Source organism: Paenibacillus sp. J5 (assembly GCF_054955055.1).
Genome location: NZ_JBUEDD010000016.1, coordinates 1 through 57,671 on the forward strand (window position 1 = coordinate 1; position 57,671 = coordinate 57,671).

Annotated in this window: 39 protein-coding genes, 1 tRNA gene and 1 pseudogene (1 of these 41 running past the window's edge); 8 read left to right on the forward strand and 33 right to left on the reverse strand. The window is 55.3% G+C overall.

Annotation, left to right across the window (positions count from 1 at the left end; all coding sequences use genetic code 11):
- The 11 genes from ACY1JZ_RS23670 to ACY1JZ_RS23720 form a co-directional block, all read right to left on the reverse strand.
- On the reverse strand, window positions 1-2,540 hold a 2,540-nt coding region (locus ACY1JZ_RS23670; RefSeq protein WP_462631200.1), incomplete at its 3' end, for an RHS repeat domain-containing protein.
- Window positions 2,541-2,845: 305 nt separating this feature from the next.
- On the reverse strand, window positions 2,846-6,055 hold the full coding sequence (locus tag ACY1JZ_RS23675) for an RCC1 domain-containing protein (RefSeq protein WP_462631202.1): 3,210 nt from the start codon (window positions 6,053-6,055) through the stop codon (window positions 2,846-2,848).
- Between the two features lie 419 nt (window positions 6,056-6,474).
- Window positions 6,475-9,198 (reverse strand): right-handed parallel beta-helix repeat-containing protein, encoded by a 2,724-nt coding sequence (locus ACY1JZ_RS23680; RefSeq protein WP_462631203.1) that lies wholly within the window; start codon window positions 9,196-9,198, stop codon window positions 6,475-6,477.
- 113 nt (window positions 9,199-9,311) lie between these two features.
- Window positions 9,312-10,367 (reverse strand): peptidylprolyl isomerase, encoded by a 1,056-nt coding sequence (locus tag ACY1JZ_RS23685; protein WP_462631205.1) that lies wholly within the window; start codon window positions 10,365-10,367, stop codon window positions 9,312-9,314.
- A 38-nt stretch (window positions 10,368-10,405) separates the two neighbouring features.
- Window positions 10,406-12,745: an alpha/beta hydrolase gene (locus ACY1JZ_RS23690; RefSeq protein ID WP_462631207.1), complete on the reverse strand. Its 2,340-nt coding sequence runs from the start codon at window positions 12,743-12,745 to the stop codon at window positions 10,406-10,408.
- Window positions 12,742-14,955 (reverse strand): GH92 family glycosyl hydrolase, encoded by a 2,214-nt coding sequence (locus tag ACY1JZ_RS23695; RefSeq protein WP_462631209.1) that lies wholly within the window; start codon window positions 14,953-14,955, stop codon window positions 12,742-12,744. The genes ACY1JZ_RS23690 and ACY1JZ_RS23695 overlap by 4 nt, the downstream gene beginning before the upstream one ends.
- Window positions 14,952-17,150, reverse strand: coding sequence for a beta-galactosidase (locus ACY1JZ_RS23700; RefSeq protein WP_462631210.1), 2,199 nt, complete (start codon window positions 17,148-17,150; stop codon window positions 14,952-14,954). The genes ACY1JZ_RS23695 and ACY1JZ_RS23700 overlap by 4 nt, the downstream gene beginning before the upstream one ends.
- 265 nt (window positions 17,151-17,415) lie before the next feature.
- Window positions 17,416-18,867, reverse strand: a complete 1,452-nt coding sequence (locus ACY1JZ_RS23705) for an ABC transporter substrate-binding protein (protein WP_462631211.1) — start codon at window positions 18,865-18,867, stop codon at window positions 17,416-17,418.
- Window positions 18,868-19,008: 141 nt separating this feature from the next.
- Window positions 19,009-19,893 (reverse strand): carbohydrate ABC transporter permease, encoded by an 885-nt coding sequence (locus ACY1JZ_RS23710; protein WP_270170210.1) that lies wholly within the window; start codon window positions 19,891-19,893, stop codon window positions 19,009-19,011.
- An 18-nt stretch (window positions 19,894-19,911) separates the two neighbouring features.
- The gene (locus ACY1JZ_RS23715; protein WP_270170209.1) at window positions 19,912-20,838 is read right to left on the reverse strand and encodes a carbohydrate ABC transporter permease; all 927 of its coding nucleotides are present in this window, start codon (window positions 20,836-20,838) and stop codon (window positions 19,912-19,914) included.
- A 5-nt stretch (window positions 20,839-20,843) separates the two neighbouring features.
- The gene (locus ACY1JZ_RS23720) at window positions 20,844-23,495 is read right to left on the reverse strand and encodes a glycoside hydrolase family 2 protein (RefSeq protein WP_462631212.1); all 2,652 of its coding nucleotides are present in this window, start codon (window positions 23,493-23,495) and stop codon (window positions 20,844-20,846) included.
- Window positions 23,496-23,766: 271 nt separating this feature from the next.
- Here ACY1JZ_RS23720 and ACY1JZ_RS23725 point away from each other — a divergent pair, with 271 nt between their 5' ends.
- Window positions 23,767-25,011 carry a response regulator gene (locus tag ACY1JZ_RS23725; protein WP_462631213.1) on the forward strand — a complete coding sequence of 415 codons (1,245 nt, stop codon included), beginning with the start codon at window positions 23,767-23,769 and terminating at the stop codon, window positions 25,009-25,011.
- The gene (locus tag ACY1JZ_RS23730; protein ID WP_462631214.1) at window positions 24,992-26,767 is read left to right on the forward strand and encodes a cache domain-containing sensor histidine kinase; all 1,776 of its coding nucleotides are present in this window, start codon (window positions 24,992-24,994) and stop codon (window positions 26,765-26,767) included. The genes ACY1JZ_RS23725 and ACY1JZ_RS23730 overlap by 20 nt, the downstream gene beginning before the upstream one ends.
- On the opposite strand, the gene ACY1JZ_RS23735 is transcribed toward ACY1JZ_RS23730, so the two are convergent.
- Both ACY1JZ_RS23735 and ACY1JZ_RS23740 read right to left on the reverse strand, forming a co-directional pair.
- Complete coding sequence (locus tag ACY1JZ_RS23735) at window positions 26,755-27,735, reverse strand: cache domain-containing protein (RefSeq protein ID WP_462631215.1); 981 nt, start codon at window positions 27,733-27,735, stop codon at window positions 26,755-26,757. The genes ACY1JZ_RS23730 and ACY1JZ_RS23735 overlap by 13 nt on opposite strands.
- Window positions 27,736-28,091: 356 nt before the next feature.
- A tRNA-Cys gene (locus ACY1JZ_RS23740) sits at window positions 28,092-28,162 on the reverse strand.
- Window positions 28,163-28,433: 271 nt separating this feature from the next.
- On the opposite strand from ACY1JZ_RS23740, the gene ACY1JZ_RS23745 reads away from it, so the two are divergent.
- Window positions 28,434-29,327: a LysR family transcriptional regulator gene (locus ACY1JZ_RS23745; protein WP_462631217.1), complete on the forward strand. Its 894-nt coding sequence runs from the start codon at window positions 28,434-28,436 to the stop codon at window positions 29,325-29,327.
- Between the two features lie 10 nt (window positions 29,328-29,337).
- Here the strand turns inward: ACY1JZ_RS23745 and ACY1JZ_RS23750 are convergent, their stop codons facing one another.
- The 7 genes from ACY1JZ_RS23750 to ACY1JZ_RS23780 all read right to left on the reverse strand — a co-directional run bounded on the left by ACY1JZ_RS23750 (window position 29,338) and on the right by ACY1JZ_RS23780 (window position 36,406).
- A complete protein-coding gene (locus ACY1JZ_RS23750) occupies window positions 29,338-30,567 on the reverse strand; it encodes a cysteine desulfurase (RefSeq protein ID WP_462631219.1) in 1,230 nt (409 codons plus the stop codon).
- A gap of 6 nt (window positions 30,568-30,573) precedes the next feature.
- Entirely contained in the window at window positions 30,574-31,887 is a 1,314-nt protein-coding gene (hemL, locus tag ACY1JZ_RS23755) for a glutamate-1-semialdehyde 2,1-aminomutase (RefSeq protein ID WP_462631221.1), read from the reverse strand.
- Window positions 31,888-31,947: 60 nt separating this feature from the next.
- On the reverse strand, window positions 31,948-32,184 hold the full coding sequence (locus ACY1JZ_RS23760; RefSeq protein ID WP_270170196.1) for a thioredoxin family protein: 237 nt from the start codon (window positions 32,182-32,184) through the stop codon (window positions 31,948-31,950).
- Window positions 32,185-32,301: 117 nt separating this feature from the next.
- Window positions 32,302-33,384 (reverse strand): 3-phosphoserine/phosphohydroxythreonine transaminase, encoded by a 1,083-nt coding sequence (serC, locus tag ACY1JZ_RS23765; RefSeq protein ID WP_462631222.1) that lies wholly within the window; start codon window positions 33,382-33,384, stop codon window positions 32,302-32,304.
- Window positions 33,385-33,391: 7 nt separating this feature from the next.
- Complete coding sequence (gene glyA / locus ACY1JZ_RS23770) at window positions 33,392-34,639, reverse strand: serine hydroxymethyltransferase (protein ID WP_462631224.1); 1,248 nt, start codon at window positions 34,637-34,639, stop codon at window positions 33,392-33,394.
- Window positions 34,640-34,708: 69 nt separating this feature from the next.
- On the reverse strand, window positions 34,709-35,593 hold the full coding sequence (gene pdxS, locus ACY1JZ_RS23775; RefSeq protein ID WP_462631292.1) for a pyridoxal 5'-phosphate synthase lyase subunit PdxS: 885 nt from the start codon (window positions 35,591-35,593) through the stop codon (window positions 34,709-34,711).
- Window positions 35,594-35,662: 69 nt separating this feature from the next.
- Entirely contained in the window at window positions 35,663-36,406 is a 744-nt protein-coding gene (locus ACY1JZ_RS23780) for a YggS family pyridoxal phosphate-dependent enzyme (RefSeq protein WP_462631225.1), read from the reverse strand.
- Between the two features lie 335 nt (window positions 36,407-36,741).
- Between ACY1JZ_RS23780 and ACY1JZ_RS23785 the strand changes: the two genes are divergently transcribed.
- Window positions 36,742-37,254, forward strand: a complete 513-nt coding sequence (locus ACY1JZ_RS23785; RefSeq protein ID WP_270170188.1) for a GrpB family protein — start codon at window positions 36,742-36,744, stop codon at window positions 37,252-37,254.
- 20 nt (window positions 37,255-37,274) lie between these two features.
- Window positions 37,275-37,598: a hypothetical protein gene (locus tag ACY1JZ_RS23790; protein ID WP_270170186.1), complete on the forward strand. Its 324-nt coding sequence runs from the start codon at window positions 37,275-37,277 to the stop codon at window positions 37,596-37,598.
- Window positions 37,599-37,646: 48 nt separating this feature from the next.
- On the opposite strand, the pseudogene ACY1JZ_RS23795 reads toward ACY1JZ_RS23790, so the two are convergent.
- Together ACY1JZ_RS23795 and ACY1JZ_RS23800 are read right to left on the reverse strand one after the other, a co-directional pair.
- A pseudogene (locus tag ACY1JZ_RS23795) lies at window positions 37,647-37,751 on the reverse strand (IS1595 family transposase); the annotation flags it as partial.
- Window positions 37,752-37,848: 97 nt separating this feature from the next.
- Window positions 37,849-38,988 carry an AI-2E family transporter gene (locus tag ACY1JZ_RS23800; protein WP_462631226.1) on the reverse strand — a complete coding sequence of 380 codons (1,140 nt, stop codon included), beginning with the start codon at window positions 38,986-38,988 and terminating at the stop codon, window positions 37,849-37,851.
- Window positions 38,989-39,261: 273 nt separating this feature from the next.
- On the opposite strand from ACY1JZ_RS23800, the gene ACY1JZ_RS23805 reads away from it, so the two are divergent.
- Complete coding sequence (locus ACY1JZ_RS23805; protein WP_462631227.1) at window positions 39,262-40,647, forward strand: RsmF rRNA methyltransferase first C-terminal domain-containing protein; 1,386 nt, start codon at window positions 39,262-39,264, stop codon at window positions 40,645-40,647.
- Window positions 40,648-40,804: 157 nt separating this feature from the next.
- Window positions 40,805-40,897: a YjcZ family sporulation protein gene (locus ACY1JZ_RS23810; protein ID WP_270170180.1), complete on the forward strand. Its 93-nt coding sequence runs from the start codon at window positions 40,805-40,807 to the stop codon at window positions 40,895-40,897.
- 82 nt (window positions 40,898-40,979) lie between these two features.
- Here the strand turns inward: ACY1JZ_RS23810 and ACY1JZ_RS23815 are convergent, their stop codons facing one another.
- The 5 genes from ACY1JZ_RS23815 to ACY1JZ_RS23835 form a co-directional block, all read right to left on the reverse strand.
- Window positions 40,980-41,771 (reverse strand): Cof-type HAD-IIB family hydrolase, encoded by a 792-nt coding sequence (locus ACY1JZ_RS23815; RefSeq protein WP_462631228.1) that lies wholly within the window; start codon window positions 41,769-41,771, stop codon window positions 40,980-40,982.
- Window positions 41,761-42,582, reverse strand: coding sequence for a pseudouridine synthase (locus tag ACY1JZ_RS23820; RefSeq protein ID WP_462631293.1), 822 nt, complete (start codon window positions 42,580-42,582; stop codon window positions 41,761-41,763). Before ACY1JZ_RS23820 ends, ACY1JZ_RS23815 begins: the two co-directional genes overlap by 11 nt.
- A 19-nt stretch (window positions 42,583-42,601) precedes the next feature.
- A complete protein-coding gene (locus tag ACY1JZ_RS23825; protein ID WP_462631229.1) occupies window positions 42,602-44,302 on the reverse strand; it encodes an RsmB/NOP family class I SAM-dependent RNA methyltransferase in 1,701 nt (566 codons plus the stop codon).
- Window positions 44,303-44,502: 200 nt separating this feature from the next.
- Complete coding sequence (gene yjbM / locus ACY1JZ_RS23830; RefSeq protein WP_270170172.1) at window positions 44,503-45,306, reverse strand: GTP diphosphokinase; 804 nt, start codon at window positions 45,304-45,306, stop codon at window positions 44,503-44,505.
- A 22-nt stretch (window positions 45,307-45,328) separates the two neighbouring features.
- The gene (locus ACY1JZ_RS23835) at window positions 45,329-46,426 is read right to left on the reverse strand and encodes a quinone-dependent dihydroorotate dehydrogenase (RefSeq protein ID WP_462631294.1); all 1,098 of its coding nucleotides are present in this window, start codon (window positions 46,424-46,426) and stop codon (window positions 45,329-45,331) included.
- Window positions 46,427-46,616: 190 nt separating this feature from the next.
- Here ACY1JZ_RS23835 and ACY1JZ_RS23840 point away from each other — a divergent pair, with 190 nt between their 5' ends.
- Window positions 46,617-46,754 (forward strand): hypothetical protein, encoded by a 138-nt coding sequence (locus ACY1JZ_RS23840; protein ID WP_270170170.1) that lies wholly within the window; start codon window positions 46,617-46,619, stop codon window positions 46,752-46,754.
- A gap of 174 nt (window positions 46,755-46,928) precedes the next feature.
- Here the strand turns inward: ACY1JZ_RS23840 and ACY1JZ_RS23845 are convergent, their stop codons facing one another.
- From ACY1JZ_RS23845 to ACY1JZ_RS23870, 6 genes are all read right to left on the reverse strand, one after another.
- Entirely contained in the window at window positions 46,929-48,533 is a 1,605-nt protein-coding gene (locus ACY1JZ_RS23845; RefSeq protein ID WP_462631231.1) for an NHL domain-containing protein, read from the reverse strand.
- 49 nt (window positions 48,534-48,582) lie between these two features.
- Entirely contained in the window at window positions 48,583-50,442 is a 1,860-nt protein-coding gene (locus ACY1JZ_RS23850) for a FecR domain-containing protein (RefSeq protein WP_270170167.1), read from the reverse strand.
- A gap of 38 nt (window positions 50,443-50,480) precedes the next feature.
- The gene (locus ACY1JZ_RS23855; RefSeq protein ID WP_270170165.1) at window positions 50,481-52,331 is read right to left on the reverse strand and encodes a CHASE2 domain-containing protein; all 1,851 of its coding nucleotides are present in this window, start codon (window positions 52,329-52,331) and stop codon (window positions 50,481-50,483) included.
- A 390-nt stretch (window positions 52,332-52,721) separates the two neighbouring features.
- Window positions 52,722-52,958 (reverse strand): ferredoxin, encoded by a 237-nt coding sequence (locus tag ACY1JZ_RS23860; RefSeq protein ID WP_270170163.1) that lies wholly within the window; start codon window positions 52,956-52,958, stop codon window positions 52,722-52,724.
- 42 nt (window positions 52,959-53,000) lie between these two features.
- Window positions 53,001-54,296, reverse strand: coding sequence for a DNA polymerase IV (locus tag ACY1JZ_RS23865; RefSeq protein WP_462631232.1), 1,296 nt, complete (start codon window positions 54,294-54,296; stop codon window positions 53,001-53,003).
- Between the two features lie 152 nt (window positions 54,297-54,448).
- Window positions 54,449-57,671, reverse strand: the 3' portion of a protein-coding gene (locus ACY1JZ_RS23870) for an S-layer homology domain-containing protein (RefSeq protein WP_462631234.1). Its footprint extends 1,325 nt past the window's final position; 3,223 of the gene's 4,548 nt are visible here — the last part of the coding sequence; its start codon lies off the right edge, out of view; it ends in the stop codon at window positions 54,449-54,451.

A 57,671-nucleotide genomic window follows, 5' to 3' on the forward strand; every position in this document is an offset into this window, starting at 1 on the left:
TCCTTCATGATCGCTTGATTCAATACATCATTAAAAGTAACCCCAGAGGATGAGTTATCCGGATGTATAACCGAGACAAGTCTGTTTAATTTGTCATACTGCAGTTTAGTCTGGTACCCTTTCCCATCCGTATACGACATGACCAATCCAGTGGATTTATCATAAGTGAAGGTATTGACTGTCTGCTGAGTTTGACCATTCACTTTCGAGGTTTGAATCGTCTGTTTTGTCGGAAACGCATAGTTATACGCGGCACCAAATTCCGTAATATAGACGATATCCTTGCTATCATCCTTAATAGTTGTACGGAGCGGATTACCGTAAGCATCGAACTGATTAATACTGACTTGGGACAATAAAGGGCCATTGACCTGATTGGCTCTTACCTGAATCTGCGTTACGCTCCCCTGGCTGTTACGCGTGAAGGATGTGTACCGTGATTCTGTCGCGCTTGCTGGCTCTAGCTGGCTGATCAGCAGTCCTGTCGCAGAATATCCATACGTAACAGTTACGCCTCTTGGATTAGTCTCGGTGACGATATTGCCAAAATCGTCATACACCCGAGTAGTTTTTAATTCAGCCAAACTCTGTGTGCCTTTTTTATATTGTGTGCTTGTTTCGATTGGCCTTGTATTTTTCTTCGCCTCATCATATTTGAAGGTGGTAACCTTCTGCTCATCTCCGACCTTCTGAAGGAATTGATTCGTGTAGATCACAGGCGCCTCATTCTCATTGGTCACTTTTTTACGATGATCGAAGACCGTGGTGGTCAAGCCGTCACTTACATTGACATAAAAATTTGCGATATTTTGATTATACGAGGATGCATAATCTGTAGGGAACCCGCTTGGACTAGTATAGGTATAATCCTGGCGATTAGATTGCTGGCCGTTGGCAATATCTTTGCGTGAAGATATACGATATTCATACTGATGTGCGCCTGATCCAATCTCCCTGCGGACAGATCCATAGGTATATTCCGTTTTTGCTCCTGTCGGATATACAATTTGACTCAGTAAAGCAGCCGGATTAATGGTGTCAGGTAATCGCGTCGAAATCTTATATGTTGGCTTAGCCAAATTATAGGTGTATTGTGTGTTCCTTCCTTGCGGATCTGTCACTTTAGCAAGCAGCTCTGTCTCATACTCTACAAAAGGACGATGCTGGTCATAGGTAATATGAGTCTTTTTGTCATAGGTTACCGTTTTCGTTCCTTGAGTGAGAACTACGGCAGACTTGGAATATTCAATATGAATCTTATTGCCGATTGCATCGATAATATCGGTTAATACGTTGCCATAGATCTCGTGAGTGTTATAGTGAAATTGGACTGTATTGTTGTAGGCATCAGCGATCTGTATTAATTTCCCGTTTGACGCAAAGTAATATCGCAGACCCTTGTTCGTTTTCAACACCCTGCTGGATGACAGACCATTGACTTTTACTGTAGAATCGTTAGCCAGAGTTAAATCTTTGAATGGGTAATTTTTTAATGTATTACCTGATATTTCATATGAGCCCTGTCTACCCATTTTGAGAAAGCTTCGGTTTTGGTCCCATGTAATATAGGGAATATCCCATGACCAGCCCTTCCCGATCGGGAAAAGCTGCTCCTCCTCTGTTTTCTCTGTGACTCGATCACGGTAACCGTGATCCAGGGCGTTATAAAACTCTTGGACTAAGCTAACCTGCCGATCCATGGTCACATAAGTGACGATACGGCTGCGGTTGCCTGCACTATCTGCATCGGACCATGCAGTTATCATGGCTTTAGCACCATCTTGTTTTCTCGCTGCAAAATAACCATACCACGCGACGGCGGAATCAATATACCCCATCTCTGCAGTAATATGCGTCATAAACCCATTCTGTAGAAAGGTTTCACTCTTCTCCTTCGTAACTATATTTTCAGTTTCCTTAAATTTAGCCCCATGAAATGCTATATAACAATTACAATACCCACTGACCTGATAGCCCTTTTTGAAGAAGCTTGAATTCGCAGAATCATACATGCGAGTGAGTGTGAAAGATAGACCGTTACGACCAGGAAGCGTGAGATCCGTCTCTTCCACACTTAAGCTTCCATCCATTGTAGATATATTTTCAAACTCATTTGAAATAGAGAAGGGGGCCTGTGATTGCCTTATATTGGCATCGCCTATCGTTTTTAGAATTCTTGGATCAGGGATAGAACTGGTTGTCGCTGCAAGCTGCGTCCGCATCATACTAGGATTAACAGCCCGTCCCTTCAACGATTCCACGTCCTCTACAAACTGTGGGTCCCCAATTGGAATACCTTGGTCTTCCTCCACTTCCTCAGTGAAGTCGATCTGCTCCATATCTTCAAGCACACGATCCTCGTTGGAGCGCATCACGGTTTCCTGACTTAATAATTCTTCATCTTCCTCGGTTATTATTGTACCTTCCTGACGGATTGTACCGTCCATTGGCTGGATCGTCTCTTGGCTCCATGCCATCTCCCCTGGAAACATTCCGAAAAGGATGGTAAAAATGAGCATGAATGATAGTAATCGTCTCAAAAAAAATCCTCCCTCTATGTCCATCTAACTCTATTACTGCAATAAGATTGCTCGTTCCACACTACAGTGCTTGCGCGGCAAATCTTTTGGAATAGTCTATTCAAAGGGAATTCGGGCAATTTCATAACTGTCGGACAGCAAAGCCTGGGCTCCCGTTCGTTTCATTGCACTCACATTGGTCGACTCGAAAATTTGCGGCCTAATTTCTTCAAGTCCCCTATTCTCATCAACATAATGCATGTTTTGTAGGGTTTGTATTGAGCTTCGACTACCATCCTCCAATTCAGAATAAGGCCAGAATCTGACTAGGACACCAGATTCGTCACCGTCGAAACCAGGTTTCCGTTAGCATCGTAGGTATATATCCGACGGTATTCGTTATCTCCAACCCAGAACTGGAAGACAATCAAGCGATTGGAGGCATCGTATTGATACACATTAAGCTTGGGCCACTTCACGCCTGTTGGATAGAAGGAATTTACATTTGTCCCATTACCAAACTGACCGCTGGCGTTATTCCCCCAACTCCATACATTGTTATCACTTGTTACTACGGTTGTATAGTTGAGTCCAACGGCAATATTCGCAACATTCGACATGATACCAACTCCACCGGCTCCTCTGACTTGTACCGGAGTTGTTCTGTCCGTCGTCGTTCCATCCCCCAGGCCGCCGCTCGTGTTGTCTCCCCAGCTCCAGACAGTACCATCTGTTGCGATTGCCGCCGTATGCGAAACGCCTGTGCTCAACGTTTTCACGTTACGCAATATACCTTCCCCTCCCATTCTCTTCACGGTCACAGGTGTCAATTGGTTGCTTGTTTCTCCGTTGCCCAGGCGGCCGAACCCACCGAAGCCCCAACTATAGACAGTCCCTAGAGCATCAAGAGCAACAGTAAAAAGATCACCAGCATCCAATGCCGTGATTGAAGTCAAGGGATGCCTGCCCCACTTGACCTGAACTGGTGTCTGGCTATTAGTTTCCGTGCCATCGCCTAATTGACCATAAGCATTGTAGCCCCAACTCCACACGGTACCATCCACTTTTAGTACCACGGTATGATATGTCCCAGCGGCAATGGATACGATATTCGTCAATTCTCCAATACCAAAGCGGCCTCTGACCTGTACTGGTGCATAGTATGAGCTGCTCGTTCCATTTCCCAACTGACCGAAGTTATTTTTGCCCCATGTCCATACCGTACCGTCGGATTTCAAGGCCACAGAATGATAATTATTTGTACGAATTGCTACGATATCAGTTAAATAACCTGTACCACCCATTCCCTTCACCTGTACAGGTGTATGGCGAGTAAAGGTCGTCGTTCCATCGCCTAATTGACCGGAGTCATTCAAACCCCAACTCCAGACGGTGCCGTCGGATTTTAATGCGAGTGTATGATTGTTGCTTGCAGTAACGGCAACTATACTAACCAGACCCTTCACTTGCACTGGAGAGCGCCGTTGTATCGTCGTTCCATCGCCTAATTGACCATAATCGTTGGCTCCCCAACTCCAGACAGTGCCATCGGGTTTAATATATGCGGTATGTGAACGCCCCGCAGCAATCGGAACTTCCTGTTTTGGTAAGCCTCCGGAGGAGTTCCCCAAAACGACCGGTAAACTTCTTGATGTCGTTGTTCCATCGCCAAGTTGTCCATAATAATTAAACCCCCAACCCAACAATGTTCCATCTGCTTTTAAAGCCAAGACCATGGAGCTTCCAGCAGCAAGAAAAGAAATCGCTTGCACGCCGTCGGAATTCGTTTCGTTTTTCACTTTAACTGAATTCGATCTGTCTGTTGTCGTACCATCGCCTAACTCTCCCATCGCATTGCTTCCCCAACTATAAAGCGTACCATCGGATTTCAAGGCATATGCACTCATCCCACCAGCCTCAATCGCTACAATATCAAACAGGAAGCCCATCCCTTGCTGTTTCACCTGTACCGGGGTTGAACGATGCACCGCAGTGCCATCTCCTAGCATATTGAATGTGTTTGCTCCCCAACTCCACACGGAACCATCTGATTTCAAAGCATAGCTACTCACGTTACCCGCCGATACTGCAATGACATCGGTTAATACGCCCGTGCCTTCAAGCCCTTTCACTTGTACAGGGGTATGGCGGTCGATTGTTGTCCCATCGCCTAATTGCCCATAATCGTTCCTCCCCCAAGCCCAGACTGTACCATCTGAGCGAAGCGCCAACATATGTCCCGCTTTAGTGTCTATTGCAGTAATGTTGGATAGAATCCCCTGCCCTCCGGGACCCTTGACAGGAACTGGTGTCGTCCGTCTTATCCTTGTTCCGTCACCCAGATTTCCATCATAGTTATATCCCCACGTCCATACCGTCCCATTTGATTTTAGGACGACTCGGTCTGATGTGCTTGCAGAGATTGCTGTGATGTCACTCATGAAGCCAACTCCCCCAGCACCCTTCACTTGAACAGATGTGGAGGTGGTTGTCATCGTACCATCGCCAAGAAGACCATATTGATTGTCTCCCCAAGTCCACACACTTCCATCCGTCTTTAGAGCAACCATATACTCCGATCCCGCTGCTACGGAAGCTACATTATTCCCACCGGGGCCAAGCACCTGTTTCGGTATTTTGGTGTTCACGGTTGTCCCGTCACCCAGTTGCCCCTTATTATTGTATCCCCACGTCCATACTGTACCATCGGACCTTACCTCAGCCGTTGAATAGAAACCTACAGCAAGTTTAACTTGCTTTTGCGCATGGGCCGATCTCATCATCATTAGCCGAGCTGGTGCAGTTTCGAATGTATACGTATACATATCATTCTGGAGAGCGCCCGTCACTGACTGAATCGCTCCCGCAGGAACCATTACTTCGTAATACTCATCATGCTGCAGCGGCTGATCCGGAATGAGCCACAGTATGTCGTCCTGGATAACCGTCTGCACCGGGATCTCTGCCTCTCCCATCCTCAGGTTAATGCCACTATATTGCTCATCTGCTTGAATCAATGTGTTGAATTGAAGATAAAGCGGGGTATCGACGTCTACTTCCTGTTGAACAGTTGGAGACGCATACATAACACTCAATTCTGATACAGGTTCCAGTTCAATGACAGGATGAGTCTCTGTCCGATAAGAGAAGGTATATGTTTGCTGCAGCAACTCTCCGGTCACACTCTGTAAGGAATCATTAGGGATGTAGACAAAAATCGTCTGGTCATATGGCAAAGGGTGTTGCGGTGTGATCGTTAAAGTCTTGCCTTGAATGGACTTGTCCGAAGGCACGACTCCTTCTGACGATAGAACCACTATAGGTTCAACATTATCAACAGCTACAACCTCCTCATCAAATTCGATCTGCATAATTGAATCCACCGCTATCCCGCTCTGTTGCTCTAGCGGAATCGTAGAAACGACATGAGGCCCGCTGCCCGATTGTGCCTTGGTAGAAAGCGGATAGATTAATGTGCCTGCTAACATCCAGCACAGTACGACAATAAGCCATCGAATATGCATCTTCTTACCCATTCAATACACCTCTTCTGTTCATTATATTCTTGTCCTGCTGCTTAACTATCTCTGTACTGAACACGCTCCTGAAGCACTATCCTCATTCAGAATAAACGCCTCCCCTATCCTCTGTAATCTGTTCAACTCATTATAGTTCATGATCTAAAAAATGGGTATATAGTCATATTGTCGAAAAACAATACTTATTGTCGAAAATGCTAAATTTTTTGTAAAATTTGTAGAGAATGCACACCCTGCCCCTAACAGGTCTCGATTATCCCTATTGAAACAGACATCTTTCTAGGAGTGCGTGACGAAGGATCGAAAGCTTCCGAGGTACATGTTCCAAGAAACACAAACAGAGACACCCCATCGGACACAATCGTCCCGGGGTGTCTCTTGCTGCTCATTCCTGCTATCTATCGCTTCGCTTCAGACTACAACGTGGGCTCCATGGACAGCTCCAGGGTGCCGATCTGAGGGGAGTAGCTCGGCGAGCCCGTAATCTCGAACTTGATGTACCGCAGCCCCTCTGGCAGCTCTGCGCTGTTCGTCAGATACGTGCGCCGCCACTGCCCGCTCGTCACGACCGGATCAGCCGATGTATAGGCAATTGGCGTCCATACAGTAGAGCTCAGTCCAGGATCAGTAGCCGTACCATAGACCATCACCGTTCCCGGATTAATAAAGTAGTAGCTCTTCGCCCGGAAGCCTGCGATATGGTGTCCAGCCGTCGCCTCATAGATCATCGACTGTGTACTGCTGTTCGAACGGCTGAGCCGGGAGCTATCTCCTTCGAAATACGTCGACGTATTGGTCGAATCCAGCACCCAACCGGATGACTTCATATAGGACAGGTTCAGATTGTTGAATGTATCCGTCCAGGTGACCCGGCTCGCGATCCTGAGCTCCAGGATGCGGGCCTCTGCCGCGTTCAGTGTCCCGATATTGAGCACACTCGATTCAGGTGCGCCCTGCGACTTGGCTGCGTCAACCAGCGCGCGTGCAGCCTCAACGGACGACTTGTCCGTTAGAGCTAACGCTGGCAGTGGCGGCAGAGCGTCGATTGCATCGATCGCCGACTGGATCGCTGCGGCCACGACGAGATAGTCCGCCTCCAGCAGCGCGATCTGCGCCTCGTTGTCTGCCAGATGCTGTGTATTGATAATCGCCGATGGAGAAGCGCCGTCTGCGATGGCTGCATCGACTAACGCGCGAGCCGCTTGAACCGCCGTTTTGTCCCCGTACACCAGCTCGCTAGCCGCTGGCAACTGGTCGATGGCTGCGATGGCTGCATCGATCTTCGCCAGCAGCGGATCAAGCAGCCGGCTCAGCCGCTGCTCCAGCTCGGTCAGCTTCGCCAGATTGATCACATCGTCCGCTGTCGCGCCTGCGGTCAGAGCCGCAGCTACGAGCGCTCTAGCCGCCTCAACCGCACCCGCATCGGTAAGCTGCAACGCCTGAGCGGATGGCAGCGCTTCGATCGCCGCCTTCGCATCCAGAATCGCAGTCGCTGCTGCATTCGAGATCGCAGCACCGTTGTAAAAGCCGCGATGCGGGGCAGCCGTCGCGGAGACCGGATTGCCATAGTAATCCTTGCCCCCGTTGTTAGCGATAACTACGCCGCTGCCCAGCGCCGGCGAGCCTTCCCGCAGCTTGTAGCCGGAGACCGTATGCAGCCCGATGCCGCCGCTGCCCGGTTGGACGAAGAACGGATCGGATGTCAATTTGTGAACATCGTTTGGTTCGCTGGCATGATGGCCGCCATAGTACAGATTGTAGTCGATCTGTCCTGTCGTGCTCGGCAAGACATACTCGGCAGAGCCCGTCGTGTAGACGATATTGTTCTTGAAGCTCCATACCTTGCCTGCTTTCTTCGGATTCGTCTGGCAATAGTCGTCGCAATAGATCGGCCGAATCGTCGGATGATCGTTGTAGAACGTGTTATTGTAAATATGCGTATTGTTCGGCAGCGCCAGCGCGAAGGTGATCAGGCCTTTTACCGGCCCGTCATTTTCGCTGATATTGTAACGAATCGTCGTGTTCGTTACGGTCGCCGGATAAGCGCTGCTCTCCACGTCGATCAAGAGCAGGAAGCCGCCCTCGTTATGATGGCTGTAATTGTACTGTACCAGACCGTTATCATGACCGAGATCAATATCGAAGCCCTGTCCGTCGGTGTCGTTGAATTGCGTCAGATACGCTTCATTATATTGCATCACTGTATTGGCAGAGCGGGTAGGGAACATCGACACCGAGGCATTCATGTCCCCGCCAGGGATGAAGCGCGAGCCCGCAGCCTTGCCGACATTGCGCTCGATCAGCGCGCCGTTGGCGCCGAAGACGAGGATCGACTCGCCGTCCGTATCGGCGATGTTGTTGTTGCGGATGACCACGCCGGTGCTCAGTCTGGCGACATCCACGACCAGTTGATCCCATGCAAAATACCGATCCTGCCAAAAGGTAATGCCATCCCGCCCGACATTCTCGACGCGGTTGTTCTCGATCAGCACCCCGTTGAACGAATCGTTACTTCCCGTCGCCCTTACGGTAATGCCGCCGTTAATATGCGCATCGAGCAGCGGCGCACAGTTGAAGCAGCCATTCACCTCATGAACGTAGTTGTTCTGGATGCGGATGTCGTTCAGCTTCGTACCCGCGCCATTGGCCTCGACTAGGATGCCGTAGCGGGCAACGCCCGCTGTCGTAGCCGTACCGGCGTTATCGCTTCCAGAATTGTTGATGACCTCCAGATTTTCGATGACCCAGTATTGCTGGTTCAGCAAGTAGACCGCAGCGCCGCTCGTGAGCGAGCCGCCATTGATGACGGGCCGGTTGCCGATTCCGTAGGAGCCGATGGTGATCGGATTGCCTGACGCGCCCGAGCCCTTGGGATGGAGCTGACCGAACCAGGTGCGATTTTTCTTCAGCAAGATCCGATCGCCTGCCTCGAAAGTCGTCGCATTCACCTTGTCGAGCGACTTCCAGGGACGGCTTGCGGTCGTGCCGCTCCACTGATCATTGCCGTCCTGCGCGTCCACATAGTACGTCGTCTGTGCGGCGTAGGCAACGCCGCTTCCCATCGCTCCACTGAGCATCGTAAGCAGGAGCGCGCTCGTCAGGACAGCGACGAGCAGGTTTTCGAGTCTCTTTGTACGCATTGCTTATAACCTCCTCTGTTCTGCTGCTGATGATCCACCACACTTTTAAGTAAACGCTCTCATTTCGTAGTTGGCGTCACCCCCCTTCCGGGAGATGCCGAGCGGGACACGTCTTATTCATAACGCATCCGTTCGGCCAGTCGCTCCTCGATGACGATATTCGCTTGCTTCCGATATTGCCGTACCGCCTCGGCATACCGCTCCTTGGCGTATTGCTGCTTCACGAGCGGCAGTACGTCCTCCAGCGGGAGATAGCCGCCGGGCTTGCGCTCCAGACCCTCCAGAACGTAGATGAACCCGTTATGATAGAACGCCTCGCTCCACTCGCCAGGCTGCAGCATGGAGGCATGCCTGTAGAGACCGTAGTCCCATCCCGTATCCTGCTTGCTCGTGCTGTTGTCGAATACGCGCACCGTCTGGCTGACCTCTGCGTCGCGCTGTCGCGTAGCTGCGTCTGCCTCCTGCCAGTCCTTCATCCGCTGCAGCGCCGCCTCGATGACCGACGCCTCTGCCCCCTCCGGGACAGAACAGGTGTACATCCTGACCGTCAGCTCATCACGGAGGCCGAAGCGATCGCGATGAGCGAGATAGTAGTTGGCGAGCGCCTCCGCTGACGGCTCCTCGTCCTCCGCGGCGAGCTTCCGCTGCAGCGCGAGTACCAGGCGATCAGTGAGGTAGCGATAATACCCGGCCTCGTCGTACTGCTCGGGGCCATAGATCACCTCACCAGTCCCCGCCGCTTGCTCGCGCCGATCGTTCTCCTCGATCCACTGACGATGAAAGGTCTCGTAGTCGATCTCCTCCACCAGTCCATAGCGCTGTGCGAGCACCTGCAGCGCCTTCGTATCCAGCGCCTCGTCCAGCGCCTGCTCAAGCAGGACATCGATCGGCCGCTCTGTGCCATACTCGGCATACCAGTAGCCCGCTTGATCGACCGCTCCATAGGCCGTGTAGAACTGCTGCACGACAAGGCTGCGCTGACGCTCCATGAAGAGGCGCAGCTCGCCGTACTTGACCGGGTGCCCGTCGATCGTCGCGACGACCTCCCCGGCATCCAGACCCTCGCGCGCATCCCGGCTCAGCCAGCCGCCGAACAGCACCAGCACGGCGACCAGCGTAAGCAGCGCCGCGGCGGGCAGCCAGCGCTTCGGCTTGTTCCTGTTCTTCATCTCGCCCTCCCTCCTGTCCTTGGTATCGCTACTCCCACCTATACCTCGCTCAAGCCCCAGCCGATGAAGTGCTGCAAGGTCATGCTGATCCACTCCGGCTGCAGCGGATTCGGCTGCGTCTTGAGCACCTTCAGCGTCGGCTCGGGGTGATCGGGCTGCGGCGTATGCGGCAGACCCTCACGCCAGCCGTCCTCGCCTGGCAGTCGGTACCGGAGCCGATAACGGTATGCTTCACCATGCAGCTCGCCAGTAATGTCCCGGTAACTTATCGCATACGAGAAGCCCTCGCGCATGCCGGGGAGCGCCTCCAGCCGCCCCTCCATCACCACGACCTCGCCATCGTCTGACTGATACTTATCGGGAGAAAGCTCATGTGCAGACATTGCGCATGCCCCCTCCGTCTCTGCTGGCTCCATCATTACGATCTCTGCCATTGCAGTCTCCGTCATTGCAGTCTTCGTCATTGCGGACTCCGTCATCACGGACTCCGTCTCCATGACCTCGCCGTCTCCCTGACGCATGCCAGAGGAATGCTCATCTCGGCTCTCTGTCACCGCGGATTCGCCCTCTGTCATGATGGCCTTTCCTCCACCGCCAACGTCAACGTCAACGTCAACGTCAACGTCAACGTCAACGTCAACGTCAACGTCACCAGCCTGCGGCTGGCTAGGCACCAGCGTCAAGCGATAGTCCATGCCTGGCACGCCATAGAGGGTGAAGTCATTGGCCGCGCCGCGGACGACGACCTTCGGCCCCTCGAAGAATAGCGGCTGACGATCGACCTTAAGCAGCGCGGAGCGGCTCCAGTCGGCGGGCTCCTCGGAAGCCCGAACGTAGTGGAGGTCCCCCGCCATCGCCAGCGGCTCGCCGCTCAGGATACGCTCCAGACAGCACCTTGCGCGATCCATCGGAAGGGTGCAGTTGTTATGCCCGAACCGGTAGCCGATCTCATGCCGAACCGGGATGCCGAGCGCACGGGCACGATCCACCCAGCGGTAGGCGAGCCAGCTTGCAGTGAATGGATCATGCGTGCCATGACTCAGAATCACCTGCGTACCGTTCGCGGCCAGCCGCCGCATGACCGTCTCGGATGCGGGTGAGCGCACCTCATCGATCTCCGCCAGGTCGCTCGTTCCCAGCGTCGTCTCCAGGAAGCGCTCCATCCCCGACTTGCCCAGCTCGTCGCGCCACTCCCTCCGCCAGGCATCCTTGTAGCCGGTATCCTCGCACAGCGCCTGGTCGAGGATCGGGTGCGTCGAGTTTAGCATCGTGAGCAGCGGCGAGCCGATCAGAAATGGCACATTGGCGCATACCGCATAGCGGACGCGGTAGCTCTGGGTGCTCGGGTTGGCGGCGGCCAGCAGGCTGGCGAAGCCGCCCCGGGAGCCGCCGACCGTGACGATCCCGTCCTCGCGGACGCCGAAATCTTGAATCGCCCGCTCGAACAGTTCATCCAGATTTGCATAGATGGACTGCTGCAGCGTTCGTGTGCCGATCGAGCCACCGCCGTTCCAGATGATGCCGACGACCCCCGCGCCGCGCTCGGTGTACAGCTTGCCGATGACGCGCAGCATGTCCGGGCCGATGACGGAGAATACATTTTCATTCTGATCGTAGAAGCCGCTGAATATGGCCGGGTAATCTGCCGCCGCGCGCTGCCACATCGGCGGCAGAATGTAGGTTGCCAGGCTGCGATGCACGCCCTGACCGATGATGACGTTATGGATGAGCTGGAACGCCGGCACCCTCTCCAGCTCGGCGAGCGGCGTGTCGGCACGGCGGATAAGGGCCGGATAGCCGCTATGCTCCAGCGCCTCCGCCGAGAGCCGGAGCGCGGCTGCCTCGCTGACGCTATAGAGACTGTAGGTCTCGCCGACATAACGCTCATACGCCATCGCACGCGCCTCCGGCTCATCCACCCACAGCGCATAGCGCTCGCTTCGGAAGTAATACGGGCTGCGCTCATCGTCACAGCGGAACTTCCCTGTAATCGTGCGCTGTCCCTCTCCAGCGTCCCAGTCGATCCGCCCCAAGCCATCGGACGCACCATACTGGAAGCCCCCGCGTCCACCGTTCAAGTCGGCGGACCAGTGGGTCGTCACCGGGTAGGCGTGGATCAGCGTCTCAGCGACGATCGTATGCGGCCCCTGCCCTTGCGCGTGGAAGCGCACCTCGCCCTGCTCAAGGTCGACGTCCAGCTCCTCCGTATATCGGGTCTTTCCCGCCTCGCCCCAGGCCACATACAGGCGATGCCCGCGCTCCAGCAGCGTCGCCAGCAGTGTCCCGATGACTGCAAGGCTCACGCTCTCCCCGGCCGCCTCACAACGGACAGTGGCGCTGATCGGCACATAGTGATCCGGTACGAACTCGTCCGTCATTCATCCGCCTCCTCTCTGGTCAACGAATACGGCAACTGCTTCGGCAGCTTCGCAGCCCTCTCAGGCTGAGCCGAGCGCGCATATTCCAGTCGGGCGCCGCGCGCCAGCTCGTCATGGTGAATATACAGCGACGAATAGCGTTCGCCATTCAAGCGCACCTCGCCAAGGTACGGCTCCTCCGCCGTGCGATCAGGCCCGGTGAGCTCGATGGTCTGGCCATTCTCCAGCAGGATCGTCGCGCGCTTGACCTGCGGCGCGAGCAACAGATACTGCGGGACGCCGGGTGTGAACGGATACAGGCCGAGCATGCTCCAGATGTACCAGGCGCTCATACTGCCGTTATCCTCATCGCCCGGGAGGCGCTCTGCCGAGAACAGCTCCCGTGTCGTTCGGTCGATCCATGTCTGTGTCCGATGGCGCTCGCCAAGCACCGCGTACATATAGGGCAGGTGAAAGCTCGGCTGGTTGCTGATCGCGAACTGGCCGTAGTCGATTGCCGCCATCTCGGACATCTCGTGAATCTCCGCTCTGTAGGCGCCTACCTTGAACAGCGGCGGCATCGTGAACAGACGATCGAGCTTCGCGAGCATCCTCTCGCGGCCGCCCATCAGCTCCGCGAGACCGGCGATGTCATGCGGCACCGCCCAACTGCACTGCCACGCTGAGCCCTCGCAATAGGCGCCGCCCCAGGCCAGCTCATCGAACTCCGGCTCGAACGCGCCTGCCGCATCACGCGGCCGCATGAATCCGCTCTCCTGATCGAACAGCAGCGCATAGTTGCGCGAGCGGGCGAGGAATCGCTCATAGTCTTCCGTCTTGCCGAGCGCTCTGGCCAGTTGAGCGATGCAGAAGTCGCCGTAATAATAATCCAGCGCATTGCTCACGCTCTCATGGTGGCGATCGGAGGGCAGATAGCCTAGCGCCGCGTAGTCGTCCAGCCCCGGCCGACCATAACGGCCATCCTCTGCCCGTTCCATCGCATGCTTGCGCAAGCCCTCGTATGCCGTCTTCACATCGAAGCCGCGGATGCCCTTGACATAGGCATCGGCGATCGCAGCGTCGATCAGCGTGCCCGGCATCGCGCTTCGCTCAGCCGGCGAGATCCACTTCGGCATCCAGCCGCTCTCCCGGTAGATATTGACCCACGCCTCCGTCATCTCCGCCAGCCGCTCGGGAAACAGCAGGCTGTAGAGCGGCAGTGTGGTGCGATAAATATCCCAGAAGCCGACATCGGCGTACATCGGCCCTTCATGCACCTGCCCATCGTAGGGACTATAATGGATGCGTCTGTCATCCGTATCGTACTCGTGCATCGTGCGCGGGAACAGGCAGAGCCGGTACATGCAGCTATAGAAGGTGGCGCTCGTCCTAGCATCAGCCGTCTCGAGCTCGATCCGGTCCAGCACATCCTCCCACGCCTCTGCCGCCTCCGCCTGCAGGCTGTCCAGCCCGTGTCCAGCCAGCTCGCGCTCGAGATTCAGCAGCGCTTGCTCGGCGCTGATGAAGGAGGTGGCGATTCTAAGCTCCACGACACCGCCCGAAGGCGGCAGCACGCCGACATAAGCGCCCAGCCCGTCGCCAGCGCCAGCTTGCCCCGGCAGTATCTGGCCATCCTGCGTGAATAAGCCGCTCTGCGCCTCATCGATAGCGCAGTCGAGCGTGATCGCATAATGCATCGCGAACGACGGGTGTACCTCGCCAAAGTGGGCGGAGGTGCTGCCCGTGATGCAGCGCCGGGCCGGGTCGATGGCGATGCTCGACGCGCCAGGGCAAGGCGCGATCAGCCAGCGTGCGCCCTCTTCCCGGCGGAACGTCGCGCGCAGGATGGCGCTGCGCATCGCTGGCGCAAGCTCGAGCATAATGTCGTAGCGCGGCAGCTCCACCTGAAGGCGATGCGGCTGCAGCTCAAGCTGCTCCGGGCGATACGAGGCCGAACGATCGGCAGCCGCAAGCACCAGCTCATCCGTCTGCGGCATCAGAACCAGCGGCGCGTAGTCGCGAATCCACGGGCTCGGCTGATGCGTCAGCCGAATGCCCTCGAAGCGCCGATGCCCCGGGTGAAAAAACCAGCCCGCGCCGCTCTCATCGGACTGTGGACTCCAGGCCGCCTGTCCCCATGGACGCGCGATCAGCGGCAAGGTGTTCCCCTCGGAGAAGTGGTAGCCGGAGGCTGTGCCCTGCAGCGGCTGGACGAAACGCAATTTGCTCATCGGTTAGCCTCCTTTGCGAGCTCGCATAGCTGAATATCGAACTCATACACCTGAATATCGCCGGGCGCCAGCTCAACCTCCACTTGCGCAGGCGACTGCGGCTTGCAGCGGAGCAGCGGCTCGCCCTCTGCGAACCATGCCCGGCCGCCCTTCACCGGCGCAGGCAAGCCGATCGTGGCTGAGGCTGGCTCTGTGCCCCAGTTATGGACGAACAGGAACGCCCCTCGCTCGCCAGCCTCGTCCCAGGACAGCCAGTCGGCACGGAGCGTGCCCGGCGTCACCGTCACCGCTGGGGGACAGTGCAGATGCTCCTCCAGCAGCCGCCGGTAGATCGCCAGAGCGTCCGCGCCCCCCTCCCTCCAGTAGGCGGCGGCGAACATCGTGCCAATCCAGACTGCCTTGCCCTGGCCGTAGCGGGCGAGCGTAATCGCCGGGCTGCCGTCTTCATCGAAGCGGGCGAGCACCTCCGTCTGCTCGGCCAGCTCGACCTCGCACTGGTAATAGCTTCCCGCTCCTGTCAGCGGACGACCTTCCTGCGAAGACGGCATCGACAGCGGGATCGTCTGTGTCGACTGCAGCTTCACCTGATGATAGCTATGGTCGAGATTCTCCAGCGCGTGCACCCATGTCTCCCGGAGTCCGAATACCCGGTCGAAGCCGTAGCCCGGCACCGTATAGCTGTGGCTGCCGTTCTCGGCCTGGATCGAGCCGAACCCGCTCTCGGAGAGGAGCAGGCCGCCGCCAGCGACCCACTGCTCAAGCGTCTGCGCCATCCGCTCGTCCAGATAGAGCGGATGCGGCAGAATCAGGCAGGCATAGTCTGCCAGTCCCTCGCTCGTCAGGTCCTGATCGGAGACGAACTCAACCTTGTAGCCCAGATCATGCAGCAGCTTGTGGACGCCCTGCACGGAGTCATGATAGGCGTCCAGATGCGCATAGATGCCGAAGCTGGCGATCTGGCCCGCACTGCTGAACCAGATGGCAATCCGGTCAGACGGCCTGCGGGCGCGCGCGAGTCGATCAGCGCGAGACTGGATGGCTCGATTGAGCCGGGCCATATCCTCCAGCCATGGCGTGACGCTGCCGTCAAGGTACGTGCTGCCCCAGGCAGGCGCCTCATGGCCGAGCACCTCAGGCCGGTATTGCCAGAACAGGAAGCCGGTGATGCCGCGGGCCAGCGGCACCAGCACATGCCGCTTCAGCTCCTGCAGCGACAGCTTCTTCGGCTTCAACGCCATATCTCCCGGCAAGGCGTGAATCTCCGAGTTGATGATCTTCTTGCCCTTGGCCGCCGAGATGAGCAGATCAGCCGACCAGGCCGAGGAGCCCAGGCTGTTGCCGAACAGATCACACGGCTCGGCCAGCTTGAAGTCATCGGAGCCGGAGGTGATCAGATTGAAGATCGGCGCCGGCACCGTGTGCACCATGACCTGATGTGCCTGGTCGTAGCGCTTGACGACTGCGACCCGCCGCTTCAGATCGTCGGTCAGCGCCTCGGACATGAACAAGCGCCAGTCGACAAGGTCGGCAAACACAGCCTGGCCTCGCGGCGCCTCGATCTCCGACCACTGCGGATACGTGCGCTGCCAGCGCTCATTCAACCGCTCCAGCGTGCCGTATCTGTCCTCCAGCCAGCGATGGAACGCCTCCATCGAATGCTCGCAGTAGCAGACCTGATTGTCGTAGCTGAGCGTCCGCTTGATGCCCGTCGTCAGCTCAGGCTCGTTCCACAGATCCCACACCCATAGCGCCGGATGATCCTTGAACTGCTGCACCGCCGCTTCGAGGAACTCGTCCTTGGCCTGCTGCGCGGGCCGATGATGATAACATGGTCCCGGCGCGCCGCCGATCTGCCGATAGCTGAGCGCCCGTGGCGCCAGAACCGCTCCGTCTGCCGTGACCATCCTCGCATCGGGGTAAGTCCGGTCGAACCATGCGGGCGCCACGTCGAAGATGACATTCAGGATGACCTTGAGGCCGTAGCGATGCGCCAGGTCCATCAGCTCCTGAATATCGTCGAACCGATACACATTCGGCTCGGGCGTGCTGCTGCGCCATTGCACCCAATACTTCACACTGTTGAAGCCCAGCTCTGCGAGCTGTCGCAGATCACGCTTCCACTGGTCGCGATACGGCGTCGGCGAACGATAATATTGAAAGCCGAACGGGATAAACTCTTGTTGCGTTTGCGTCATGGAGTGCACCTCTTCCTATGCTGTTAGGACGCCCCAAGACCTGTTAGAAGCCGCTTCAAAACGTCCGTCTTGGATCACCAACCGATTCAGCCTGGAATCCGCATCGAGTTTTGACCACGGATCGGAGCTTGACCACAGTCGGAGCCTCCGGTGCGCACGCAATTCTCACTACGCTCGCTCCTCGTCTTCCCCTGCTTCCAGTCTTCTCCCTGCTGCTCACCGAACGTTATGAATACGCCTATAAGATCCCGGGGCGTGCTGTATACTATTGAACTTTATCGAGATAATCCTTCTGGAACTCGGCGGCGACGCGGGCGAGCAACTCAGCCGGGTCGGCCTTCTGGTTGGTCAGCACCTCCTGAATGGTGAAGTCGAGCAGCTTGTACAGCTCCTGCGCATTGATCGGCACTTCCGCCCGCATCCCGCGAGAGGCATTGTCCATATAGTCCTTGTAGAGCGCCATGTCAACATTGGTATACTTGTCGATGATCTCCTGCTCGGCTGCCAGCCGATCCGTGTTGACCCATACCTTGATGCCGGTCGGGCCGACGATCAGATTTTGCTCGTTGTTGATCTTCATCGAGTTCTCCAGCCCCTGCAGCGCCTCCGAAGACGCTTGCGGCGTGAAGCCCTTGACGCCCAGCCAGTCGATCGCCGCCGACAGCTCGGCCTCCTTCGCCGATGGCGAGAACATATACAGACCGCCGCCGAGCAGCGAGGCCGGACCAGCCGGACCCTCGGGGAGCGCAGACATGGCGAAGCTCTCGCGCGGCATCTGCAGATACTGGATCATCGCATTGCCGTAATCCGGCATGCCGAACGCCATCGCCACCTGGCCGGTGCCGAACTGCTGCAGCAGGTCCGTGTTGACATCGACCAGATTGTTCGCCGGCAGCACATCGTACTTCCACTTCAGATCCTTGACGTATTGCAGCGCAGCCGTCGCCTCTGGCGAGTTGAACGCCGCTTGCCACTTGCCATCGACCTGCTTCTCGAATTCCGCTCCGAACGCCCAGGCGATATTCATGAACATCCATCCACCCTGATTGTTCTTGGTCGGCAGGAAGAAGCCCGTCTTGCCTGTCTTCTCCTTAATCTGCTGGGCGGTCAGCGCCAGCTCCTCATACGTCTTGGGGAACAGCGGCACCCCGCTCTCGTCCACCATTCCCGCCTCCTTGAACAGGTCGACGTTATAGATCATGCCGATGACATAGGCGTCCTTCGGAATGCCGTAATAGCTGCCATCCTTCTCAACCAGCTTGAGCAGGTCGGGATTAATGGCGTCAGCGTAGCCCTTCTCCTTCATCACCTTGGTAATGTCGGCAGCATAGCCGGCATGGATGATTTTATCCGTCTCGGTGAAATACGTCTCGAACAGCGTCGGCAGTTGACCGCTCGCCGCCTTCGGCAGGAAGGAGTTCACATCATAGCCCCACTCATCCGTGTCAACCTTGACGTTTGGATACTGTGCGTTCATATCGGCAAGGTATTGCTTGTAGATCAGCAGATTGGCCTCGTCATTCGGCTTGGGCCAGTTGCTGATCTTGATCGTGATCTGATCTGCCGCAGGCTCGGCATTGCTGCTCGTCCCGGACGGCTTGCTCGTACCTTCAGGCAACGTCGTGTTGTTCGCAGCATTGCTGCATCCGGCAGCGATCAAGGCGACGGCGGCGAAGGAGAGGAGCGCTTGTCTGAATCGCTTGTTCTTGTTGTTCATCGGATAACCCCTGCTTTCTGTTGTTGGATAGGTAGCTTTAAAACGCTTTCTTGATACTTCTCATGCTATCACACGGCCAATGGGTCTAATAGGGCGGTAATCTGCGAAACGGTTGACTATTCTGCGATCCTGCTCTCCCTGCTACCCCTTCACACTGCCGGACAACGTCGCGCCCTGCATAATGTACCGCTGGAACACGATGAACAGCAGCACTGGCGGCACAATGGCGAAGGTGAGCCCGATAAACTGGATGTCCTGCGGCAGCGACGTCTTCAGGTTATAGATCGCCACGATGACCGTCCACATATGCTGCTCCTTCAGGAGCATGAACGGCCAGAAGAAGTCGTTCCAGACACCATTTACCGCCAGGATAATTACCGTGACGATGACCGGGCCGCTAAGCGGCACGATGATGCGGAAGAAGATGCCCATCTTGGTGGAGCCGTCGATATGAGCCGCTTCGAGCAACGAGTCCGGGATCGCGTCGAAGAAATTTTTGAAGATCAGGATCGTCACCGGATTGGCCGCCGCCATGAACCATAACGGCCAGTACGTATTCGTCAGGTTCAGATGAAGGATTGGGAAATCGACGAGATTGCTGTACAGCGGCACCAGGCCCACCGTATTAGGCAGCAGGATCGTCCACAGCACCAGGACGAACAGGAGCGCGCTTCCCTTGGGCTTGAGCTTGGAGAAAAAATACCCTGCCAAGCCATTGAAGGTGACGGTGAAGAACAGAGTACCCAATGTTACAAGCATAGTATTCATATAGTATTGCATAAAGCTGAACTCCTGCCAGGTTCGCGCCAGCTTGTCAAGCTGGAAGGTGCGCGGGATCAAGGTAGGCGGCACCTGGTAAAACTCCTTCAGGTCCTTGAAGCTCGAGATGATAATCCAGATCGGCGGCAGCAGGCAGATCAGCGTGACTGCGATCATCAGCAGGAACAGCATGCCATAGAGCAGCTTTACCGGCCGCTGCCGGAGCTCCAGATCGCTGATAAGCCGGGTCGAGTTGGGTTTGCTCATGCTCCTCTTCCTCCTTTTCTAGTCGCTAACCTTTTTTTGTAATCGAAAGAAGACGAGCGTAATAACCATCAGGATCAGGAAGGTAATAACGCCCAGGGCGACGGATCGTCCCGCTTCAAAATATCGGAAAGCATAAAAATAACTCTGCAGTTGCAGCGTCATGGACGCGTTGTTCGGCCCGCCCTCGGTGAGCACGAGCGGTTCGTTGAAGATCTGGAACACGCCGCTGATCTGCAAGATCAGCGTCAAGCCGATCAGCGGCGAGATATGCGGCAGCATGATGTGCGCGAGCTTGTGCCGGATGCTCGCACCGTCGATAGCGGCCGCCTCGTACAGCTCATTGTTAATGCTCTGCAGATTGGCGAGGAACAACAGCATGATTGCGCCGAAGCCGCGCCACGTCATCGTCAGCACGATGGTCACGATCGTCAGGCTCGAGTCCTGGAGCCAGCCGAGCGGCGCGATGCCGAGCAGGCCGAGCGCCATGTTGACCAGGCCGTGCTCGCTCGGCTCGAACAGGAACATCCACAGCATTGCCGCCGCGATCCCTGGCACCATGCTGGGGAAGTAGGCGCTTACGCGGAAGAACGACTGGAGCCATCGCATCTCATTGACCAGTATCGCCACAGCGATCGGCACGAAGAAGCCCAGGACGAGCGACCAGAATACATAGACGAAGGTATTCCTCAGGATCTGCCAGAATACAGAGTGACTGACGACATCGACATAATTTTGCAGGCCGATGAACCGGACGGGCTCAAAGCCCCGCGTCTCGAAGAACGACAGGTAGATGCCCCGCAGCAGCGGCTCCCACGAGAAGAACAGGAAAAATAAAACGCTCGGCACGACGAGCAGCCAGGATGACCATTCCTTGATCCAGTACCGGACGAAGCCGCTCCCTCTCGCTCTGCGCCGACGTCCACCGGCAGATGCTGTTCTATCCATGATGATTACTCCTCTCTTCCGGGCCTGCGCACCGGGATCTCTCCGCCGTTAAAGCTGCGGATGACAAGCTGCGGCCAAGGGAATTCGCCCTCGATTGGCTCTGGCCGCAGGAAGCCTCCGGCCAGCTTGCGGGCGCAGCGCACGGTGATCGTCCGCTTCTCTCCCGGCAACAGCGTGAAGTACAGCTCGCCCGCCTCCATCAGATACTGGTCGGTCATCTCCTCTGCATGCACATGAAGCGCTGCGGCTGCGCCCACATTGCTCACAAGCAGTCGGCTCTCCAGCAGCTCCGTATCAGGGATCGCCCGCCAGTCTTCAAGGCAGCTCACCGCAAGTGTCGGCGGCGCCAGCGTCAACGCCGACCGATACAGCCGCTCATCCGAGGCCGCAGAGAAGATGTAAGGGTAACATTCGGCGCTGCCCCCCTCCCAGCGATAAGCGATCCGTACCAGAACCAGCTCCTCACCATCCTCCGGCATCGTCCAGCTCATCGCGCCAACCAGCGCCGACCGATCCTCAGCGGTGAAGGCTTCATAGCGAGCAGCAGCGCAGACCCTCCCCGACACATCGACCGCCTCAACGCGAATCTCGACCGCGATGTCCGGATCATGGCTGTGCAGGTACACATCATGATGAACCGTCTCGCCCCGCTTCACCTGGAGCGTCCGATAGTCAAGCGACACGTGAATCGGGGCAAACGCTTGCTTGGTCCAGTAGTAGCTCATCTTCGTCTCGCCATAGTAGTCGAGCAGATTAGTGCACGAGACATTCGGCCACGGCTCGCTCAGTTGCCAGATGACGCTGCCGCTGCTCTGAAACTTGCGCCGTCGGTTGGCTTCAAGGATGTAGCGCAGCCCCTCCGCCTGCACCCACTGGCTCGCCGCCGCGAACGATTCGAGCTCGTTCAGCTCGCCGAACAGCCGTTGATCGCGCGCCAGCGTGTCCCACCACTCGCCGTGATGCCGCCAGACGATACTCTCCTGCATCGACACTGGCGTCAAATGCGGCTCGCTCAGGAACTTGCGCAGACTCTTAATGCTGCTAACGCCGTCAACGCCGAACTCGCTGTGGAACAGATTGTCATTGTCTCCGTAGAACGTATAATGCTGCGGATTGTCCAGGTACTTCCAGTGCCCGTGCACATCGTGACCCCTCTCCTTCTCCTCGGTGATGTACTGAACCGGACCCGAAGCCGAGGTCGGCAAGCAGAGCCGCTGCGGATCATGGCGCTGCACCAGCTCACGCAGCATCGCCAGATTCGGATCGTCGAATGTCGACGGCTTGTTCGGCGCGCTCATCAGCTCGTTGCCGCCGCTCCATACCGTGAGCGAGACGTAGTTGCGCCTGCTCCTCAGCGCCGTCACGGCCGCCTCCCGCAGCAGCGCCAGAAACTCCGGCTTCTGCGACGGCAGGTTGTCGACGCCCGAGCTGGACTGAATGAACTCCTGCCAGATGAGGATGCCGTGCCGGTCACACTGCTCGTACAGCCGCGTCCGCTCGATCAGCCCGCCGCCCCAGACGCGGACGAGGTTCATATGAGCTTGCTTCATCATGTAGACGATCCGGTCATACTGACTGTCCAGCACATTGCCATATAGATGGTCGAGCGGCGCCAGATTGACCCCGCGGATATAGATGCGGCGGTTGTTGATCTGCACGGTGTAAGGGAGCGCATCGGCTGGACTGCCGTCGTTGGGCAGGTAGGCCAGCTTGCGGACGCCGCTGCGATGCTGCTGCGCGTCCAGCAGCTCACCATCCTCCGAGCACAGCTCAAGCCGTACCGTGTAGAGCGGCTGCTCGCCGTACCCGTTCGGGTACCAGAGCAGCGCCGCCGGCAGCTTGAACTGGACGCTTACTCGCTCGCCGCAGCGGGCGCGAATTGTCTCTACGTGCAGCAGTTGCTCGTCCGGGGAGCTGCATCGCGCCCGGAGGACAACCTCCTCGGCGGTATGCGCGCTGGCTTGCCCATCGCCGGTTGCCACGATGCTCGCCTCAACGCAGATCAGGCCGACATGGCTGCCGTCGGCGATCCGCTGCGCGTCCTCAACATCGGTAGCAAGCCGCACATCATCGAGCTTGCAGCGCTGCTGGACACGCAGGACGACCTCGTCCCAGATGCCGATGTTGACGAGGCGCGTGGAGAAGTCCCATTTGTAATTGAACCGGCTCTTCTGCGTGAACGTCTCCGACGTCTTGCCGATCTGACCCATCTCGTCAGGCGCGTGCATGAGCAGCACCGTGAGCTCCATCGGCTCCGGCTTGAGCCGGGGTGTCAGGTCGAACACCGCCTCGGTGAACATCCCCTTGTGCTCGCCAAGCCGCTCCCCGTCAACATAGACGATCGCCTCATAATCAATTCCCTTGAACACCAGCTCGACCTTGTGGCCGGGCTCTTCGATCGGCTGGATCATCGTCCGATACATCCACCAGCGGTTTTCCACCCATTCGCATTGCAGGCTGTTCAGATCCTTGTAGGGATGCGGGATCAGCCCGGCCTGATACAGATCGTAGTGCACGCCGCCCGGCACGGTCGCCGGCAGCCATTCGCAGATGCCCAGCAGCTCCTGTCCCAGCTCCATGCTAACCGACTTGATCGGCACCCATGGCCAGAATCCCTTCACTTGCCAGGCTGCGTCGCATAATGTGATCTCTCTCATCTGCCCGTACTCCTTCCGTTATCACATCGATTATGGCTGATCATAGCATAGGGACGCTGCCCCTCCTATGCCGCAATCCTGCGAAATGGTAGGTAATACGAGCAACTGAGGGTATAACACTGACGAAGGAGGTAGAATGACTTATAATAAGAGGGAGATCAAATAGACCATTTTGGATCGCGCAGTCATTCAACTATCAGATTCGGCTTCGAATCTTTTTGAACCTAGCATGTTGAAGACAGGGGCATACAACAAGAGGATGGTGGGCGTCATGCTGAAAGCGCTTGTAGTCGATGACGAATATCTGGTTCGTGCCGGGTTGTGTCAGACGGTCGACTGGGAGGAATACGGGATTCAGATTGTGGGCGAGGCCTGCAATGGCAAGGAGGGATTGGAGATGGCGCTGCGGCTCCGGCCAGAGATTATCGTCACCGATATTCGCATGCCGCATATGAACGGACTCGAGCTGCTGCGACACCTTCAGGAGCAGCAGCTCGATTGCGTGACGATCGTGCTCAGCGGCTACGACGAGTTCCAGTATGCGCAGGAGGCGATGCGGCTCGGCGCGTCGCATTATCTGCTGAAGCCGGTTAACATTGACGAGCTGATCGAGACGCTGCAGCGGGTGGCGCAGAGCTTCGAGCGGCTCCGCGAGGAGCGCATTGCCTACGATCGACTGAAGCGGGAGACGCCTGCGTTATCGTCGCATTTCTGGCTGAAGCTGCTGTTCGGTGAAGGGCTGAGTCGCGCCGATATTGCGGAGAAGCTCGCCCTGCTCGGCATGGAGATCGCCGCCGAGACGACACTGACGATCGGCGTCGTGTCGATCGACTCGGCCGCAGAGTCGATCGCCGCAGGGCAGCCGCCCGGGCACATGGAGCACTGCCTTGAGGAGGCGCTGCAGCCGCTGGCCTACACTTATACGAAGATTGTCCGCAGCTCGTCGTCGGAGTGGACTGTAATCGCTGCCAACAGCCATCCCGGCGCCGATGCGGTCGCGAGGTTCCACGAGGCTGGCCACGCGATGGTTCAGGCGCTGCGCGCGCAGCAGCTCCCGGTTGCAGTCGGCTACGCAACGGCTGCTTCGATCTATGCCGATCTGCATGCCGTCTTCCTGACGGCGCGCGAGGCGGCGGAGGCGGCCCGGCTGCGGCAGCAGCCCGTCCAGTACGGCGCCGAAGACCAGCTTCCGGGCATCCGCAAGGAGGTGCATAACGCGCTCAGCTACATCCGCGTACACTATGCCCGCAACATCACCGTTGATCTGGTGGCCGAGTCGGTTCATATTAGCCCAACCCACCTGATGCATCTGTTCCGCAAGGAGCTGAACAAGACGTTCTACGAATGTCTGACGGAATTCCGCATCGAGGAGGCGAAGCGTCTGCTGCGGCATTCGAGCTATCGCGTCTATGAGGTGGGCAGCCAGGTAGGCTTCGGGGACGCCAAGTATTTTAGCCAGATCTTCAAAAAAATGACCGGTCTTTCGCCAAGCGACTATGCCAAAAACTACACCTAGCGGGCGCGGGCTGCTGTCGCTGCTCCGCCTGTTCAGGGTGCGCGGGCGGATCGTCTTCGTCATCGTCGCCGGACTGTCTCTTCACCTCATCCTGATGCTGAGCGTGTTCAACCTGTACGGCTCGACCTATCTGAAGAACAGCCTCTATGACCATATCGGAAATCTGCAAAAGGAAATGAGCACGAGCGTCGAGCTGATCGTCGACGACATCCAGATGATCGCGCTGCGGTTCCTGATGAATAGCGCGATCTATCAGACGATCGGCGATGAGAATCTGGACGCAGAAGCGAAGCAGGCGGCGCTGCACCGTCTGATCGCAGACAACATCTCCACCGACGAGATGATCGGCGATGTCGTCATCATCACCCATGATAACGAGCGGTTCCGCTACCGCAGCGATGACCTCGTCTTCGAGAATCCCGACGATCTGCTGATCGCCCGGGTGAAGGCGTCGCCGATCCCGATCACCGATCATGTGAAGCGCGACGCAAGCGGCGAGGCCTATATCGTCTTCGGCCAGCAATACCGCAGCTTCAATACCGGCCAGAACATCGGCGTCCTGCTCATCTATGTCAAGGAAAGCTACCTGTACGCGCTCTACGAGTCGGCGTTCGAGGGGCTTGGCTACTCCTATATCGCCACATCGGACAAGGAGATCATCTCCCATCCCGACAAGGCGATCCTCGGCAATGTGCTCTCGGCCACTGATGCCTTCCAGCCGATGCTAGAGAAGGGCTACGTCGACATCGCCTACGGCGACCGGAAATACGTCCTGAGCGTTCATCCGCTCGGCGATCGGCTGCAAGGGTTCGGGGTGTCGTGGCGAATCGTATCGGTCATCTCCTATCCCGAGCTGTTCGAGGCAATCAGTCAGGGCAACCGCAACGCGCTCCTCTTCACCGCCTTGACATTCATCGGCCTGCTGGGGCTATCGTTCTATATTGCGGGACGGATCACGCGGCCGATCGCCAAGCTGACGGAGAAGATTCGCAGCTTCGGTCAGCATGGTCTGGAGCCATTGCCGGATACACAGGTGGCGCGGGATGAGATCAGCGAGCTGGAGCATAGCTACTACTCGATGATTGAGCGGATCAATCATCTGATTGAGGAGAACAGCGAGGAGAAGGAGAAGCAGCGCATCATGGAGCTGACCGCACTGCAGTCGCAGATTAACCCGCACTTCCTGTACAATACGCTCGATGCGATCAAATGGACGGCGCGCCTGAAGAAGCAGCCGGAGATTGAGCAGATGATCAGCGCGCTCTCGACGTTTTTTCGGATCAGCCTGCACAAGGGCGACAAGCATATCCCGCTCGGCGAGGAGGTCAAGCTCGTCCAGAGCTTCGTCACGGTCGAGCAGTTCCGGTTCCCGGACAAGTTCGACGTGCGCTACGACATCCCCGAGCATCTGCGCAACGTGCGCATCCTGAAGCTGATTCTGCAGCCGCTCGTGGAGAACGCGATCAAGCATGGTCTCAGCGAGAAGGAAGGGGCGGGCATGATCGAGGTGCGCTGCTGGGAGGAAGCGAACTGTCTGTACCTGGAGGTCAAGGATAACGGCGTCGGCTTCGAGCAGAACGAGGATATACGGTCGATCGACAAAAACCCGTTCTTCCAGAGCGGGTACGGCTTGCGCAATGTCGATGAACGGATCAAGCTGGAGTATGGCGATGACTCCAGCCTGAGCATCAGCAGCCGGCGCGGCGAAGGCACGACCGCCCTTATTACGCTGAATCTGACCCGTTATTTGTTGTAGTGCCGACGCATGTTGCGGTACAGCTCACGCAGCGGCTCGAAGATACTTGCTGACAACTGGCGGATCATAAGGAAGGACAGCAGCAGGATCGCCACGGCGCCGACGACCAGGATGATCCGCAAGCCCGCCAGGTCGGACAATATCGGCGCCCCTGGCACCATAAGCAGCACATAGTCATCAGAGTGGTACATCCGGCGCAGATAGAAGATGGCATCATCGCCTTCGATGGTATGCAGCTCCTCGCGGAGCGACTGCCGATCAAGAAGAGACTGGACGCCTTCCGGCAGCTCGGAGGTCCAGCCGCCGAGGTCGACGACCGTCCGGTTCCGGGTATACAGAACCGTCTGCGCGCCCGGGTAAGCATCCGGGTTCTGGAAGGCGTAGAAGCTGGTCATCTTGTGCAGATCAACGTCCATGACCAGCAGACCGGGGACGGTGCGATCACCCGTATCCAGCTTCTCCAGATAGATCAGCCTGCGCCTGGGGTCCGACTCGCGGTAGACGAGGGAGCCAGTATCCACGATCAGCCATTGCGAGGTCAGCCCGGAGGCGAGAAAGCTACTGTACGCCGGGATCGACCGCACCTCATCATACGTCTTGAAGCCGGACAAGCGGCTCGAAGCGTACATACTGCCCTCGCGACCGTAGAGCGCGAGATCGAGGATGTACAGATTGGAGGCGCTCATGCCATCGAGCAGCGGCGTGATCGATTTGTCGTAGGCTCCGCCGCCGACAGCCTGCTGGACGTTGCCGTTACTCGTGACGACACGCGCCAGCTCCTCCATCCATTTCATAAACAACTGGGCATTCTGATGCTGCTGCCCGGTATATTGCAGCGCGAGCTGGTGCTGCATGTCGAGACTTCTACTCTTGATCGTCAGGAAGACAAACAGGCTTGAGAAGATGATATACAGCAGGATGACGACTTGCAGCAGGATTTTCATCCGCTTATCCAGAGAACTAAACATAGACATACCACCCCTGTGTGAGAAGGCTTCCAGCATGTACAGCCAGCATATCACACTCCCTCCCGATTCCATAGGGGAGGATGACAGGAAAGGGTGGAACATCCGCTGACACTGCGACTCCCCTTTGCCCCCCACCCCTGCCTAGTCTCTAGCCTGCTTCCCTCGCACCCTTGCCGTAGCATGTGAAAGCTGCACCCAGGTTTGTGCCTGGGGCGCGGCGGGGACGCCAGATGGACGGCGATGTCGAGTCAAGTGCCCACAGTGATCAAGAATATGTCTATACGTCACAAGTGTACAAACATAAAATCACCCGCCACCGATTAATTATCGATGACGGGCTGCTCAAAGATCTATAAAGGAGGTATCTGGACTTGAACCAGAAATCAGGGCTTTGCAGGCCCTAGCCTTACCATTTGGCTATACCTCCATGAGAGAAGCAAAGTAACTTTCTTTGATAAGTTAATATTAATCGTTTTTATTCATAGGATCAATATTAAATATCATATAGAAACGATTGGTTTTTCCTATGATCATGCATATTCTCCAGTCCGTAACGGCGCAGCGCATATGCCAAAAATTTGTTTCCCTCCACATTCTCACCAAAAGTTCAATAGTTCATTATGATTTCAATATGATTTATCCTATAATAATAGATAATACCTATCATTTTTCATACAACCTAACATGGAGGCTTTGCTATGGAGCTCAAGCAACTGGAATATTTCATCATGTTAAGCCAGGAATTGCACTTCACTCGTGCTGCCGAGAAGCTTGGAATTACTCAACCCTCACTCAGTCAGCAGATTCGTCTGCTGGAGCATGAGATCGGTATGCCCCTCTTTGACCGCGTCGGTAAAAAAACGATGCTCACTGAAGCGGGTCGGGCGTTGCTGCATCATGGTTACAATGTGTTTCATGAGCTTGCACAGGCGCGCGCAGTCATCAGCGAGCTGCAAGGTCTTAAGAGAGGTTCTCTGAAAGTCGGCGCACTGTTAACGGTTGTCAATTACTTGCTTCCTCCGACAATAGCGGGATTTCATACTAGCTATCCCAATGTAGAGCTCTCTGTACTGGGGTTGCGAACCGGTGATATATACAACGGACTGCTGCAAAATGAGCTTGATCTTGGGATCGTATTCCTGCCCATGGAGCATGAAGACCTTGAAACTATCCCGCTATATCAGGAGAACTTAGCTCTTGCGGTCGCTGCGAATCATCCGATCGCTCAGTCGGCGTTTGCAACACTGGATATTTTGAAGGAGACCCCTTCCATCCTGCTGCCCAATACGTATTTCTTGCGCCAACTGATAGATGAGCAATGCCGATTATTAGCGTTCACTCCCCAGCCCGTATTAGAAATGACAACCATGGAATCAATCATAACGATGGTGAGCCAGGGCATCGGTGTTACGATCCTGCCGAAGGGTTACTTGGATTATATTCATGATCCTCATATCCGCACGATTCCCCTTCAAAACCCCATGCTTACCACACAAATTGGAATCGTGTATCGTAAAAATAAACATTTATGCGCAGCCAGCCGCGTATTTATGGAGCAACTCATTACGACGGTGAAGAACAAAAACGTTTAAGCGGCTCTCCTCACCATGATTCCACATTCTCGAAGTATGCCCTGGCTTTGTTCAATCCCAGCAGAAATTGGTCGACATCGGCTTCCGTATTATACAGATAGAAGCTGGCACGGGCGGTAGCCCCCACGCCCAAATGTCTCATCAACGGCTGACAGCAATGATGGCCTGCACGGATCGCTACGCCATGCATATCCAGCACCGTAGCCAGATCATGCGGATGAACCGCGTCCAGATTGAATGTCACGAGTCCCACTCGTCCTTCCTCCGGTCCATACATCGTCAATGTTCTCATGTGCTTCATCCGCTCGACCGCATAACGAGTCAATTGCTTGTCATGCGCTTCGATGGCATCCATTCCGATCTGCTCCAGGAAATCGATAGCGTCCCCCAAACCGATCGCCCCTGCGATTATGGGGGTTCCGCCTTCGAATCTCCACGGAAGCTCCTTCCAGGTGGCATCATACAGACCGACATCAGCGATCATCTCTCCGCCATATTCACTCGGCTCCATCTGGTCAAGATGCGCTTTTTTGCCGTATAACACGCCAATTCCTGTAGGCCCGCACATCTTATGTCCCGAGAAGACATAAAAGTCACAATCGAGTGCTTGAACGTCCACCTTCGTATGTGCAATGCTCTGGGCTCCATCCACCATCACGACTGCTCCATGCCTATGAGCGATCGCTGCAATCTGCTTCACGGGATTAGCTATGCCCAGTACATTCGAAATGTGGGAGACCGCTACAATTTTTGTGCGCTGCGTAATCGTGTTCTCCACTGCCTCCATCGTGAATGTCCCGTCCGCCTCCAATGGAATATATTTGAGCACTGCTCCTGTTGCCTTTGCCGCTTGCTGCCAGGGCAGGAGGTTGCTATGATGCTCCATGGCCGAGATGACGATCTCATCTCCTTCCTTGCATACCGCCCTTGCATAGCTGCTGGCAACAAGATTAATGGATGACGTGGTGCCACGTGTAAAGATGACCTCCTCCACCCGTTCTGCATGGATAAATTGGGCTACCTTGGCTCGCGCCTCTTCATAGGCTTCCGTTGCACGGGAGCCTAGCGTATGCACGCCCCGATGGACGTTGGCATGGTCCTGTTCATAATATTGTTTGATCGCTTCGATGACCTGAATCGGTTTTTGCGCCGATGCTGCACTATCCAGATAGGCAAGCGGATAACCGTTAATGGTCTGATCTAGTATAGGAAACCATCCTCTTACATAAGAGATATCCATGAATTCTCACCCTTTACGACGGATTGTAGTCAGCGCCTCATCATGAGCGCTGATCGTCCTTGCGATGTCCTCATCGGAATGAGCTGCCGAGATGAAGCTCACCTCATACGGTGTAGGAGCAGCGAGAATGCCAAGCTCCAGCATAACGGGATAATAGGCTTTGAAGAGCTCCATGCTGGAGCCTTTCGCTGTATCGTAATCCACAACCTCCTGCTCCGAGAAAAAGGCCGAGAACATGGAGCCTACCCTGTTGATGTGGAGCGGTATGCCTGCCCGCCTCGCATTATCCCCAAAGCCCTCTGCCAATCGCGCCGATTTTCGTTCCAGCTCCTCATACAAGCCGGGCTCTTCAAGCAAGCGCAGGGTTGTATAGCCCGCCGCCATAGCCAGCGGATTACCAGACAATGTGCCCGCCTGATAGATCGACCCGACTGGAGCGATCTGCTCCATAATCTCGCGCCTACCGCCATATGCTCCTACCGGCAAGCCGCCTCCAATGATCTTGCCAAGACAGGTAAGATCGGGGACAATCCCATACAACCCCTGCGCTCCGCCAGGGCCTACACGATAGCCCGTCATCACCTCATCCAATATAAGCAAGCTGCCATACTGCTCCGTCACCTGGCGCAGCCCTTGAAGAAAACCAGGGGCCGGCGGGATAACCCCCATATTGCCTGCAACAGGCTCGACGATGACCGCTGCAATCTGTTCCCCATATTGTTCAAATAGATAGCGGACGCTGTCGAGACTATTATAAGGTGCCGTCAACGTTTGGGCGGCCACATGCTCGGGCACGCCGGGGCTATCCGGCAAGCCCAGAGTAGCCGTGCCTGATCCTGGCTTGATTAATAACGCATCCGCATGACCGTGGTAGCCGCCTTGAAACTTCACAATCTTGGGGCGCTTCGTATACCCTCTTGCCAAGCGCAATGCACTCATTGAAGCCTCCGTGCCGGAATTGACCATACGCACCATTTCAATCGATGGCATGCTTCGACATATATATTCGGCCATCTTGACCTCAATCTCTGTAGACAAGCCAAAGCTGGTTCCACAAGACGCGGCCTCCTTGATGGCCTCTACCACCTCAGGATGAGCGTGCCCCATAATCAATGGCCCCCACGATCCGATATAATCGATGTATTTATTTCCATCCAGATCGTACAAGTACGCCCCTTGAGCTTGTGCAGCGAAGATCGGCGTCAAGCCTACCGTCGAAAAGGCGCGAACAGGACTGTTCACCCCGCCAGGCACTACCCTTTTGGCTTGCTCGAATGCGGCTATAGAGTTCGAATCCCTTCTTCTCGTGTTTAGCGTCATGTCTATCCTCCTCTGACAAGAAAAAGAAGGTACCGCGTGGGATACCTTCTTTGGCGGTATTTAACCTTTCACATCTTCAAGACTGGCACCGAAATTAATATGATATACGTTGCCGTTAAGCACCAAAGCGGGAACGGATTTCACTCCTGCCTTCTCCGCCTCCTCGATCCGGTTTCGCGCTGTACCCAGATGCACGATCTCCGTCGTTATTTTGGCTGTGTCGAGATAATCAACCACCACTTGCTCTGCATCTACACAGACGGGACAGCCCGCATGATAGAATACTGCTTGTGCCATGGATCATCACTCCTTCATCTCATTATGTAGCTGGGCTACTATATCTAAGTATAGAAGAGAAAGGAGAATCATCAATTTCAAATAACGTATCATTACCATAGGCCAGTGTTATCGTTATTAGCCATGTCGCCGTTGAAATTCAATCAAGAAATCCGCCAGTGCCTTGCAGTGTTTATAAGGAACCGCATTATAGATCGACGCCCGGAGGTGTCCAGCATCACGATGCCCCTTTAAGCCCATGAACCCCTCCTGCTCCAGCTCGGCAAGCAGCTTGCTCTCTACTTCTGAGCGTGCGCGAAAGGTTACATTCATCAAGGAGCGGCTATCCTTATAAGCCAAGCCCTCATAAAATCCGCCACTGTTGTCAAGAACATCATAGAGTAAGTCCGCTTTCTGCTGGTTGCGCTCAGCCATGCCCTGCACGCCACCTTGATTCGCGATCCATTTTAGTACCAGGTTCACCATATACACCGAGAACACAGGCGGTGTATTATGCAGCGAACGATGCTTGGCATGGATGCGGTAATTCAATATGTCAGGGATGGTATCTGGAATACCGTCAAGTAAGGAGCGACGGACTATGGCAATCGTAACACCTGCAGGCCCCAGATTTTTTTGAGCGCCGGCATAAATGAAGGAGAATGCAGAGGAATCAATGGGACGCGACAATATATCACTGGACATATCCACGACCAAGGGGATCTCTCCGGTATCCGGGAAGCTGTGCAATTGGATGCCATCCACTGTTTCATTGGAGATAAGATGGACATAGGCCATGTCCTTCGTAATCGGCAGACGGCTCAAATCCGGCATCTGCTTGAAGCCGGTCTCCTCCCCGCTTGCGAGCAGACGAGTCGCTCCAATTCGCTGCGCTTCCCGCCACGCCTTGCCTGACCACATCCCGCAGTGCACATATCCCGCGACCTTTCCTTCTGACAGAAAATTAAGCGGCACCATCGAGAATTGCAGGCTCGCCCCGCCATGTAGAAATAACACCTCATATTCGGATGAGAGACCCATCAGCTCCTTCAATAACTGCTGCGCCTCATCATGAACCGTCTCATAGGCTTGACTGCGATGGGAGATTTCCATAATGGATGCGCCGATCCCCTGAAAGCTTCGCAATTCTGCTTGTGCCTCCAGCAGCACCTCCGCCGGCAAGGCTCCGGGGCCTGCACTAAAATTATACGTATACACCACTAGCCATTCACTCCTGTAATCCTTCGTATAAAGGGAAGCTCGATGTGATTTCAGCTACACTTCGGCGCACTTGCTCCTTCACCGCAGCGCTGTCGGGATGTTTGAGCACAAGGCCGATGAGCCTTGCAATCTCCTTCATCTGTTGCGGGCCTAGTCCTCGCGTCGTCATAGCAGGTGTGCCAAAGCGTATGCCGCTTGTGACGAGCGGGCTTGCCGTATCATGCGGAATCGCGTTCTTATTGGCGGTAATCCCCACCTCATCCAATACATGCTCCGCTTCCTTGCCAGTTCGTCCGAGTGGACGCAGGTCGAGCAGAATAATATGGTTATCTGTGCCTCCTGATACCACTGTGAATCCTTCATTTGCCAAGGCTTCGGCTAATACTTTAGCGTTGTCCAGCACCTTCGCGATATAAGTGTTGAACTCTTGCTGCAAGGCTTCCCCGAAAGCTACCGCTTTGGCCGCAATCGTGTGCATGAGCGGGCCGCCCTGAACGCCAGGGAAAACCGATTTATCGATCGCTTGCGCCCACGGCTTACGTGATAATATGATGCCGCCTCTTGGGCCCCGCAGCGTCTTGTGCGTGGTTGTCGTAACAAAATGGGCATGCGGCACGGGATTAGGATGAAGACCTGCAGCGACAATTCCTGCAATATGCGCCATATCGACAAAGAACAGCGCTCCTACCTCAGCAGCTATCTGCGCGAACATAGCAAAATCGATCATTCGCGGATAAGCACTAGCCCCAGCAACAATCATACGCGGGCGATGCTTAAGGGCAAGCTTGCGCACCTCATCAAAATCAATACGAGCCGACTGCTCATCTACACCATACGCTACAAAATTATATAATCTGCCGGAGAAGTTAACCGGGCTTCCATGTGTCAGATGACCGCCATGAGCCAGATTCATCCCTAGAATCGTATCCCCGGATTGAACCGAAGCAAAGTATACCGCCATATTCGCCTGAGCGCCCGAGTGAGGCTGCACATTGACATGCTCTGCGCCAAACAGCGTTCTTGCGCGCTGAATAGCCAGCTCCTCGACCCGATCCACATATTCACAGCCGGCATAGTATCTTCTTCCTGGGTATCCCTCGGCATACTTATTGGTTAGTACCGTGCCCGATGCCTCCATCACCGCTCGACTTACAAAGTTTTCCGAGGCGATCAGCTCGATCTTATGCTGTTGTCGCAAGGTCTCTTGCTTAATCGCGTCCGCAATGAGCTTGTCCTGTTGATTCAATCGGTTCATCGTTCTCTCCCTCTCTACAAATGTATATTGTTTACGAGCATTCACGAGCACTTTCATCTTCCTATTCGCTTACTGACCGCGTTCTTGCATCCGTTCATGCTGCTGCAGGCTCGAGATTTCGATGCCTTTCATTGGCGCTCCCAGATTTTTCGAGACGCTGGCAATGAGCGCATAGTCTTCGTAATGTGTCGTAGCCTCAACAATAGCGCGGGCAAATTTCTCAGGACTGTCCGACTTGAAGATGCCGGACCCGACAAAGACACCGTCTGCGCCCAGATGCATCATCAGTGCAGCGTCAGCGGGCGTAGCCACCCCGCCTGCGGCGAAGTTGACCACAGGCAGCCTGCCCGTCTCATGAATGTCCAGCAGCAGGTCATACGGTACGCCAAGCAGCTTGGCCTCATGATACAGCTCATCCTTCGACATCCCCTGCACCTTGCGAAGCTGACCCTGGATCAGACGCATATGACGTACAGCCTCCACGATATTTCCCGTACCCGGCTCGCCCTTCGTGCGCAGCATAGCCGCTCCCTCTTGGATGCGGCGCAAGGCCTCGCCCAGATCCTTCGCGCCACAGACAAACGGAACCGTAAATTCGTTCTTGCTAATGTGGAACACCTCGTCAGCAGGGGTCAACACTTCGCTCTCGTCGATATAATCCACGCCCAGCGACTCTAGTACCTTGGCTTCCACGTAATGCCCGATGCGAGCTTTGGCCATGACGGGAATCGTGACCACCCTCATCACCTCTTCGACCAGCGTCGGATCTGCCATGCGGGCTACCCCGCCTGCTGCACGAATATCAGAAGGGACACGCTCCAATGCCATAACGGCCGTCGCCCCTGCCGCTTCCGCAATTTGGGCTTGCTCGGCACTCATCACATCCATAATAACGCCGCCCTTTTGCATGTTCGCCATTCCTCGTTTTACTGCCTCTGTACCTGTACTCGGGATGGTATTCACATCTATGCCTCCTCATGTTCTGAATGGTATCGTCCTAATCGTCCTCTTCGCTCTATCAATCTAATCGTCCTGACGCGCTTTCTCATTCCAATAATAGCTATCCGGCAAATAGCGCTCTCCGAATACTTTTGTCCCAACTCGAATGATTGTCGCTCCCTCCTCTATTGCGACCTGGAAGTCTCCAGACATGCCCATGGAGAGGACATCCATTTCTACGCGTGGCAAGTTTTTCTCTCTAATCTGCGCCTGGATAGACCGCAGCAGTCGAAAGCAATGGCGCGTTTCGTCATTCGTCGCATTCAGCTTGCCTATTGTCATCAGGCCCTTGATATTTAACGTTTCAAACTGGGACAACTGCTCGACGAGTTCCAGAGCTAATTCAGGAGAAACCCCGAATTTGCTCTCCTCATAGGACGTATTCACCTGCATCAGAATATCCATGGTCTTGTTCTCCTTCAGGAGCTGCTGATGCAGAGCCTCGCCCAATCGCAGACGGTCCACCGAGTGAATCAGGGTCACATATTTCACAACATCCTTCACTTTATTCGTCTGCAGGTGACCGATAAAATGCCATTCCACCCGGTTATATTGCTCCATCAGCGGAAATTTCCCACGAAGCTCCTGGGCTTTATTTTCTCCAAACAGCGTTTCGCCCGCTTGCATCGCCATTTGCAGCTTTTCCAGCGGCACCGTCTTGGTTGCCAGCAGTAATTGCACTTCCTGGGCTTTACGCCCCGATAAGCGGCACGCCAGCTCCATCTGCTCTCTTACCGTCTTGAGATTCTCTTCCACCACATTGCTCATGTCTTCCCCCTCTTTCTACACCCGCCTCGTCGAAGGATGCTTCCCTTGGCGCTTGATATGCCGTGTTGCCATCAAGAGCCCTCGCCTTCCTCGGTGTTATTCATCTGTCTGTCATCTCTGGTTGGAGAATATAAGGCTAGCTTATCAGATTATGGTTTGTATCTATATGTCCAAAACTGATAATTTTGTTCAGTCCATAATATCATTTGAAGACTTGCTCCTGTACAAATGCAGACCTTCAACTTCTTACTTATGCTTGTTAAGCAGACAGACAGGATTCTGTCACATGATGTGGAATATATTTACTCTGACCGAGTACAAGTAAGGAGGCTGTTATGAAGGTTAGGCTTAGTGAATTCAGTGAGGATTGGATGAGGCTTTTTCACGAGGAAGCTGTGTTCCTGAAAACCATCTTTAACGAGGAGATCGTGCGGTTTGAGCATTTTGGAAGTACATCGGTTCCTGGAATGAAAGCTAAGCCTGTCATTGATATGATGTGTATTGTAACAAGCATCCATCAGATTGATTTGTTTAATGACAAGATGCGCGCTCTTGGTTATGATGTTGCAGGAGAATGGGGCATTCCAGGAAGAAGGTTATTCCGCAAGGGTGGGGAGAACAGAACGCATCATATCCATTTCTATGAGATGAATAACCCCCAAATTGAACGGCATCTCGTATTCAGAGACTATCTAAAAGCTCATCCCGAAGAGGTTGTGAGATACAGTCGATTCAAGGAAGAATTAACCCGACACTTTGAAGATACAAGCGGATATAGTCCAGCCAAGAAAGCGTTTGTGACGGAAATGGAGCAGCTTGCTCTTGCATGGTTTGCAAAATATAACTAAATTTATGAAAGGCCATGATTATGAAAATAATAACTTTATGTGGCTCTACAAAGTTCAAAGAACAATTCGAACAGGCTAATGCTTTCCTTACACTGCAAGGAAATATTGTAATCAGCCTCGCCTTCTTTGAGCAAAGTGAAGGGTTTGAAATAACTGAGCAACAAGCTGAACGACTTGGCAATCTCCATTTTAGAAAAATCGATATTTCTGATGAAATATTCGTGATAGATGTGAATGGTTACATTGGAAGTAGCACAAAAAGAGAGATTGAATATGCCCAAAAAAAAGGAAAGGCAATTCGTTACTACTCTAATGGTGAAATTTCTTCAAATGTATTCAACTAAATGTGAACACAACCTTTGTACAGTTAGTTTTTGACATGATGCTAATAGCAAATAATTATCTAAGTATCGTGTAGCTACACCATTGAAACGATCCATCCACTCTTTCAAGGGACAATGATACACATTCACATGTTGGCTGTGATAGAAACCTTTATATGAGTTAAATTGATGTAAATGGATTTAAAAGGCGCAGACGAAAGCTTCGTCTGCGCCTTGTTCTATTACTCCATTCCCACTTTATTAAAACCCGTCACTTCTTCAGCTCATACAGACCCGAACGCCGCTCAAACCATCTGAACAGATGCATCACCATCACCTTGAGCACCGCGTAGCCTGGCACAGCCAGGATGATGCCGAAGATTCCGAACAGATTGCCTGCTGTCAGGATGACGAAGATGATGGTAATCGGATGGATGCTCAAGCTCTTACCCATAATTTGCGGCGAGATGAACTTCCCTTCGATCAGTTGCACTACCGTCCAGACCGCGATCATCTTCAGCAGCATAATCGGCGAGTTGACGACAGCCACGATAAGCGCCGGGGTAATCGCAATCGCAGGGCCAAGATACGGGACTACGGCAGTACATGCCGCAATAATCGCCAGTACGAGGGAATATTCCAGCCCAATCACCAGATAGCCTATATAGAGCAGCCCGCCTATACAGAAGCTGACAATAACCTGACCGCGAATATAAGAGCTGATCTGATGGTTCATCTCGGTCATGATCTCCAGGCTGGAGCCGCGCAGCCTTGTTGGCAGAAACCTCAGGATATAGGTAGGAAGCCGCTTGCCGTCGCGCAGCAGGTAGAACAATATGAACGGTACGGTCGCGATTGCCAGAACAATCTCGGTCAGCTTGCCGAGCACGGCTCCAATTGCAGCCCAGGCATTCTGCAGAAGGTTAGCCGCTTGATCAGAAGCCTGCTGCAGCAGGTCAGCGACATTGAATTTCAACCACTCCTGAAGCTGGTTCAATACGGAGCTGTCCACATTTTCATCGAGCATGCCCTGCACTTGTACCGCATAGGTCGGGAAATTATCGACCAGGCTCATCACCTGGTTGCCAATGAGCGGAATGACGGAGCGAAGCAAGAAGACGACAATGCCAATAATTAGAAGATAGAGGGTGATAATCGAGTATGTACGCTTAATCTTATGATGCTCCAGCCAATCCACCAGCGGATTCGTCAGGTAATAGACGACACCAGTCAATATAATGGGCAGCAGTACCGTCTTCACCAGCACAACCAGCGGGACGAAAATAAAAGCAATTCTGTTGAAGACCATAATATTCAGGCCAATGAGCAGCAATACCAGTAAAAACATGACAAACCTGTTGTTCAAAATGAACTGGCGAAATCGTTCCGAGCTTGATCGTATCCCTTCCACCGTTAGTTCCTCCGCTTCTGCATAAGTGATAACGAGCCGGCAGGCTCAGTTGTCCATATAGTATGATTTATACAATGATACGATCCGCTATTACAAGCGCTCTCCTTCCCTTACTGGTCGTGGCGAGTCTGCCCCTCTGCCAGCAGCCTGCCGCCAACCCGGAGCGCGGATGGATATGCTATAATGCTATAGCGAAGGTTCTTCCCATGCCATATGAGCCCGAGCATTCATCGGCCTAGCCTACATTCAATGAGCCAAAGGAGTCTTATCCCTATGCAACAACTTCTTCCTTTATATTATATCACGCAAATGAAAAGTATGCTTCATCACGATGCCGAGGCTTTCCTGGCCAGCTACGCGGAGCCTCGTGCTGCCGGGCTGCGTCTGAACACACTCAAAAGTGGCGATGCTGCGTCCTATGATGATGCGATTGCTGAAGCCAAGCAGCGGTTCGGGCTTCAGCCGGTTCCCTGGTGTGCGGACGGTTATTATTATGAGGAGCCTGCCCGGCCCGGCAAGCATCCATACCATGCAGCCGGCTTGTATTATATCCAGGAGCCGTCTGCCATGTCATCTGTCGAGCTACTGGCTCCTCTCCCTGGAGAGACGATTCTCGATCTGGCGGCAGCCCCAGGAGGCAAGACGACCCAGATCGCCGCACGGATGCAAGGCGCAGGACTGCTGATCGCCAATGAGATTCATCCCGCCCGGGCGAAAATATTGAGCGAGAATGTCGAGCGGATGGGCATTCGCAATGCGATCGTTACTCAGGCGGCGCCAGATGAGCTGTCGGCGCGCTTCCCGCAGTTTTTTGACCGGATTATGCTCGATGCCCCCTGCTCCGGTGAAGGGATGTTCCGCAAGGACCCGGATGCGATTGCCGAATGGTCAGTTGAGCATACGCAGATGTGTGCTGCCCGTCAGGCGGATATACTGGAGCATGCTGCCATCATGCTACGGCCTAGAGGCGTCCTCGCCTATTCGACCTGTACATTCAATCGCCTGGAAAATGAAGAATGCATCGAGCAGTTTCTGCTGCGCCATCCCGAATTCTCACTCCAGCGCATGGAGCGGCTATGGCCGCATGAGGTGCGGGGCGAGGGACATTTCGTTGCTGTGCTGCGCAAGCAAGCGGACGGCAGCGATACAGAGCTTAGCGGCCCCAGCCGCCGCGGAGTCAGCAAGCGCAGCCGCACGGACGGGCGGAGCCGCTCCGCGGCGAGCGCCGACATGGAGCTGTGGCATGCCTTCTGCAGCCAGTCGCTGCCCGGCTTCACCCTCGGCCTGGGGCAACCACTGCGGTTTGGCGAGGCGCTATACTGGCTGCCTCAGCCAACAGGAGGAGAGCTGCCAGCGGCTGCGCTGGATGGCCTGCGCATTCTCCGCCCAGGGCTGCAGCTTGGCTATGTGCGCAAGGGACGCTTCGAGCCCGCCCACGCGCTGGCTCTGGCTGTCCCCGCCTCCTCCGCCGCATGGGTGCAGAGCTACGATGGAGATGACCCGCTCCTGGCCGCCTATCTCCGCGGCGAGACCCTTCCAGCAGCGAGCGGCTCCAGCGGCTGGGGACTGGTTGCTGTAGAAGGGCTGCCCCTGGGCTGGGGCAAGGCAAGCGGAGGTCAAGTGAAGAATCATCTGCCCAAGGGTCTGCGTCGTCCTTAGTCGCGCGCCCCTGATGCCCAATTGTTGTACTGTCGGGCAAGCGTCCAATCGAATTCCGCCTGAGTTCATATGATAACGTATACCGGATGCCACGACACAGATGTTCAAGCAAGGCCAGAATACGGCGCCGGAATTTTATTCAGGGAGGAATTTGAATATGAGTGGTGTAGCTGGAGGCTTTACGTCGACTGGTGCGATCCTGGTTCTGTTCATTCTGCTTGTAATCATTTCCCGCGGTTTTCTGTACTAGTTCCCCCTAAATTGAACAACCGGTAGAAGCCGCATTATAAATATAAGCTGCGCCCCTTATGCGGACGCAGCTTATATTTCGTTCAATACAGATAGGTCATCAGTGCATGCTTCACGCCTTCCTCGCCGTTGGAGAGCGTCACGACATCCGCAGACGCCTTCACCTCGTCCGGGGAATTGTCCATGGCAATCCCCATCCCGGCCAGTTGAAGCATCGCGATGTCATTATAATAATTCCCGATCGCCATAATCCGCTCCGGATCAATGCCGCGCTTACGAGACAGCTCCCGCAGCGCCGTGCCCTTGCTCGCTTGTGGATGCATCACATCCAGGAAGTTGTCGCCGCTGCGAATATACTGCATGTCGCCCGCCCACAGCTCATGATCGCGCTGAATCTCATCGATGGCCTCGAGCGATCCGAACAGACACATCTTCACCAGCTCTCCTTCGGGGAGGGCGCCCGGCTTGAGGCGGATCGGCGAAGCTCCATAATGCCCGTACATCTCTTCGGCCTCTGGAACCGCATGCGCTTCAATATACAGCTCAAAGGCTGTGTTCAGATCATAATGAATGCCGCGCTCCCGGCAATACGCGAGGCAGGCCTGGATGCGGTCCTGCGTGAAGCTGAATTGAGTAATCACCTCACGGCTTGCGGAATCAACCGTCGCTGCCCCGTTATGTGTAATGACGGTGCCTGCCAGTCCCATCTGCTCTAATATCGGGATCGTAATGGCCGGGCCACGACCTGTACACAATACAATCTCCGCTCCGCCAGATGCAGCGGCTCGCACAGCCTCGATCGTTCCCGCTGTCAACTCATGGTCATCCGTCAGCAATGTTCCGTCTACGTCCAGGGCGATCATATCATACTTCATCGTTGCTCTCCTCCTTGCTGATCGGCTTTCCTCCGCGATGTGCGCGCAGGCTTGCTACTTCCTCCGCCGTCAGCTCTCTATATTGGCCGCTCGCAAGAGCGGGATCGAGCTGCAGCGGCCCCATCGCCACTCTGCGCAGCTCCAGCACCTTCTTGCCAACGGCCTCGAACATCCGCTTCACCTGGTGAAACTTCCCCTCTTGAATCGTCAACCGAATCCAAGAATGCGCCTCCCGAGCAGGAGCGTCATGCTCAGAATCCATATCATTCTCCTCATGCTCATGCTGCCCCTGCTCTCGAACCTCCAGAACCGTCAGCTCTGCCGGCATCGTCACATAGCCGTCATCCAGCGTCACCCCGGCGGCAAACCGTTGCCGATCCTGCTCATCCACCCGTCCTCGTACTCGCGCCTCATACGTCTTGTTCACATGCTTGCGCGGCGACAGCAGCTCATGAGCGAGCTGTCCGTCATTGGTCAGCAGCAGCAGCCCCTCTGTATCCTTATCCAGCCTTCCGACCGGGAACGGCTGCAGGATGCGATCCTCCTCGCGCAGCAGATCGATAACCGTTCGATCCCGATGATCCTCTGTCGCCGAGACGACGCCTTGCGGCTTGTTGAGCAGCAGATAAATTTCGCTTCGGTAGAGCACCCGCTCCCCATTATACTCGACGCGCTGCAGCGCCGGGTCTACCTGCAGGCCGCTATCCTTGACCTGCTGCCCGTCCACGGTCACCATGCCCTGCTTGACCGCTCGCTTGATCTCGCTGCGCGTCCCGCAGCCCATATTCGCCAGCAGCTTGTCCACCCGCATCTTATTTTTTCCAGCCAACCTACGTCCACCTCCATCCGGCAGACAGCTCATTTTTGAGCATGCCGCCATCCCATTTCCCCCAGCCTACCGGGAATCCATCGATACAGACGAGCACATAGCCCTTGAGCGGCATGTCCTGCGGCGCCTCGGGACTGCGCCGAATCTGCTCCGCTGCGATATGCAGCGTCTCTCCCTTCAGATAGCGCAGCGCCTCCGGGCAGCCTGCTGCCAGTGTCAGCGTAAGCAGCGCCTCCGGTGCGCGCAGTCCCATCGCCAGCGCCTGCGACGGCTCGAACCGGTGCTTGCCCGCCTCGCCCAGATACCAGCCGGCGCGCACGACGTGCAGCCCGTCCAGCTCCGGCACCCCGACCGGCTGGCAATATACCCGGCTGCCGTAATTCACCAGCCGCCCCGGCCATTGCCCGGCGCCATGAAGATAGCTGGCCGCGAACTGCCGCCAGCTCTCCTGCGGGGCCGCGGCTGCGCTCTGGCGGCTGTGCGAGGCGGCCGGGCTCGCGGCGCGGCGATCCTTGGCCGCCCCGCGATGCGCTCCCGCGCTGCCGTGCACAGCAGCGCCGCCCCCGCGCGGCTGCGCGCCGCTGGTGCGCTCGCGCCGCAGTCCGGGCTCGCTCGCGCACAGCACGGCGACGCCGGACGCTGCGACGCCAGGCGCTGTGCCGCCGGGCGCTGCGCTCGCGGCAGCCGAGCCGCTGCGCGCCGCTCGCAAGTCGGAGCCGCCCGCGTATAGCGGCTCGACTGCCGCGGGCGGCTGCTCCGCCTTACGCAGCACCGCCGCATAGTGCCCCTCGCCGCGCACTTGATGCGGCCACAGCCGAACGGTGCCCGCTACCTGCGCCGCGGCATGGCGCTCGTCTGCGCTGCCGCCAGCCGCCGCTATCCATTGCGGCTGGCCAGCCTGCCAGCCATGCGCCAAGGGCACATCCTCCACGCTCAGCTCGGGATGCCGGGCGAGCAAGGCGGCGATCCGCTCTTCATTCTCCTCTGGCGAGAACGTACAGGTGGAGTAGACGAGCCGCCCGCCCGGAGCCAGCATGCGCGCAGCATGGTTCAATATGTCCTCCTGCATCCGCGCACAGTGCTCCACGGAATGCCGCTCCCACTGCCGGATCATCGACTCATCCTTGCGGAACATGCCTTCGCCGGAGCAGGGGGCATCCACTAGAATTCGGTCGAAATAAGCGCCGAACACTTCGGCCAGTGCGGCTGGCTCCTCATTGAGCACGATCGCATTGCGCACGCCCGCCAGCTCGATATTTTTGGCGAGCGCCTTCGTGCGCTCCCGTGCATTATCATTGGCAACCAGCAATCCCTCTCCGCCGAGCTTGCCGGCAAGCTGCGTCGACTTCCCCCCCGGAGCCGCACACAGGTCGAGCACCCGATGGCCTGGCTGCACATCCAGCAGCTCCGCCGGAACCATCGCGCTCGGCTCCTGAATATAATACAGACCCGCATGATAGTGCGGGTGCTTCCCCGGACGAGCGGTCTCTTCATAATAGAAGCCCTCCTCCACCCAAGGAATCGGGCTTAGCTGCAACCCCTCCGGGGCGAGCGCAGCATACGCTTGCGGCGTCAGCTTAAGTCTATTCACACGTAGCCCGTACCATCGCTTGGCATCATACGATGCCATAAAATCATCAAACTCTGCTGCGAGCAGTCCCTTCATTTTGCTGGCAAAGCCAGCAGGCAGCTCTAATCCCATCCTTCACGGTCTCCTTGTTCTAATCTCATGATGTCCATTACGTACCTGCCGTGAACCAGGGACTGCAAGCTTGGAGAAGGCGCGTGCATTCCCTGGCTATTGGGGTTATTTTGGGGTTAATCGGGCTGCTTCATGCAGCATGAATGGCAACAGCAATCCCCGGGCTCTGCTTACGAGCGCCGGGGATTACTGTATTGCCCTCAAGACAAAGCGCTGCCCTTGGCTCTTGAGATCGCCTCCTGAATATCCTCCGAAAGCTGCTTCATATCCCAGGCGTTCTCTTTTTCCCACAGCTCATTGAATCGAAGCTGGAACTGCGCCGCCTCACGCACTCGATGATAAAAATATAGATCCTGGATGCCTGTCAGCACCTTGGACACTGTATTCGATTTCTCCTCAAAGCCGCGCTGAGCGCTTAATATCTCCTGCCGGATGCTAGACATCTCATTATCCAGCACAGAGGCTGCCTCCGCTGCCGTCTTCAATCTCCGACGCACCTCTTCTGGCAAGCTTTCCTTATACTTGTAATTCAGTGAATGCTCGATCGTTGCCCAAAAGTTCATCGCGAGCGTTCGGATCTGAATCTCTGCCAGCACCTTTTTGAGTCCGAGCGCCGTCTGCACCGGATATTCCACAATCATATGGAAGCTGCGATAGCCGCTCTCCTTGAAGTTGGTAATATAATCCTTCTCTGCGATGAGCGTCAAATCCTTGCGAGCCCGAATAAAGTCCGCCACGCGGCGAATATCATCAACGAACTGGCACATAATCCGAATACCGGCGATATCCTCAATTCCGCTCTCCAATTGATCCATCGGCACCTGGAGCCGCTTGGCCTTCTCCAAAATACTGGAAATCCGTTTGACACGGCCAGTTACGAATTCGATGGGGGCATACGACTCCCTGACCTTCAACTCGCCCCGCATCGTCTTGAATTTTACCTTCAGCTCCTCAACCGCTTGCTCATATGGAAGCAAAAAATAATTCCAATCCCTTCCATCCACGATGCGTCGCCTCCAACCTCTGTTATCTGTGATCCGCTCCCACCGCCTCCGAAATGTGACGCAAACCGTCACGCTGCAAAAGCCGAATCAAGCCGTTGTTCATATCTTTAAGCAATGTAGGCCCCTTATAAATGAGGGCGGTATATACCTCCACCAGGCTGGCCCCGGCGCGAATCTTCTCATAGGCATCCTCCGCGGTGAAGATACCGCCGGAGCCGATAATAGGCAGACGCCCTCCCGTCATTCTGTAGACGCTGCGAATCACCTCAGTAGAGCGTTCCTTGACCGGCACACCGCTCAATCCCCCCGTCTCCTTGGCGTTCGAATGGGTCAGACCTGTGCGGGAGATCGTCGTATTGGTCGCGATAATGCCTGCCGCGCCGCTCTCTTGTATTGTATGGACGGTATATTCGAGCTGCTCCTCCGTCATATCCGGTGCAATCTTCACGAGGAACGGCTTGGCCTTGCCGCCATCTCGCTGCGCTTGTCTGCCGATCTCCCCGGCCACGGTCGCCAGCAGCTTCTTCAGCTCATCGCCATGCTGAAGCTCGCGAAGATCCGGTGTATTCGGAGAACTGATATTGACGACAAAAAAATCGCCGTAGGGGTAGAGACTACGGATGCATTGCTCGTAGTCCTCATGTGCCGTCTCGTTAGGCGTCACTTTATTTTTCCCGATATTGATCGCCAGCGGGATCGGGCGTGAGTGCAAGCGAGCCAGACGCGCAGCCATCGCCTCCGTTCCTTCATTATTGAACCCCATCCGATTGATAAGCCCTTCATCCGGCGGCAGACGGAACATCCGCGGCTTCGGATTTCCCTCCTGCCCCTTAGGAGTGACTGTCCCGACCTCCATGAATCCAAACCCCATACTGGAAAACCCTTCAACCGCCTGCGCATTCTTGTCCAGCCCTGCTGCCAGACCTACCGGATTCGGAAAACGGATGCCCAGCAGCTCTGTAGCAAGCTGCTCGGAACGAGGCGCTCCCCATGCGCCATTCATTACCGCCTTCATGCCAGGTATCTTCGCTGCCGCAGCCAGTCCGTGCACGGTCAGATGATGCGCCTTCTCCGGGTCCATGCGGAACAATACCGGCTTGGCTATAGTCTTGTACAACAAACGTCTCACTCCGTTCTCTCTATGTATGCCTCATGAATTTAAGTTTAGCTGTTTCCCGCCAAAAAGAAAAGAGCCTGCTTGCCGCTGGCTCGCCCCTTTTTCCGATGCGCAACGGTTGCAGCCGCAATCGAAAACGATTACAATGAGGGTAATCTGAACTTCATATTCGTTATAGAAAGGTTGATGAGTGATGAGCGCACCACGCAAGCGCGCCCCGGTTCTGCAGCAAAAGCCTAAGGAAGAAGTCAATAAGAAGGCGATCATCTGGCTTGCCGCCAGCTTCGCTGTTATCGTCATTGCCGTCTCCCTGTTGCTTATTTTGTCATAAATTCGGCAACGCCATACTTGCTCCAGAGCGACGGTATATGCTGGACAAGCCAGGAGCCTTGCTCCCCGCATTCGATGCGGGTATGCAAGGCTCCTGTTCTGTTGACGGCGCTCGCTTAGACGGATTCCAGCCCTTCTGAGCACCTCATTCCTCTTACTCCAATCAGGCAGCAGTCTACTTGCTGTAGCGCTCGCGCACCAACACCGCATTCTGCGAGCCCAGCCACTGAACATCCAGGCCAGCCTCCTCGGCGAAGAAGCGCACAGGAACCAGCATTCTGCCGCCGCTGACCGTCACCGCTGCTTGAAGCTGCACCGTCTCCGCCTGCTTGCCCGCTATCCGCTTCACAATCTGGTCCGAGCCTTCCTTAACGGTATAGACAACTCCCTCACGACTAATCGATGCTGCACCGCCCGTATAGTTAACCTCGTAACCGAGCGTTTCCGCGAGAACGCGAAGCGGGACAAATGTCGTCCCCTTGCGAATGACAGGAGCAATATCAGAACGGATGATCGTCTGATTATACAGCAACTGCACCGTATCGCCTGCTGTGAAGCCCGCTGGCAGCGTATATGGAGCGAGCGTCCGCACCAGATTATTGCCCAGATCAGCGATAGCAATCGTCCCGTCCGCCAGAACAGCGACATCGACAGGCCGCTTCAGGGAAGCGTAGGCCGCGATGCCATCTAGTGAGCCGGCCTCTCCCGCTACGCCAGCAAGTGTCGTTACCTGACCGTCTGCCAGATAGCGGATCGCATGGTTCAAGGAATCCGCAATCAGCAGACCGCCGGAAGGCGTCACCGCCAGACCGCGCGGCGCCCGGAAGCGGGCATTCTGCGCCAGACCATCCTCATAACCACCCTCCGCATAGGACGCGTTTCGTTCGTAGACGACCTGGCTGCCTCCCGCTACCGTCGTGACGGTGCCACGAGACAGATCAATATAGCGAATCCGTTGATTGCCCGTATCGCTAACATACAGATTGCCTTGCTGGTCCAGCGCCAGACCACTAGGCTCATTGAATTTCGCCGACGCCAGCGGCCCGTCCGCATAATCTCCGGCCATATCCGCTACGCCAGGGAAATATTCGATGGCGCGGCTGGCTGCCGCGTTCAACGTTGTGACCTGGCCGTCTTGAATACGGCGGATGACATGATTGAGCGTATCGGCCACATAGATCGTACCGTCCGAGGCGACGGCCACAGCCTGCGGATGATGAAATCTCGCTCCTTCCGCCTTGCCATCGCGCAGCCCGATCTTGCCGTCGCCTGCAATCGTCGTCACCTTGCCTGTCGCATCCAAACGGCGAATAGCTTGATTATCGACATCAGCGATCACCACACTTCCATCCGGGGCAGCTCCCATGCCGGCTGGTGTCTGGAACATCGCTTCGCCCTTCGTACCATCATGCAGGGCACCCATCAGCAGGCCCAGACCGTCTGTGCCCAGATCCTGCCCTACTCGAGTCGTCACCTTGCCGTCCTGTATGCTGCGGATGCGCTGGTTGCCTGCATCGGCCACCAGCAGGCCTCCCTCGTAGGGCAACAGCGCTGCTGGCCCGCGGAAGGCTGCCTGTCTGGCTGCGCCGTCTCGCCACTCCATCTCCCCTGTACCGGCATAGAGCCGAAGCTCATACAGATGCCTGGATGCCAAGATGGCATCCTTGCCCGACTGTGCTGCTGCCTCAGCGCCCGCTGCAGCCGGCAGTACGATGAGTGCCGCAAGCGCTGCTGCCAGGCTCCGCTTGATGAATGTATTTATTGCATGCTTCCTATTCATTTCGTTGTCCGCCCTCCCTATGACCTCTATTCCAAGCGTCCGTTGTGTGCTAGCTTGTTTTATTCAATTGCAGCACAAGCTCGCCACCCAGCCTGATGCTCTGGATCGGATTGCCGCTGCTATCCACTGCAACCAGCTCCACAATACGAACCTTGGCCGTATGCTGTCCGGCTCCTGCCGGCAGGGCACCGACCTTGAACGGCAGCTTCATGACTGTCCGCTGAGCGTTGATTGATACCGCGCTGCCATCGAACTTGGAGACTGCATATGTCACCTCGCCCTTGCTGCCTGCACCGCTTGCCAGGGAAGATCGGACAATATCCACACTCTGCGCATTAGGCACATCTACGCCCTCTGGCTCCACATTGAACAGACCTGCGCTCTGTCTGTAAGAGAGCGGATCACTAACAAAGCTCTCCTCGTCAAAGACGATGTAATCTCCCTCATATTCCAGCTTCATCTGATAGCCTGCAATTGCACGCGAACCCGTAAAGCTGCTAAGCTGCAGCTCCAACTGAAATCTGCTTCCAGCTTCAGGATTGCTTATCATGCCCGAGCTGTAAGGCGAGGAGAAGGCCAATCTGGCAGCAGGTGTGGACGGTACGGTCACTGTACCTCCGCTAGACCCCGAAGAAGAGCCTGACTCCGAGCTGCCGGGATTAGAGCTCTCCGGCTCTGCCTTTTGCTTATTCTCCAGATATTGCTCCCATTCCTTCTCGGTATATTTCTTCTTCAGCGCTTCCTCTGCTTGCTTGCGAATCTCCTCCAGCTTCAATTCATTCGCCGCCTTGTTCTGCGCACTCTGATTTTCGAGTCTCTCAAGAAGCTCCCGCGACAGCTCCCGCTGTTTAAGCCGCTCTTGCTCCTTCGCCTGCTTGCTTGCCCTTGCTTGCTCCATCAGCCAGCGAGCACGCTCGATGCTTGCACGTTCAGACGGTTCAAGCTGCTGCTGGGTGCTGCCAGACAGATCAATCTTGCCGCCCTGAGGCAGCTCCAGATTGGCCGAGTCCACGATCTTCTGCATACTCTCCCTGGTAAACTTCCCTTCCTCAATCGATTCGAGGGCGAGGTTCGCCAGCAGCTCCGAGGCGTTCAGATTGAGTATCCATTGTTCATCGACATCCTGGAAGGATGAGCTTGGCGTGGCAGCGCCCGGCTGCCTGATGTAGTCGCGCAGCTTCTGGATCATCGCTTCATTCTCGTTATGAATACTGCCAGCATCCTTAATGATCGCCTCAATGATCGCCGGAGAGGCGTTCCTGATCAGCGTCTCCACATCGACAGGGGAAACCTGATGTTGAATGGCGCTGCCGCCAGGATTGGCGACAACAATCTGTTGTTCTGGATAGAGAGAGACTGTAGCGCTGGGGGTGAGCCGATTGGCCGCCAATCGGACAACACCAGACAGCACTGCCGTCTGATGCGCGCCGGTTACAGGCGATACACTGACATAAAATTGGGTGCCTCTCACTCCCATGATGGACGTGGGCGTCTCCACTTCAAAGGTATCGCTGGCATTGGAGATCGACTTCACCTTCACCCACATGGAGCCTGCCCAAATACTCATCTTGGACTTCGTTCCTGTACTGTCGGACAGCTTCGTGAAATCCACCTGCGAGTTCTCACCGACAGTTACACTGTCCTCATCGGCATCCTTGCTCGACAAGGACAGCACCGCTTGCGCCTTGGCTCCGGTGTATAGCGTATCCCCTTCATTCAGGCTCATATTTTTGAACGCCTTGAACGTCTTGCTGCCGCCTGATTTTTTGACCTTGACCTCGCCCTTCAGGCTCGTTACGATCGCTACCCGATTCGCCGCGGCGGCGTCGCTGTTGCCCGCCATGAAGCCGACAGGCCCCGCGAGCAGCAAGAATGTGATCAATAGTGCCATTACCCGCTTAACTGCCATTTCGCTTCTTCTCCTCTCCTATGTACAGTGCGCTATCCTTATAAATCTGCCATCACGGCAAAGACGCGCACTGGCTTCTCCTTGCCCTTCACCTTGATCTCGCCCATATCCTCCGTAACGAACAGATGCCCCGTGCGGCGGTGCAGCTCCTCACTGATCAGAATCTGGCCGGGCTTCGCGTTCGACTCCAGTCGGGCAGCCAGATTGACGGTATCTCCGATGGCCGTATAGTCTAGCCGCAGCATCTCTGATCCGATGTTGCCGACGACAGCCGGACCGCAGTTGATGCCGACACCGAATTTGACGCCGATGCCGAATTGCTCGATGCATTTTTGCTCCAATATATCCGATTGCCGTTTCATCTCCAGCGCAGCGCGCACTGCCAGCTCCGGGTGATTGTCTAGCTGAAGCGGCGCGCCAAAGAACGCCATCACACCATCGCCGATAAATTTGTCCAATGTTCCTTGCCAATGGAACACGGCCTTCGTGCAAATATCGAGATATTCATTGAGCACCTGGATGACCTCCTCTGGCTGCAGCCGCTCCGACATCGGCGTGAAGCCGCGAATATCGACGAAGATGACACTAATATCCCGACGCTGTCCGCCGACCTTGATTTCTTTGCCCGAGGCCAGCATTTCATCCACGACGCTGCGCGGTACGAAGCGCCCGAAAATATTCGTGACGCGCCCGCGTTCTCTCCGCTCCGCCGTATAATGTGCAACAATTGACCAGACGAGAGCCGTAGTCAATGCCAGGAACGGATAAGTGAGGGAGATGAACAGGGAGGAGAAGAAATACAGACTAAGCCAGCAGGCAACATAAGCTGCTGTCAGTGCCGCATAGACGGCAAATGAAAGTCTGCCTCTGAACCGTTCAAACAGCATCAGTGCGAGCAGTGTAAGCAAGACAATGATTGCATAATTGGCACCGGCAGGAGCCTCGAAATAGAACGCCCCCATCGCCAGCGATTGCACCATGTTGGCATGAATCTCAACCCCGTACATGCGGAGCGTCTTGCTCAGAGGTGTCAGATACTCATCCTGCAAGCCCGAAGCCCATGGCCCGATTAGCACAATGTCTCCGCTGAAATAGTCGGCAGGCACCTCGCCGCTCAGCACATCAAAGAAGGACTGGGTATCATAGCCGGTTGTTGCCGTCATCTGCTCGCGCGGTTCAGAGAAAAAATCAGTCGCGACCTGATTTTTGCTGTTGAGCGGAATCGGCTGGCTGCCGCGAAGCCATTGGTTATGCGATGAATCGTATCGTATCTGTTCGTTGGGCGCCAGCAGGTGATTGGCCAGCTTGACACTGACCGCAGGCATCATCTCCCCATCGGGGTCAGGCAAGCCAATAGTCAGCATCCGCACCGTGCCATCCTTGTCCTGCATCACATTAATATGACCGACCTGATCCCTCGGCGCCTGGATGGTTGCAGCCGGATAGATGACCGAATCCGCTTCCAGCTTGCCCGCTTCCGTCTGGCGTACCTTCATGTTGAAGACAGCAGGCAAGATGACATTGCCATAACGTCCCATCACCTCCGCCATATAGGCGTCGGCCTCTGGATTCTGGCCAGGCTCTGCCAACACAATATCGAGGAAGATCGCCTCGGCACCTGCTTCAGCCAGCATGGTGATCAGTTCTGCGTACAGGCTGCGATCCCACGGGAACTGCCCTAGCTGCTCCAGCGAGTCCTCATCAATCTTGATGATTTTGATCCGGTTGTCCGGCGCCCGCTCCGCATCGGACTTTTGCCTCATCAGGTCGCGCAGCGGCGTCTCGACAAAGTTCAGCGTCCCCCCTGAGCCCAGGCTTGCCAGGAAGATCCAGAACATGCTAATCATCATGGTTGCAGCCCCGAGCTTGAGCCACTTTTGAATTGACACCTGGTTCCTCCCTTTCTATGTATGCCACCTTTCTCTTATTCTAGTGCACCATTTCTGACATTGGCAATACAACATACAAAAAATACACCTTCTGGAGGTGTTCCGGCCTGTACAGTTCACATCATAATGTCAGCTCTGAGCGAAAATTCCCTTCGGGAAAGCTCTACCACTTTAGTAGTAGAGCTTAGAAATAACCTCATCCCTCCCCGCGTCTGCACTGAACGCCCTTATGGGGCGACTGGCTTCCAGTAATCGCTCTGTGATTGGAATCCGTGATGTCCTCTATCTACAGCGTCATATCCTTCCACCCTCCTCTACGCAAAAAAATCCCCGGTACGCCTTGCCAGCGTCCAGGGATTCCAACACATCATCTATTTCAATCGTGCAAGATTACATATTAAAAGGTTCGTCAGCGATCTTGATGGAATCTGTCGGGCAGCCATCTGCAGCATCCTGCAGGTCATCATAGAGATCATCAGGAATCTCAGTTACCCCGCGATTGCAATCATTATTGAAGATTACCTCCGCCAAGCCTTCATCATCGTAATCATAAATATCAGGAGCGGTTGCCCCACAAGCTCCACAGGCAATGCATGTGTCTTTCTCTACCCAAGTATACTTAGCCACGGTGTTCCCTCCTATATTTCTATCATGAATACTATATCAGAATTATTCTTCCTCATCAACATGAAATGCTTCATCATCCGGCTGCAGCGACGTTCCGCGCCGCTTGCGATTGCGGATCAGCGCCGACGGGTCGTCCCCTAGCATTCCGGCTGTTAGCACGGCACCCTCGCCGAATCGGTCTCTTAACCGATCCATTGTGTTCGTCAAGGCCTCCTTGCGCGGCTGCTCCTCGTAGCTGAACAGGTCAAGCTGCAGCGCTGTGTCCTGCTTCTTGCTCAGTTGATGGAGGGTGATGCCGAGCAGCCGGATCGGCTGTCCGCTGGTCCAATGTGTCTGGTACAGCGTACAGGCATGCTTAAATATATCATCTGTCGATTCTATAGGAGCAGATAGTGTAGTCGAGCGGGTAATGGTCTTCATGTCCGGCGTGCGGATCGTAATCTGGACACCGGATGCCAGCTCCTGCTGTCTGCGCAGCCTCCTGCCGGTCTGATCTGCAAGATTAAGCAGCACGCGGCGCACATCCTGCCAATCGCTCACATCCTGGGGCAAGGTTGTTGTATGGCCTACTGACTTGCGCTGTTCCCTTACGGGATTGACTGGAGAATCATCATACCCGCTTGCCGCCTGCTTGAGCCAAGCGCCCACAACGCCAAACTGCTTGCGCAGCAGCTCCACATCCGCAGCCGCCAGCTCTCCCAGCGTCATCATATTGAGCCGCCTCAGCTTGTCCGCTGTCTTGCTTCCGATTCCCGGGATCGTATCGCAGCGCCTGGACCAGAGCAGCCGTGGCACATCGCGAATTCGCAGCACGGTCAGCCCGTTTGGCTTCTTCATGTCGCTGGCAATCTTGGCCAGCAGCTTATTAGGCGCAACACCGATCGAGCAAGGCAGAGAAAGCTCTGTCTGTATGCGATACTGAATCATCGTTGCGATCTCCAGCGGCGTGCCCATCGACTTGGAGCCCGTAATATCGAGATAGCACTCGTCGATCGAGACGACCTCCACAAGCGGTGTATATTGCCGGGCAATCGCCAGGAACGCACGCGAGTAGGTGCGGTACAGATCAAAGTCAGGCTTAATCAGCACAAGCTGTGGACAGAGCCGCATCCCTTCCCTCACTGTCATGCCGGTCTTCACACCGCGCCCGCGGGCTGTATAAGAGCAGGTGACAATAATTCCTTTGCGCAGCTCCACGCTGCCGGCGACCGCTGTCGGAACCCCCTTGTAGCTTGCAGGGTCTTCCGCTTCGTGAACCGAACAATAGAAGGCATTCATATCCAGGTGCAGAATAACCCTGCCGTTTGCCGGATAATGCTCATGAACCGACTTCTTCATGTTCAGGCATCCCCTTTGTATGATGTCCACTATGATCATAACTCTATCCCCGGCACAGGGTCAACAACTGTTACAGCATGGACACATTATTATAGAAGAAACTGAATAAGGGCGCCCCGAGGGGCGCCCTGTCTACAGTGCTGCTGCCAGCCTTATTCGAGGCCAAGCATTCTGTCAATAATAACTGCTGCTTGTGCGCGATTGGCGATGCCCTTCGGATCGAAGGTTGTCGCTGTCACGCCGTTAATCACCTTGTTCTCAGTCAGCAGCGCGACCGCATCTTGTGCGTAGCCTGCGATGCTGTCTTGATCGGAGAACTTAGCCAGTGCTGCAGCTCCATGATCCGCGGTGATGCCTTTGACCGTCTTGAGCACGTTGGCGCTCATGATCGCCATCTCCTCGCGAGTAATCGCGCGGTTGGGATCGAACTTGCCGCCTCCCACGCCCTGAATCAAGCCTTTGGATACACCTGTGGCAATATATTCATAATACCATGCGCTGCTGCTCACATCGGAGAAGCTTACCGTTGCTTTCACATCGAGCAGATCGAATGAACGCACCAGCATCGTAATGAATTCAGCGCGCGTCACTTCCTTGATCGGCGCGAACTTGCCTTCGGCCACCCCGTTCAGGATGCCCGCCTTGGTCAGCTTCTCGATCGCTTCCTGAGCCCACGAGGCGACTGGCCCCAGATCCTCGAACACCGGAGTGAACGGTGTGCCTGGGTTAGCCGGTACGCCGGGATCGACTGGTGTGCCAGGGTTAGCTGGCGTACCCGGATCGACTGGTGTACCTGGGGTAACAGGTGTACCAGAATCAACTGGCGTGCTTGGAGCTGACGGGTAGTAAGGCGATGTTGGCGCAGTGTACTCCGCTTTTATCGTTTCAACTGCTGTCCGTTCGGTTGTGACGGTGAAGATGGAGTTGGACAGCAATCTGAAGTGATATTGCTGATGAGCACGGTTCGTCAGCGTATTGGCGAACAGAACCATATTCAGATTATCATCTGTTTGATCCTGTTTCGTCGCGACCCCCATAATCTGACCTTTGGCGCGCTCATGATTGGGCCACCATCCAGAAATATAGAAATCACTGTCGTTGCTTGCTGTTGCCAGCACCTGCATAGACTCCGGTGCCTTGCTGATCCACAAGCTGCTTGTAGAGTAGAGGTAATCTGCTGCGTCATACACTCCAGTAATCGTGCTGCTTGGATTCAGGCTTGCCTTGAACAAACCTTCATGAGAAGGATTTCTTGTTGATTCAGATGTAGTATCAAGCTCCAAGCCCGGAATCAATTGATTAGCGACTACATTTCTGACAGGTGTCCAGCCAAAGGCAATATAAGGCTTGCCTTTCTTCACCAGATCCATCGTTACAGCACCGCTATCGTCCACAATGACATCGCTGTTCACTTGACTTGAAGTCCGCTTGAAGCCCAGCATATCCAGTACGAAGCTCGTCGCGCCGCTGCCTGGTGCTGCTACCTCAACGGACTTCAGACGTTTCGCGCTGACATCCTTGGTTAGTGGTGCGACATCCAGAAGATATTTAGAGCTAACCGTCAGAAGATCAGAACGTCCGACCACGAAATCTCCAGCCTTCACCGTATCAGATGCTTCCGTTACAAAAAAGACTTGCTTTCCTGCACCCAGCAGTTCATTGACGGCCTGCGTTGCCGCATTACTCGAATTTTTCAGTACAAAATGAGAGTAACCCTGTGCAAGCGTCCCTGTTGTCGGAATCGTTACGGAAGCTACTGGTGAAGTGACTCCTTTAAACCCATCAACCTTACGGGAAATATGACGGTCAAATCCACGCAGTTGAGCAAAGTTTTGCACGACCTCCGCATACATCTCGTTCCAGTCGGACACATTAGAGCCATCGGATAGCACGATGTTCGCCAATCCGCGCAATGCTTGGTGCATGTTCACAATATAAGTGCCTGCAGGATAGGTTACATCCCCCAGTACGACCTCACTGGTCGTGCGCTCCACCTTAATGCCATTACGCAGCAGGTACTCTACCATTTTGTAGGCTTCGAGTCTATTCTTTTGCAGCTTAGTATCTACAGGAATGATATAGTACTCAGGGAAGAAGTTTTGTGTGCGATTTTTCCCTCTATAGTTATCCTCTTTCCCGTTTTTAAAAATATACTCGTCTACCTTCCGGTTATCCTCATTGTTCACGCCGCGCTTGTAAAATTCCAGTTGATTGAAGAACAGATCGTCCTTATGCTCGATGACGTATTGGGTCGCGCCCAAGATGCCGTAGTAGAGCGCATCGGTCGAATCCTGATTCAGCTTGGGAATCTCAATGGTCGAGCCCAGCGCGCCATGATGCATCGCGAATACGGCGGTGTAGGCCGGGGAGAAGTCGTCCCAACCTGTCTGGTAATCCCCTGTCTTCTTTTCACTATTGACATAGGGAATAAAGTAACTCGGAATCTTGGTATTCGCAATACCCGCCTCACCGAATGCCGTAGCTTGAGCGACCATATTATCGATGAACAGATCATACTCAAAGTTCGGATCATGCGGCGGCGAGCACGGCTCGATCAGGAAGCCGCTCACGAAGCCATGAAGGTCAAGGAAGGAGATAGGCAGCCATTTCGAGATGTTTCGGGCCACAATCTGCGTCTCCACTTGAACTTGATAGGAATTGTCGCGGTTCAGGTCAAAGCCGTTCGCATTGGCTCTCGTATTCAATACACGACCGTCAGGATTTTGGGTATAGTTCAACAGGAAAATCACATCATTCAGCACCTGATCCACATTCAGCGTCAAGGATTGACCTGCGCTCTGGAATGTTACGGTATCATCCTCTGCCAATGTTTTGAACAGATCGATAATGGCATCCACACCTGGCGCCTCATCGGGGTGAATATTGTTGATCCAGATTGGAACCTTGTACCCTTGGAGCTGTCCGCTCCGCAGCTTGGCCTGTACGCCCTCCGGGTCATTCATCATCTCAGGCACCAGCTTCAAGTAGTTATCCACCGATTGCTTGTCCTTGGCAATAATGGAGAAATGCATGTCGCGTCCCTGCACGGATTGCCCCAGCACTTCATAGCCGATGTATCGGCCTTCTTTTTTGTTTGCTGTAATTTTATCAATCTCGGGCTTGATCTCGTCATAGGAACGGAAGCTCTCATACGGCGTAATCTTCACATCTCTGGAGTACAGGGTCTGATCATTCAGCTTCGCCTCCAGCTTATGCGTGCCGATCATCGCCGGATAGGCTCTGCGGAGCGCGCTTCCTGACAGATTGTCTGTGCCGTAGAGCAGCTCGAATTGGAGCGATACCGTAGCCGTCAAGCCGTTCATTTTCGTATCGGCTATCGTAACATACGGCTTTTTGTTCTGAGCTGTCTGGGTC

Coding starts and splice junctions, on each gene's coding strand:
- ACY1JZ_RS23845 (WP_462631231.1), bottom strand. CDS start 48,533: ATGAATAGGAAGCATGCAATAAATACATTCATCAAGCGGAGCCTGGCA.
- ACY1JZ_RS23865 (WP_462631232.1), bottom strand. CDS start 54,296: ATGAAGAAGTCGGTTCATGAGCATTATCCGGCAAACGGCAGGGTTATT.
- ACY1JZ_RS23825 (WP_462631229.1), bottom strand. CDS start 44,302: ATGGGATTAGAGCTGCCTGCTGGCTTTGCCAGCAAAATGAAGGGACTG.
- ACY1JZ_RS23710 (WP_270170210.1), bottom strand. CDS start 19,893: ATGAGCAAACCCAACTCGACCCGGCTTATCAGCGATCTGGAGCTCCGG.
- ACY1JZ_RS23760 (WP_270170196.1), bottom strand. CDS start 32,184: ATGGCACAAGCAGTATTCTATCATGCGGGCTGTCCCGTCTGTGTAGAT.
- ACY1JZ_RS23790 (WP_270170186.1), top strand. CDS start 37,275: ATGAAAATAATAACTTTATGTGGCTCTACAAAGTTCAAAGAACAATTC.
- ACY1JZ_RS23815 (WP_462631228.1), bottom strand. CDS start 41,771: ATGAAGTATGATATGATCGCCCTGGACGTAGACGGAACATTGCTGACG.
- ACY1JZ_RS23680 (WP_462631203.1), bottom strand. CDS start 9,198: ATGCGTACAAAGAGACTCGAAAACCTGCTCGTCGCTGTCCTGACGAGC.
- ACY1JZ_RS23785 (WP_270170188.1), top strand. CDS start 36,742: ATGAAGGTTAGGCTTAGTGAATTCAGTGAGGATTGGATGAGGCTTTTT.
- ACY1JZ_RS23840 (WP_270170170.1), top strand. CDS start 46,617: ATGAGCGCACCACGCAAGCGCGCCCCGGTTCTGCAGCAAAAGCCTAAG.
- ACY1JZ_RS23820 (WP_462631293.1), bottom strand. CDS start 42,582: ATGCGGGTGGACAAGCTGCTGGCGAATATGGGCTGCGGGACGCGCAGC.
- ACY1JZ_RS23690 (WP_462631207.1), bottom strand. CDS start 12,745: ATGACGGACGAGTTCGTACCGGATCACTATGTGCCGATCAGCGCCACT.
- ACY1JZ_RS23850 (WP_270170167.1), bottom strand. CDS start 50,442: ATGGCAGTTAAGCGGGTAATGGCACTATTGATCACATTCTTGCTGCTC.
- glyA (WP_462631224.1), bottom strand. CDS start 34,639: ATGAACCGATTGAATCAACAGGACAAGCTCATTGCGGACGCGATTAAG.
- ACY1JZ_RS23715 (WP_270170209.1), bottom strand. CDS start 20,838: ATGGATAGAACAGCATCTGCCGGTGGACGTCGGCGCAGAGCGAGAGGG.
- ACY1JZ_RS23720 (WP_462631212.1), bottom strand. CDS start 23,495: ATGAGAGAGATCACATTATGCGACGCAGCCTGGCAAGTGAAGGGATTC.
- ACY1JZ_RS23780 (WP_462631225.1), bottom strand. CDS start 36,406: ATGAGCAATGTGGTGGAAGAGAATCTCAAGACGGTAAGAGAGCAGATG.
- hemL (WP_462631221.1), bottom strand. CDS start 31,887: ATGACGCTAAACACGAGAAGAAGGGATTCGAACTCTATAGCCGCATTC.
- ACY1JZ_RS23745 (WP_462631217.1), top strand. CDS start 28,434: ATGGAGCTCAAGCAACTGGAATATTTCATCATGTTAAGCCAGGAATTG.
- ACY1JZ_RS23735 (WP_462631215.1), bottom strand. CDS start 27,735: ATGTTTAGTTCTCTGGATAAGCGGATGAAAATCCTGCTGCAAGTCGTC.
- ACY1JZ_RS23700 (WP_462631210.1), bottom strand. CDS start 17,150: ATGACGCAAACGCAACAAGAGTTTATCCCGTTCGGCTTTCAATATTAT.
- ACY1JZ_RS23805 (WP_462631227.1), top strand. CDS start 39,262: ATGCAACAACTTCTTCCTTTATATTATATCACGCAAATGAAAAGTATG.
- ACY1JZ_RS23810 (WP_270170180.1), top strand. CDS start 40,805: ATGAGTGGTGTAGCTGGAGGCTTTACGTCGACTGGTGCGATCCTGGTT.
- ACY1JZ_RS23675 (WP_462631202.1), bottom strand. CDS start 6,055: ATGGGTAAGAAGATGCATATTCGATGGCTTATTGTCGTACTGTGCTGG.
- ACY1JZ_RS23725 (WP_462631213.1), top strand. CDS start 23,767: ATGCTGAAAGCGCTTGTAGTCGATGACGAATATCTGGTTCGTGCCGGG.
- ACY1JZ_RS23750 (WP_462631219.1), bottom strand. CDS start 30,567: ATGGATATCTCTTATGTAAGAGGATGGTTTCCTATACTAGATCAGACC.
- ACY1JZ_RS23685 (WP_462631205.1), bottom strand. CDS start 10,367: ATGAAGAACAGGAACAAGCCGAAGCGCTGGCTGCCCGCCGCGGCGCTG.
- ACY1JZ_RS23705 (WP_462631211.1), bottom strand. CDS start 18,867: ATGAACAACAAGAACAAGCGATTCAGACAAGCGCTCCTCTCCTTCGCC.
- ACY1JZ_RS23695 (WP_462631209.1), bottom strand. CDS start 14,955: ATGAGCAAATTGCGTTTCGTCCAGCCGCTGCAGGGCACAGCCTCCGGC.
- ACY1JZ_RS23730 (WP_462631214.1), top strand. CDS start 24,992: ATGCCAAAAACTACACCTAGCGGGCGCGGGCTGCTGTCGCTGCTCCGC.